The sequence below is a fragment of the Streptomyces sp. NPDC002537 genome (assembly GCF_053594975.1).
On sequence record NZ_JBSFWT010000059.1, the window covers coordinates 1 to 47,057 of the forward strand.

General features: G+C 74.3%; 44 protein-coding genes and 2 pseudogenes. 23 read left to right on the forward strand and 23 right to left on the reverse strand.

All coding sequences use genetic code 11. The annotated features are described in order from the left end of the window. The 4 genes from ACWD4A_RS24150 to ACWD4A_RS24165 form a co-directional block, all read left to right on the forward strand. Window positions 1-602: glycosyltransferase family 2 protein (locus ACWD4A_RS24150; protein ID WP_451197118.1), on the forward strand; the 602-nt coding region annotated here is incomplete at its 5' end. Next, window positions 599-1,261 carry a TIGR04282 family arsenosugar biosynthesis glycosyltransferase gene (locus ACWD4A_RS24155; RefSeq protein WP_451197119.1) on the forward strand — a complete coding sequence of 221 codons (663 nt, stop codon included), beginning with the start codon at window positions 599-601 and terminating at the stop codon, window positions 1,259-1,261. The genes ACWD4A_RS24150 and ACWD4A_RS24155, both read left to right, overlap by 4 nt. After that, the gene (locus ACWD4A_RS24160; RefSeq protein ID WP_451197121.1) at window positions 1,258-1,923 is read left to right on the forward strand and encodes a methyltransferase domain-containing protein; all 666 of its coding nucleotides are present in this window, start codon (window positions 1,258-1,260) and stop codon (window positions 1,921-1,923) included. Before ACWD4A_RS24155 ends, ACWD4A_RS24160 begins: the two co-directional genes overlap by 4 nt. Before the next feature lie 83 nt (window positions 1,924-2,006). Continuing rightward, the gene (locus ACWD4A_RS24165) at window positions 2,007-2,246 is read left to right on the forward strand and encodes a hypothetical protein (protein ID WP_451197122.1); all 240 of its coding nucleotides are present in this window, start codon (window positions 2,007-2,009) and stop codon (window positions 2,244-2,246) included. Here ACWD4A_RS24165 and ACWD4A_RS24170 read toward each other — a convergent pair. Next, complete coding sequence (locus tag ACWD4A_RS24170; protein WP_451197123.1) at window positions 2,232-4,655, reverse strand: ABC transporter; 2,424 nt, start codon at window positions 4,653-4,655, stop codon at window positions 2,232-2,234. The two genes, ACWD4A_RS24165 and ACWD4A_RS24170, sit on opposite strands and share 15 nt — an antisense overlap. Before the next feature lie 44 nt (window positions 4,656-4,699). Further along, window positions 4,700-6,118, reverse strand: coding sequence for a glycosyltransferase 87 family protein (locus ACWD4A_RS24175; protein ID WP_451197125.1), 1,419 nt, complete (start codon window positions 6,116-6,118; stop codon window positions 4,700-4,702). A 113-nt stretch (window positions 6,119-6,231) separates the two neighbouring features. Between ACWD4A_RS24175 and ACWD4A_RS24180 the strand changes: the two genes are divergently transcribed. The 3 genes and pseudogenes from ACWD4A_RS24180 to ACWD4A_RS24190 form a co-directional block, all read left to right on the forward strand. Then, window positions 6,232-7,371: a molybdopterin-dependent oxidoreductase gene (locus tag ACWD4A_RS24180; RefSeq protein ID WP_451197127.1), complete on the forward strand. Its 1,140-nt coding sequence runs from the start codon at window positions 6,232-6,234 to the stop codon at window positions 7,369-7,371. After that, window positions 7,371-7,763, forward strand: a complete 393-nt coding sequence (locus tag ACWD4A_RS24185) for a hypothetical protein (protein ID WP_451197128.1) — start codon at window positions 7,371-7,373, stop codon at window positions 7,761-7,763. Before ACWD4A_RS24180 ends, ACWD4A_RS24185 begins: the two co-directional genes overlap by 1 nt. A gap of 142 nt (window positions 7,764-7,905) precedes the next feature. Continuing rightward, window positions 7,906-8,754 (forward strand): annotated as a pseudogene (locus ACWD4A_RS24190) (Fpg/Nei family DNA glycosylase); the annotation flags it as partial. 45 nt (window positions 8,755-8,799) lie between these two features. Here the strand turns inward: ACWD4A_RS24190 and ACWD4A_RS24195 are convergent. After that, on the reverse strand, window positions 8,800-10,248 hold the full coding sequence (locus ACWD4A_RS24195) for an amino acid permease (protein WP_451197130.1): 1,449 nt from the start codon (window positions 10,246-10,248) through the stop codon (window positions 8,800-8,802). A 92-nt stretch (window positions 10,249-10,340) separates the two neighbouring features. Beyond that, window positions 10,341-12,683, reverse strand: a complete 2,343-nt coding sequence (locus ACWD4A_RS24200; protein ID WP_451197132.1) for a GH92 family glycosyl hydrolase — start codon at window positions 12,681-12,683, stop codon at window positions 10,341-10,343. 300 nt (window positions 12,684-12,983) lie between these two features. Here ACWD4A_RS24200 and ACWD4A_RS24205 point away from each other — a divergent pair, with 300 nt between their 5' ends. Next, window positions 12,984-13,700 carry a (2Fe-2S)-binding protein gene (locus ACWD4A_RS24205; protein ID WP_451197134.1) on the forward strand — a complete coding sequence of 239 codons (717 nt, stop codon included), beginning with the start codon at window positions 12,984-12,986 and terminating at the stop codon, window positions 13,698-13,700. Here ACWD4A_RS24205 and ACWD4A_RS24210 read toward each other — a convergent pair. Beyond that, entirely contained in the window at window positions 13,634-14,365 is a 732-nt protein-coding gene (locus ACWD4A_RS24210; RefSeq protein ID WP_451197135.1) for a PAS domain-containing protein, read from the reverse strand. The genes ACWD4A_RS24205 and ACWD4A_RS24210 overlap by 67 nt on opposite strands. A 184-nt stretch (window positions 14,366-14,549) precedes the next feature. Between ACWD4A_RS24210 and ACWD4A_RS24215 the strand changes: the two genes are divergently transcribed. After that, a complete protein-coding gene (locus ACWD4A_RS24215) occupies window positions 14,550-14,765 on the forward strand; it encodes a dodecin (protein WP_451197136.1) in 216 nt (71 codons plus the stop codon). 39 nt (window positions 14,766-14,804) lie between these two features. Here ACWD4A_RS24215 and ACWD4A_RS24220 read toward each other — a convergent pair whose 3' ends face one another. Genes ACWD4A_RS24220 through egtA form a run of 5 tightly spaced genes read right to left on the reverse strand, consistent with a single transcriptional unit; the run spans window position 14,805 to window position 19,636 of the window. Next, a complete protein-coding gene (locus ACWD4A_RS24220; protein ID WP_451197138.1) occupies window positions 14,805-15,278 on the reverse strand; it encodes a universal stress protein in 474 nt (157 codons plus the stop codon). Then, window positions 15,275-16,249, reverse strand: a complete 975-nt coding sequence (gene egtD / locus ACWD4A_RS24225) for an L-histidine N(alpha)-methyltransferase (RefSeq protein WP_451197140.1) — start codon at window positions 16,247-16,249, stop codon at window positions 15,275-15,277. The genes ACWD4A_RS24220 and egtD overlap by 4 nt, the downstream gene beginning before the upstream one ends. Continuing rightward, entirely contained in the window at window positions 16,246-17,028 is a 783-nt protein-coding gene (gene egtC, locus ACWD4A_RS24230) for an ergothioneine biosynthesis protein EgtC (RefSeq protein ID WP_451197142.1), read from the reverse strand. Before egtC ends, egtD begins: the two co-directional genes overlap by 4 nt. Beyond that, window positions 17,028-18,353, reverse strand: coding sequence for an ergothioneine biosynthesis protein EgtB (gene egtB / locus ACWD4A_RS24235; RefSeq protein WP_451197144.1), 1,326 nt, complete (start codon window positions 18,351-18,353; stop codon window positions 17,028-17,030). The genes egtC and egtB overlap by 1 nt, the downstream gene beginning before the upstream one ends. Beyond that, on the reverse strand, window positions 18,350-19,636 hold the full coding sequence (gene egtA / locus ACWD4A_RS24240) for an ergothioneine biosynthesis glutamate--cysteine ligase EgtA (protein WP_451197145.1): 1,287 nt from the start codon (window positions 19,634-19,636) through the stop codon (window positions 18,350-18,352). The genes egtB and egtA overlap by 4 nt, the downstream gene beginning before the upstream one ends. Window positions 19,637-19,780: 144 nt before the next feature. Between egtA and ACWD4A_RS24245 the strand changes: the two genes are divergently transcribed. Continuing rightward, window positions 19,781-21,082: a cytochrome P450 gene (locus tag ACWD4A_RS24245; RefSeq protein WP_451197146.1), complete on the forward strand. Its 1,302-nt coding sequence runs from the start codon at window positions 19,781-19,783 to the stop codon at window positions 21,080-21,082. Here the strand turns inward: ACWD4A_RS24245 and ACWD4A_RS24250 are convergent. The 4 genes from ACWD4A_RS24250 to ACWD4A_RS24265 form a co-directional block, all read right to left on the reverse strand. After that, window positions 21,060-21,815, reverse strand: a complete 756-nt coding sequence (locus ACWD4A_RS24250; RefSeq protein WP_451197148.1) for a bestrophin-like domain — start codon at window positions 21,813-21,815, stop codon at window positions 21,060-21,062. The genes ACWD4A_RS24245 and ACWD4A_RS24250 overlap by 23 nt on opposite strands. Window positions 21,816-21,866: 51 nt before the next feature. After that, window positions 21,867-22,538, reverse strand: coding sequence for a hypothetical protein (locus ACWD4A_RS24255; RefSeq protein WP_451197149.1), 672 nt, complete (start codon window positions 22,536-22,538; stop codon window positions 21,867-21,869). Between the two features lie 165 nt (window positions 22,539-22,703). Continuing rightward, window positions 22,704-23,468 (reverse strand): crotonase/enoyl-CoA hydratase family protein, encoded by a 765-nt coding sequence (locus ACWD4A_RS24260; protein ID WP_451197150.1) that lies wholly within the window; start codon window positions 23,466-23,468, stop codon window positions 22,704-22,706. Beyond that, the gene (locus ACWD4A_RS24265) at window positions 23,465-25,111 is read right to left on the reverse strand and encodes an isovaleryl-CoA dehydrogenase (protein WP_451197152.1); all 1,647 of its coding nucleotides are present in this window, start codon (window positions 25,109-25,111) and stop codon (window positions 23,465-23,467) included. The genes ACWD4A_RS24260 and ACWD4A_RS24265 overlap by 4 nt, the downstream gene beginning before the upstream one ends. A gap of 106 nt (window positions 25,112-25,217) precedes the next feature. Here ACWD4A_RS24265 and ACWD4A_RS24270 point away from each other — a divergent pair, with 106 nt between their 5' ends. From ACWD4A_RS24270 to ACWD4A_RS24290, 5 genes are all read left to right on the forward strand, one after another. Then, a complete protein-coding gene (locus tag ACWD4A_RS24270) occupies window positions 25,218-25,958 on the forward strand; it encodes a PaaX family transcriptional regulator C-terminal domain-containing protein (protein ID WP_451197153.1) in 741 nt (246 codons plus the stop codon). A 121-nt stretch (window positions 25,959-26,079) separates the two neighbouring features. Beyond that, window positions 26,080-27,144: a glycosyl hydrolase family 18 protein gene (locus ACWD4A_RS24275; RefSeq protein WP_451197154.1), complete on the forward strand. Its 1,065-nt coding sequence runs from the start codon at window positions 26,080-26,082 to the stop codon at window positions 27,142-27,144. 74 nt (window positions 27,145-27,218) lie between these two features. Then, window positions 27,219-27,917, forward strand: a complete 699-nt coding sequence (locus ACWD4A_RS24280; RefSeq protein ID WP_451197155.1) for a response regulator — start codon at window positions 27,219-27,221, stop codon at window positions 27,915-27,917. After that, on the forward strand, window positions 27,914-29,407 hold the full coding sequence (locus ACWD4A_RS24285) for an ATP-binding protein (RefSeq protein WP_451197156.1): 1,494 nt from the start codon (window positions 27,914-27,916) through the stop codon (window positions 29,405-29,407). The genes ACWD4A_RS24280 and ACWD4A_RS24285 overlap by 4 nt, the downstream gene beginning before the upstream one ends. Further along, complete coding sequence (locus tag ACWD4A_RS24290) at window positions 29,404-29,949, forward strand: hypothetical protein (protein WP_451197157.1); 546 nt, start codon at window positions 29,404-29,406, stop codon at window positions 29,947-29,949. Before ACWD4A_RS24285 ends, ACWD4A_RS24290 begins: the two co-directional genes overlap by 4 nt. Window positions 29,950-29,962: 13 nt before the next feature. On the opposite strand, the gene ACWD4A_RS24295 is transcribed toward ACWD4A_RS24290, so the two are convergent. Together ACWD4A_RS24295 and ACWD4A_RS24300 are read right to left on the reverse strand one after the other, a co-directional pair. Further along, entirely contained in the window at window positions 29,963-30,721 is a 759-nt protein-coding gene (locus tag ACWD4A_RS24295) for a polysaccharide deacetylase family protein (protein ID WP_451197158.1), read from the reverse strand. A gap of 188 nt (window positions 30,722-30,909) precedes the next feature. After that, window positions 30,910-33,198: a heavy metal translocating P-type ATPase gene (locus ACWD4A_RS24300; protein ID WP_451197159.1), complete on the reverse strand. Its 2,289-nt coding sequence runs from the start codon at window positions 33,196-33,198 to the stop codon at window positions 30,910-30,912. 245 nt (window positions 33,199-33,443) lie between these two features. On the opposite strand from ACWD4A_RS24300, the gene ACWD4A_RS24305 reads away from it, so the two are divergent. The 3 genes and pseudogenes from ACWD4A_RS24305 to ACWD4A_RS24315 form a co-directional block, all read left to right on the forward strand. Continuing rightward, window positions 33,444-34,484: an alcohol dehydrogenase catalytic domain-containing protein gene (locus ACWD4A_RS24305; RefSeq protein WP_451197161.1), complete on the forward strand. Its 1,041-nt coding sequence runs from the start codon at window positions 33,444-33,446 to the stop codon at window positions 34,482-34,484. 423 nt (window positions 34,485-34,907) lie between these two features. Then, window positions 34,908-35,465: a DUF3291 domain-containing protein gene (locus ACWD4A_RS24310; protein ID WP_451197162.1), complete on the forward strand. Its 558-nt coding sequence runs from the start codon at window positions 34,908-34,910 to the stop codon at window positions 35,463-35,465. A 119-nt stretch (window positions 35,466-35,584) separates the two neighbouring features. After that, window positions 35,585-35,737 (forward strand): annotated as a pseudogene (locus ACWD4A_RS24315) (YciI family protein); the annotation flags it as partial. Window positions 35,738-35,774: 37 nt separating this feature from the next. On the opposite strand, the gene ACWD4A_RS24320 reads toward ACWD4A_RS24315, so the two are convergent. Genes ACWD4A_RS24320 through ACWD4A_RS24330 form a run of 3 tightly spaced genes read right to left on the reverse strand, consistent with a single transcriptional unit; the run spans window position 35,775 to window position 38,819 of the window. Beyond that, window positions 35,775-36,767, reverse strand: coding sequence for an acyl-CoA dehydrogenase family protein (locus ACWD4A_RS24320; RefSeq protein WP_451197164.1), 993 nt, complete (start codon window positions 36,765-36,767; stop codon window positions 35,775-35,777). Window positions 36,768-36,801: 34 nt separating this feature from the next. Continuing rightward, window positions 36,802-37,977 (reverse strand): acyl-CoA dehydrogenase family protein, encoded by a 1,176-nt coding sequence (locus tag ACWD4A_RS24325; RefSeq protein WP_451197165.1) that lies wholly within the window; start codon window positions 37,975-37,977, stop codon window positions 36,802-36,804. Further along, a complete protein-coding gene (locus ACWD4A_RS24330; protein ID WP_451197166.1) occupies window positions 37,977-38,819 on the reverse strand; it encodes an enoyl-CoA hydratase in 843 nt (280 codons plus the stop codon). Before ACWD4A_RS24330 ends, ACWD4A_RS24325 begins: the two co-directional genes overlap by 1 nt. 45 nt (window positions 38,820-38,864) lie before the next feature. Here ACWD4A_RS24330 and ACWD4A_RS24335 point away from each other — a divergent pair, with 45 nt between their 5' ends. From ACWD4A_RS24335 to ACWD4A_RS24345, 3 genes are read left to right on the forward strand one after another with little or no spacing between them, the layout of a single operon-like run. Next, on the forward strand, window positions 38,865-39,698 hold the full coding sequence (locus tag ACWD4A_RS24335; protein WP_451197167.1) for an SDR family oxidoreductase: 834 nt from the start codon (window positions 38,865-38,867) through the stop codon (window positions 39,696-39,698). After that, entirely contained in the window at window positions 39,695-40,327 is a 633-nt protein-coding gene (locus ACWD4A_RS24340) for a TetR/AcrR family transcriptional regulator (protein ID WP_451197168.1), read from the forward strand. Before ACWD4A_RS24335 ends, ACWD4A_RS24340 begins: the two co-directional genes overlap by 4 nt. A 25-nt stretch (window positions 40,328-40,352) precedes the next feature. Next, entirely contained in the window at window positions 40,353-41,510 is a 1,158-nt protein-coding gene (locus tag ACWD4A_RS24345) for an acetyl-CoA C-acetyltransferase (protein WP_451197169.1), read from the forward strand. A gap of 248 nt (window positions 41,511-41,758) precedes the next feature. Here the strand turns inward: ACWD4A_RS24345 and ACWD4A_RS24350 are convergent, their stop codons facing one another. Genes ACWD4A_RS24350 through ACWD4A_RS24365 form a run of 4 tightly spaced genes read right to left on the reverse strand, consistent with a single transcriptional unit; the run spans window position 41,759 to window position 45,160 of the window. Then, the gene (locus ACWD4A_RS24350; protein ID WP_451197170.1) at window positions 41,759-42,808 is read right to left on the reverse strand and encodes an NAD(P)H-dependent flavin oxidoreductase; all 1,050 of its coding nucleotides are present in this window, start codon (window positions 42,806-42,808) and stop codon (window positions 41,759-41,761) included. Continuing rightward, window positions 42,805-43,557, reverse strand: a complete 753-nt coding sequence (locus ACWD4A_RS24355; protein ID WP_451197172.1) for a CoA-transferase subunit beta — start codon at window positions 43,555-43,557, stop codon at window positions 42,805-42,807. The genes ACWD4A_RS24350 and ACWD4A_RS24355 overlap by 4 nt, the downstream gene beginning before the upstream one ends. Further along, complete coding sequence (locus tag ACWD4A_RS24360; RefSeq protein WP_451197173.1) at window positions 43,554-44,420, reverse strand: CoA transferase subunit A; 867 nt, start codon at window positions 44,418-44,420, stop codon at window positions 43,554-43,556. Before ACWD4A_RS24360 ends, ACWD4A_RS24355 begins: the two co-directional genes overlap by 4 nt. After that, window positions 44,417-45,160: an enoyl-CoA hydratase family protein gene (locus ACWD4A_RS24365; protein ID WP_451197175.1), complete on the reverse strand. Its 744-nt coding sequence runs from the start codon at window positions 45,158-45,160 to the stop codon at window positions 44,417-44,419. The genes ACWD4A_RS24360 and ACWD4A_RS24365 overlap by 4 nt, the downstream gene beginning before the upstream one ends. An 80-nt stretch (window positions 45,161-45,240) precedes the next feature. Between ACWD4A_RS24365 and ACWD4A_RS24370 the strand changes: the two genes are divergently transcribed. Together ACWD4A_RS24370 and ACWD4A_RS24375 are read left to right on the forward strand one after the other, a co-directional pair. Next, complete coding sequence (locus ACWD4A_RS24370) at window positions 45,241-46,035, forward strand: SDR family oxidoreductase (RefSeq protein WP_451197176.1); 795 nt, start codon at window positions 45,241-45,243, stop codon at window positions 46,033-46,035. Next, a complete protein-coding gene (locus ACWD4A_RS24375) occupies window positions 46,026-46,946 on the forward strand; it encodes an SDR family oxidoreductase (RefSeq protein ID WP_451197177.1) in 921 nt (306 codons plus the stop codon). Before ACWD4A_RS24370 ends, ACWD4A_RS24375 begins: the two co-directional genes overlap by 10 nt. The last annotated feature ends 111 nt before the right edge of the window (window positions 46,947-47,057 follow it).

A 47,057-nucleotide genomic window follows, 5' to 3' on the forward strand; every position in this document is an offset into this window, starting at 1 on the left:
GTCTTGCGCGGCGGATGGTGTGCGATCTACGCCGAAGGGTTCGGCCGACCTATCGGCACCACTCGCTCGGCGCCACCGTCGTCCACGAGCCGCGCCGCGGCTTCGGCGCCGCCTGCGCCGCCGGGCTGCGCGCCGCGGACGCCGAACTCGTGGGCTTCTGCGACTGCGACGCCTCCCTCGACCCGGCGCTCCTGCCGGAGCTGGCGGCGACCGTGCGCAGCGGCGCCGCCGACCTCGTCCTCGGCCGCCGCCGTCCCCACGGCCGCGGCGCCTGGCCCCTCCACGCCCGCCTCGGCAACGCCGCGCTCGCCCGTATGCTGCGCCGCCGCACCGGCCTGCGCCTGCGCGACCTCGGCCCTCTGCGCGTCGCACGGCGCGAGGCCCTGCTCGGCCTCGGGCTGACCGACCGGCGCAGCGGCTACCCCCTGGAAATGGTCGTCCGCGCGGCCGACGCGGGCTGGCGGGTGACCGAGACGGACGTCCCCTACCACCCCCGCACCGGCACGTCGAAGGTGACCGGCACCTGGCGCGGCACCTGGCAGGCGGTCCACGACATGCGGGGCGTCCTGCGGACCGCCCCGGAGGAGGTGGCGGCCCGATGAACCGACGGCCCGCGCCGCCCGGCGGCCCCACCACGCTCCTCGTCATCGCCAAGGAACCCCTGCCCGGACGGGTCAAGACACGGCTCACCCCGCCGTACAGCCCGGAGCGGGCCGCCCGGATCGCCGAGGCGGCCCTCGTCGACACCCTGCGCGCCGTCCTCGCCATGCCCGCCCGGCGGCGCGTGCTCGCGCTCGACGGGCGCCCCGGCGACTGGCTGCCGCCCGGCTTCGACGTCGTACCGCAGTGCGCGGGCGGCCTCGACGAACGGCTCGCCGCCGCCTTCGCCGACTGCGCCGGGCCCACGCTGCTCCTCGGCATGGACACCCCGCAGATCACCCCCGGACTGCTCGCCCCCGCCCTGGCGGACGACGGCTGGCACGGGTGCGACGCGTGGTTCGGCCCCGCCGCCGACGGCGGGTTCTGGGCGCTCGGACTGGCCGAACCGCGGCCCGCGCTGCTGCGCGGCGTCCCCATGTCCACCGCCCGCACCGGAGCCGTCCAGCGCCGCCGCCTGACGGACGCCGGCCTCGTCGTACGCGACCTGCCCGAGCTCCGCGACGTCGACACCGCCGCCGACGCGGCCCACGTCGCGGCCGCCGCACCGTACGGACTCTTCGCGGAAGCCGTCACGGCGGGCGTACGGGGCGGCGCCCGGTGACCGTCAGCGAACTGCGCCTGCCCCGCGCCGACGCCCCCTGGTGCGCCGACCCCTACGCCGACGCCGTCCGCGTCGGACGCGGCCCGCTCTTCCTCCGCCGCGCCGACGGCTGGCTGCTGCCCCTCGAAGTGGAGCGCTGGTGCGGCGGCGCGGACCCCGCCGACACGACCGTGCTCGACCGCTGCGAGGGCGAGGTCATCGACCTGGGCTGCGGACCCGGCCGCCTCGTCGCCGCCCTGGCGGCCCGCGGCCGCCCCGCCCTCGGCGTCGACGTGAGCCCCGCCGCCGTCGCCCGCACCCGCCGCACGGGAGGCGCGGCGCTCTGCCGCTCGGTCTTCGACCCCCTGCCCGGCGAGGGCCGTTGGGGCACCGCGCTCCTCGTCGACGGCAACATCGGCATCGGCGGCGACCCCCACGCCCTGCTCACCCGCGTCGCCGCCGTCACCGCCCCGGGCGGCCTCCTCCTCGTCGAGGCGGCCGCGGCCGACCTCGACGAACGGGTCCACGTCCGCGTGGACGACGGCCGCGGCCGCACCGGCACGGCCTTCCCCTGGGCGCGCGTGGGAGCCCCGGCCCTGCGGCGGCACGCGGCGGCGACGGGATGGCGCGTGACGGACCAATGGCAGGCATCCGAAAGGCAGTTCATGGGGTTGCGGCGGTAGCGAGGGCCGCCGGCTACGCAGAACGGGGGAGACGCCGGCGAACGGAGGGACAGGCGCGGCCCGGAAAGAGCACCATCACCCCCATGACCGACGCACTCTGCCCCGGCCCGCACCACCTGTGCAAGGGGTGCCGGGGCGAGGGCACTTACCATGCGCTCACGCTCTACGTGAGCCAGTCCGGCGAGGACGGGGAGATGTCGGCGGCCCACCGCTGCCCCTCGTGCCGGGGGCGCGGGTTCTTCTGCAAGCACACCACGCCGTGCGAGGGGAAACACCGGAGCGGGACGCCGGTCCTGGGGCCGGACGCGCTACCGCCCGTGTGACCCCGGCGCCGCGAGCGCCGCGCGCAGGTACGGCGCCGTCACACTGCCGTCGGCCGCCGCGACCTCCTCCGGGGTGCCCTCGGCCACGACGCGACCGCCCGCCGCCCCGCCGCCCGGCCCCAGGTCGACGACGTGGTCCGCCCCCGCCGCCACCGTCATGTCGTGCTCCACCACGACCACCGAGTTGCCCGCGTCGACCAGGCCGTGCAGCTGGCGGAGCAGCACTTCGGTGTCGGCCGGGTGGAGGCCGGTGGTCGGCTCGTCCAGGATGTAGAGGGTGTGGCCGCGGCGGGCGCGCTGGAGTTCGGCGGCCAGCTTGATGCGCTGCGCCTCCCCGCCGGAGAGCTCGGTGGCGGGCTGCCCCAGACGCAGGTAGCCGAGGCCGACGTCCTGGAGGGTGCGCAGGCTCCGCAGCGCGGCGGGCACGTCGGCGAGGAACCCGGCCGCGGCGTCGACGGTCAGGTCGAGGACGTCCGCGATGGTCGCGCCCCGATAGGTGATCTCCAGCGTCCCGGGGTTGTAGCGGGCGCCCCGGCACGCGGCGCACGGCGCGTACGTGCCGGGCAGGAAGAGCAGTTCGACGGCGACGAACCCCTCGCCCTGACAGGTCTCGCACCGCCCGGCGGCGACGTTGAAGGAGAAGCGGCCCACGGTGTAGCCGCGGGCGCGGGCACCCTCGGTCGCCGCGAACACCTTGCGCACCGCGTCGAACAGCCCCGTGTACGTGGCCAGGTTGGACCGCGGCGTGCGGCCGATCGGCTTCTGGTCGACCGTGACGAGCCGGTGCACCGCGTCCAGCCCCTCGGCGCCCTCCGTGGCGTCCCCCGCCAGGTGGGCGGCCACGGTCTCCGCCAGGACCTGCCCGACCAGCGTCGACTTCCCCGAACCGGACACGCCGGTGACGGCCGTGAACACCCCGAGCGGGACGTCCACGTCGAGATCGCGGAGATTGTGCCGGGTGACACCGCGCAGCCGCAGCGCGCCGGACGGACGGCGGGGCGTACGGGCCGGGGGCACCGGCCCGTCGGGGAACACGAACCGGCGGGTCGCCGACTCCTGGACGTCCGCGAGCCCCGCGACGGGCCCGCTGTGCAGCACCCGCCCACCGTGCTCCCCGGCCCGCGGCCCCACGTCGACGATCCAGTCGGCGCGGCGCACGACGTCCAGATGGTGCTCGACGACGAACAGCGAATTGCCCGCCGCCTTCAGCCGGTCCAGGACGGTGAGCAGGGCGGCGCTGTCGGCGGGGTGCAGGCCCGCGGACGGCTCGTCCAGGACGTAGACGACACCGAACAGGCCCGAGCGGAGCTGCGTCGCCAGCCGCAGCCGCTGGAGCTCGCCCGCCGACAGGGTGGGGGTGGGCCGGTCCGTGCTGAGGTAGCCCAGACCGAGTTCGGTGAGCACCTCGACGCGGGCGACGAGGTCCCCGGCGAGGGCAGCGGCCGGACCCTCGCCCCCGCACGCCGGGCGCAGCGTCTCCGCGAGGGCCGCGAGCGGCAGCGCGGCGAGCTCCGAGATGTCCCGCCCGGCGAAGGTGACCGCCAGCGCCTCGGGGCGCAGCCGCCGCCCGCCGCACGCCGGACAGGGGCCGCTCACCAGGTGCCGCTCGGCGCGGGCCCGCAAGGGGGCACTCTTGGAGTCGGCGACGGTGTGCAGGACGTAGCGCCTGGCGCTCATGTACGTGCCCTTGTACGGGCGTTGGATGCGCTCGGCGTCCCGCACCGGGTGCACGGTGACGACCGGCTGCTCGTCGGTGAACAGGATCCAGTCGCGGTCCGCCCGCGGCAGCTCGCGCCACGGGCGGTCGATGTCGTACCCGAGGGCCGCGAGGATGTCGCGCAGGTTCTTCCCCTGCCACGCGCCCGGCCAGGCGGCGATCGCGCCGTCACGGACCGACAGCGACGGGTCGGGCACCAGCGACTCCTCGGTGACCCGGTGGACCCGCCCCAGCCCGTGGCACTCCGGACAGGCCCCGGCGGCGGTGTTCGGCGAGAACGCGTCGGAGTCCAGCCGCGCCGCGCCCCCGGGATAGGTCCCGGCGCGCGAGAACAGCATGCGCAGCGAGTTGGAGAGCGTGGTGACGGTGCCGACGGAGGACCGCGAGGTGGGCGCCGACCGGCGCTGCTCCAGGGCCACGGCGGGCGGCAGCCCGCTGATCTCCTCCACCCTGGGCGCGCCCACCTGGTGGATCAGCCGCCGCGCGTACGGCGCCACGGACTCGAAGTACCGGCGCTGCGCCTCGGCGTAGAGCGTGCCGAAGGCGAGCGACGACTTCCCCGAACCGGAGACGCCCGTGAAGACGACCAGGGCGTCGCGGGGGATGTCGACGTCCACCGCCTTGAGATTGTGCTCGCGGGCACCGCGCACGCGGACGTAGGGATCGTGGGCGCCGGTCTCTCGGGCTGTCATGAGGGTCGTGCTCTCCGGAGGTCGACGCCGTTTTCGCCCCGATTTTATGTCCTCAGGACACCCTTTTCCCTCCGGGAACCCCGGCCTGCTTCTTCCCTCCGGGAAAGGGAGCGCCGCACCGCCCAGCCCGCCGCGACCGCGGCGGCGGCCACCGCGTACGCCGTCGTCCCCAGCGCGTTGGGATCGGCCACCGCCCGGCCCCCCACGTACTTCGCCGCCCCCGCCGCCGCCACGCCCAGCCACTCCCACCGGCCGTCCAGCGCCACCAGCGCGACGAGCAGCAGCGCGTACCAGGAGTAGCCCGGCGTCAGCAGCAGGAAGGCCGACCCCGTGACCAGCAGTGCCCCGCGCCACGGCCGCGCCGGGTCGCCGCGCCGCAGCACGTACCCCGCCACCACGGCCAGCACGGCCAGGGTGACGGGCAGGGCCCAGCTGTCGGGGAACACCAGCCGCAGCAGGGCGTACCGGTTCTTCACGGTGGCGTCGTCGTAGCCCTCCTCCCGCGTGTAACCGGTCAGATAGCCGAAGACGGAGCTGTCCGAGACCAGGACGTACGGCAGATAGCTCACCGCCACGACGGCCGCCGCGGGCAGCAGCACCGCGAGGGCGGCCCGTCCCCGGCCCCGCGCCGCGAGACCGCTGAGGGCCCCCGGCAGGGTGACGGCCGGGAGCAGCTTGGTCGCGATGCCCGCGCCGAGCAGGGCGCCGCCGAGCGGACGGCGGGCGCTCACGACGGCGAACGCGGCGACCGTCAGCAGCACGCTCAGCACGTCGGCGTGGGCGTTGTTGACGGCCTCGACGGCCACGGCCGGGCACCACGCCCAGTACGCCGCGCCCCTGCCGTCCCCGCGCCGCCGCAGCGCGTACAGCAGCAGCCCCGAGGTGGCCACGGCGAGCACCGCGCCGCCCACCTGGAACGGCTTGTGCCGGGCACCCGGCGGCGAGAGCTCCTCGACGAGGAGGAAGTAGCCCTCGGCGACGGGCGGGTAGATGGTGTGCACGTACGGCCGGTTGATCCGGGTGCACGCCACCCGCCCGTCCCCCGACGCGATACGGAACCGTTCGGGCCGCTCGCACTCCGCGCCCTCGGGGAAGAGCCAGCGGTCCCGCAGGTGCGCCAAAGCCGGGTCGGCCGGGACATGGTCGTACGGCGAGACGCCCGAGGCCTGCACGCGCCCGTCCCAGACATAGCGGAACGCGTCCGAGCTGGTACGGGGCTCCGCGAGCAGCCCGGTGGCCGCGACGGCGACCGACCCCGCGAGCACCAGCGGCGCGACGTGCCGGGCGGACACCGAGCGCAGGGCCCACGCGGCCGCGGCGAAGAGCGCCCACGCGGCCGCGTACCAGCCGGTGAGCGCGGCCGGGTCCCTGACGTAGTCGTCGCCGTGGACGGCCACGGCGAGAACGGTCGTGAGGGCGGCGAGCAGGGCGGAGGTGACGGCGAGGGCGGTACGGGAGTTCACGCGCCCAGCCTGGCACCGGGAACCCGTGTCACGGCCCGGACCTGCCCCGGTGTCCGCGTTTCGTAAGGTGTCGATCACGCCGGACGGGCCGTCGCGCACGGTCTGATGGAGCCATGAGGTTCCCCCCGTTCCCCCCGCCCCTGCCGCGCTTCCGCGGTCGGCTGCACGACGCCCGCACCGCGACCGCGATCGGCCGCTGGCTGGGGGTGGCCGTCGCCGTGTGCTTCGTGACCGGGCTGATCAGCCACTTCCTCCAGCACCCGGGCCCGCTGTCGGACGTGCTGCCCAGCCGCCCCCGGTGGGGGTACCGGGTGAGCCAGGGGCTGCACGTGGCCAGCGGCACCGCGGCGGTCCCGCTGCTGCTGGCCAAGCTGTGGACGGTCTACCCACGGCTGTTCACCCGGCCCGTCGTCCGGTCGTGGCGGCACGCGCTGGAGCGGCTGTCGGTGGCGGTGCTGGTGGCGACGGCGCTCTTCGAGCTGGCGTCGGGGCTGCTCAACACCGCCCAGTGGTACCCCTACGCCTTCTCGTTCGTGCCCGTGCACTTCGCGGTCGGCTGGCTGCTGGCCGGCGCGCTCGTCCTGCACGTCGCGGTCAAGGCCCCCGAGATCAGGGCGCATTGGCGGCGCCGCTCGGCGGGCACCCTGGCGCTGCCCGCCGAGGACGCCGTCGACCGGCGGTCGCTGCTGACGGCCGTGGGAGTGGCGGCCGGAGCGGTGACGGTGACGACGGTGGGCCAGTCGTTCACCCCGCTCGGCGCGCTGGACCTGCTGGCGCCTCGCCACCCGGACCACGGCCCGCAAGGACTGCCCGTCAACAGGACCGCCGCGCGCGCCGGGGTGACCGCCGACGCCGTACGGGACTGGCGGCTGAGGGTCGACGGCCCGCGCCCCTACGCCCTGACCCTCGACGAACTGCGCGCCCTGCCGCAGCAGCAGGTGACCCTGCCCATCGCCTGCGTGGAGGGCTGGAGCAAGTCGGCGCACTGGACGGGCGTCCGGGTGCGGGACCTGCTGGACCGGGCGGGCGCACCGCCCGGCGCCCTGATCCGGGTGACCTCGCTGGAGACCCACGGCGCGTACCGCGTCATGGTGATGCCCCACACCTACGCCCGGGACCCGCTCACGCTCCTGGCCCTGCGCCTCAACGGCGAGGCGCTCTCCTTCGACCACGGCCACCCGGCCCGGATCATCGCCCCGAACCGGCCGGGCGTGCTCCAGACCAAGTGGGTGGCGCGGATGGAGGTGCTGTGATGCGGGTGGTACTCGGCGGGTGCGGGCTGGCCCTCATGGGCGTCGGGGCGTGGATCCTGCTCTTCGGCGTGGACGCGCAGGACCCGTGGGAGGTCGCGAAGTGGCTGATCGGCATGCTCCTGGTGCACGACGCCGTCGTGGTGCCGCTCACCCTGGCGGTCGGCCTCGTGGTCGCGCGCGTCCCGGGCCGGCGGGCGCTGCGCGGCACGCTGCTGGTGGCCGCGGCGCTGACGGCGGTGGCGATCCCGCCCCTCCTCCGCCCGGGGCCGACCCAGAACTCCTCGGTGCTGCCGCTCGACTACGTCCGCAACTGGGCGCTCTGCCTGGCCGCGACGGCGGTCGCGGGCGCGCTGGCCGCGACGTGGTCCCGGTGGCGCCGCAAACGGGGGTGACCCGGCTCCGGTCCGCGCGGCGCCCGGGGGGCGCGGGCCGGAACCGCCGGGCGGAAGCGGGGACCGGCCCACCGGCCGCCGCGCCGACGGGCCGGTCCGCCCGCCGACTTGCCGCGCCCGCCCGCCACGGCAGACTGGTGCCATGCCGGAGCTGCCGGAGGTCGAAGCCCTCGCCGGATTCCTCGCCGAGCACCTCACCGGCCGTACGGTCGAGCAGGTGCTGCCGGTGGCCGTGTCCGTCCTCAAGACGTACGACCCGCCGCTGAGCGCCGTCGAGGGCCGGCGGTTCACCGGCGTCGCCCGGTACGGCAAGTTCCTGGACCTGGCCACCGACGGCGGCCCGCACCTCGTCCTCCACCTCGCCCGCGCGGGCTGGCTGCGCTGGCACGACCGCCTCCCCGACACCCCGCCGCGCCCCGGCAAGGGGCCGCTCGCGCTGCGGCTGCGCCTCACCGACGGCGCCGGGTTCGACCTCACCGAGGCGGGCACCCGGAAACGGCTCTCCGTCCACTGCGTCCGCGAGGTGTCCGACGTGCCCGGCATCGCGCGGCTCGGTCCGGACCCCCTCGCCCCCGCGTTCACCCTCGACGCCTTCGCCGCACTGCTGCGCGGCGAGCGCAGGCAGCTCAAGGGCGTCCTGCGGGACCAGAGCGTGATCGCGGGCATCGGCAACGCCTACTCCGACGAGATCCTGCACGCCGCCCGGATGTCCCCGTTCAAACTGGCCGCGAGCCTGACGGAGGAGGAGACCGCCGCCCTCTACGAGGCGCTGGGCGGCACCCTGCGCGCCGCCGTCGAGCGGGCGCGCGGCCACGCGGCGGCGGAGCTCAAGACGGAGAAGAAGAGCGGCCTGCGGGTGCACGGCCGCACCGGACAGCCCTGCCCGGTCTGCGGCGACACCATCCGCGAGGTCTCCTTCAGCGACTCCTCCCTCCAGTACTGCCCGACATGCCAGACGGCCGGCAGACCGCTCGCCGACCGTCGGTTGTCCCTCCCCCAGCTACCGCTGGGAGGTGCCCCCAGCTCAAGTAGCCGGTCAGTCCTGGGGGATGCCCCGCGCGTCCGCGTGCGCCAGCTCCGAGTGCTTGTAGGAGTACGAGAAGTACACGACCATCCCGATCAGGAACCACACCGCGAACCGCACCCACGTCTGCCACGCCAGATAGGTGATCAGCCAGATCGACGCGGCCACCCCGACCGCCGGCACCACCGGCACCCACGGGCAGCGGAAGGAGCGTGGCAGGTCCGGCCGCTTGTAGCGGAGCACGATCACCGCCGTGCACACCACCGCGAAGGCCAGCAGGATGCCGATGTTGGTCAGCTCCGCGGCCTCGCCGATCGGCACCAGCCCCGCGATGGCCGCCGACGCCACGCCCACGATCCAGGTCACCCGCGTGGGCACGTGCCGCGTCGGGTGCGTCTTCGCGAACCACTTCGGCAGCAGCCCGTCCCGGCTCATCGCGAACCACACCCGGGTCACGCCGAGCATGAAGGTGAACATGACGGTGAGGATGCCGATGATCGCCCCGACCGCGATCACGTCCGCGATCCCGTTCAGCCCCACCGACTTGAAGGCCGTGGAGAAGCCGCTCTTCTTGTCGATGTCCTTGTAACTCTGCATGCCCGTCAGCACCAGGCAGGCCAGGACGTACAGCACCATCGAGATGGCCAGCGAGTAGAGGATCGCCTTCGGCATGTGACGCTGCGCGTCCTTCGACTCCTCCGCCGCCGTGGACATCGCGTCGTAGCCGAAGACGGCGAAGAAGACCGTGGCCGCGCCCGTGAAGGCCCCGCTGACCCCGAACGGGAAGAACGGCGTGTAGTGCGACGACTTCACATGGAAGAAGCCCACCCCGATCACCAGCAGGACCACCAGGACCTTCAGCCCCACGACGATCGTCTCGAAGCGCGCCGCGCTCTTCATGCCCATGGTCAGCAGCCAGGCGATCAGCAGGCACAGCACCGCCGCGAACAGATCGACCCGGTGCCCGGTGCCGGTCCCCGGCGCGCCCAGCATCCACTTCGGCAGCTCGGCGTCCATCTCCCCGAGCAGGAAGTTGATGTAGCCCGAGATGCCGATGGCCACCACCGCGACGATCGCCGTGTACTCCAGCAGCAGGTCCCAGCCGATGAACCAGCCGCCGATCTCCCCGAGCACCGCGTAGCCGTAGGTGTAGGCCGACCCGGCCCGCGGGATCAGGCCCGCGAACTCCGCGTACGAGAAGGCCGCCGCCGCGCTCGCCACCCCCGCGATGAGGAAGGAGACCAGCACGGCGGGACCGGCGACACCGTTGGCGATGGTCCCGGCCAGGCTGAAGATGCCCGCGCCGATGATGCCGCCGACACCGATGGCCGTCAGCTGCCACAGCCCCAGGGTGCGGGTGAGCCGCTGCGCCGGGCCGCCCCCCTCGGCCGTCTCCGCCTCTTCGATTGTCTCGATCGGTTTGCGGCGCAGTACGCCCTGACCCGCGCGGAGCCTGGCCATGTGTCATGTCCTCTCGTCGACCTGACGGGGCCGAACATCATCGCCGAGCGGCGGCGGCTACGGAAGACGCCGCCCCGCTCCGGACCGGGGGTTCAGCCGATGGCGGGTGCCATCGCGGACAGCGCCGTGCCCCACCGCGAGGGCGTGGCACCGACCCGGAAGTCCAGCCGGCCGGCCTTCTTGAGCTGGGCGGTCGTCAGGTACGTCCGGTCGTGCGCCGCCCCGTCGAGCCGGACCGACTGGACGTAGCGGTCGGTGTCCGAGGTGCCGGGCGCGGTCACCGTCAGCTGCCCGCGCGGATACCAGTGCCGGTCCAGCCGCAGGTCCACCCGCTCGAACACGGGGGTGCTGAGCCCCCAGGCGTCCCCGCCCGGCTGCACCGGATAGACGCCGATGGCGGAGAGGACCATCCACGACGACATGGTGCCCAGGTCGTCGTTGCCGGTCATCCCGTCCGGTGTGTCGGTGAACAGGGTCAGCGCCGCGTGCACCACGTCCGTGGTCTTCCACGGCCGGCCGGTGGAGAGATAGGTGTACGGGGCGATGAGGTCGGGCTCGTTCTGCGGGTTGTACTTGTCGGCGTTGTAGTAGTCGTACGGGCCGTTGACCCACACCTCGCGGGCCGTGCGCGCCGGGTCCCGCAGCAGCCGGTCGTACGCGAAGAAGGAGTCGAGCCGGGCGTTCGCCTTGTCCCTGCCGCCGATCAGCCGGACCATGCCGGGCATGTCCTGCGGCACCAGCCACTGGTACTGCCAGGCCGTGCCCTCGTGGAAGCCGACGCTCTTCGCCGGGTCCGCGGGCCCGGTGAAGACGCCCTGGCCGTCACGGGCCCGGAAGAAGCCGGTGGACTGGTCGTACAGATTGCGGTAGTTGCGGGAGCGGGCGGCGTAGCGCTCGGCGTCCGCGCGGTGCCCCAGGCCGCGGGCCATCTTCGCGAGCGCCGCGTCGGCGAGCGCGTACTCCAGGGTCGCCGACGCGCCCTGCTGGACGTCGGAGTCGCCCGGCTTCTTCTTGGCACGGTCGGGCAGATAGGGCACGTAGCCGTTCTTCACGTACTCCGCGTTGCCGTCGCGGCCCATCGCCGGGGAGTCGGCTGGGGGCACCCCGTCCGCGTTCTTCCGCAGCGCCCGGTACGCCTCCTCCTCGTGGCCCGTCAGCAGCCCCGCCTGGTAGGCGTTGGTGAGGAACGGCGTCACCGGGTCCCCGGTCATGATGTTCGTCTCGACCGTGCCGTAGCCCCACTTGGGCAGCCAGCCGCCGTCGCGGTCGACGCGCAGCACCGACAGCGCCATGTCCCGCGACTCGCGCGGCGCGAGCAGGGACAGCAGCTGCGCCTGGCTGCGGTAGGTGTCCCACAGCGACCAGTTCTGGTAGTAGGTGAAGCCGTCGGCGCGGTGCGGCCGCTGGTCCCAGCCGGTGTACCGGCCGTCGGCGTCGCTGCCGATGTTGGGGGCGAGGAACGCGTGGTAGAGCGAGGTGTAGAAGGCGCGCCGCAGCGGCGCGCCGCCGCCGACGGCCCGGACGGCCGCCAGGCGCTGTTGCCAGGCCTCGCGCGCGGCGCGCGCCGCGCGGTCGAAACCGCCGGGCTCCGCGCGCAGGTTGCCCTCCGCGCCCTTCGCGTCGACGTAGCTGATGGCGGTGGTGGCCTCGACGGCCCGGTCGCGGGTGGTGTCGAAGCGGACCCAGGCGCCGTTGCGGCCGGTGCCGGTCGAGGCCCGGGAGCCGGGGGTGACGCGGTCGCCGTTCCAGGTGCCGAACGCGGTGAAGGGCCGGTCGAAACGGGTGATCGTGTGGAGCGTGTACGGGCGGGTGTCCTGGCAGAAGCCGCGGCCCGTGATGGTGGAGCGGACCGTACGGGAGTCCACGACCTCGACGGTGGTGGAGACCGTGCGGTGCAGCGACTGGCCGGTGTCGAGCAGGACGTTGGCCTTGTCGGTCGCGGGGAAGGTGTAGCGCTGCACGCCGCTCCGCGCGGTCGCCGTCAGCTCGGCGGTGATGCCGCCGTACGAGGAGAGCCCGACCCGGTAGTAGCCGGGGCGGGCCTCCTCGTCGCGGTGGTCGAACGCCGCCGCGTAACGGGCATTGTCGGTCAGCGTCACCTCGCCCGTGGTCGGCAGCACCGGGAGGTCGCCGCCGATCCGGCAGCCCACCCCGGACAGGTGCACGGTGCTGAAGCCGCGGATGTGGCCGTCCTTGTAGTCGTAGCCGGTGCTGTGACCCGTGTCGGGGGAGAGCTGCACCATGCCGAACGGCACGGCGGCACCGGGGAAGGTGTTGCCCTCGTTCTTCGTGCCGATGAACGGGTTCACCAGGCCGGTGAGGTCATCCGCCGCCGCGGCCGGCTGCGGCGGCAGGAGCGCCGTCCCGGCCAGAGTCGCCGCGAAGGCGAGCGCGGCCGCGCCGGCGCGCCGCCCCAGGTGTTCGGTCCATCTCATGTCCACGCCTCTCGTCTGACGCGTCATATGACCCGACATCGTTGTCAACGCCGAGGGTAGCGAGAGGTTGACGCCCTGTCATGATGCTGGGCGCGCCTGGTGTGGCGATCCACGGCGCGGGCGGCACGGCCGGCCGGCCGCCGTGGCCGAGCGGTCCGGCCCCTGCCGCTCCGGGGCGGCGCCGCCGTGCGAGGCTGTCGGTTCCGGGGCGGGGCGCGTGCGCGCCATCGGCGCCGGAGACCCTCCGGCCCCCGCACCGCCCTGACCGCCCCGTACTCGCCGAACGGACCCGCTCCGCCCATGAACCTTCGTGAACTCGCCTCCGTGGGACCCTTCTTCGCCCTCCGTACTGATGGCGGCGGCCCCGGTGATGCCACCGGCTATCTGTCGCTCGCGGACCGGACCGAGGAGGCCGTACGGCTCAGGGTGGCGACCGTGGCGGAGCGCCTCGGGACGGCGGACCGGCGGGTGGCCGCGTCCGTCGCCTTCCAGGGCATCGCGGGGCGGCTGCTGTCGATCGCCCTGGGCTCCGCCGTGCTGACCGGCCGGGTCCCCGACCTCGCCGACGGCCGCCTCGTCTGGCACCCCGGCCGCACGGCCCCCGACGACCTGTGGTTCCCCGCCCCGGCCGCCCTGCCGCCCGCCGACGATCTCGCGGCACAGCTCCGCGAGCACGTCCTGCACGGCCCGCTGGCCGCCCTGCACCGTACGACCCGGGCCGTCGTCCCGGTCTCCGGCAGACTGCTCTGGGGCAACGCCGGGTCGTCGCTCGCCGGGTCACTGCGGGTGCTGCACACCTGGTGCCGGGAACACGGCCGTCCCGGGGACGCGGCCCGCGCGCTCACCCTGTCACGCGCGCTGCTCGACGCCCCGCCGCTGCGCGGCACCGGCATCCTGACCGCTCCCGCACCGGGCGGCCCGGCCTTCGCCCGGACCACCTGCTGTCTGTACTACCGGGTCCTGCCCGGCGGGATGTGCGGCGACTGCGTGCTGCGGCACCCGCCCCGCGCCCGCTGAGGCGCCGGGGCCGGCGGCCACTCCCGCGTGGAGAGCACGCCGAGGACGTACGCCTTGGCCACCAGGGCCGTGCGGTTGGGCACGCGCCAGCGCCGGGTGAGCCGGGTCAGGTGGTAGTTGACGCCGTCCACGGTCAGGCCGACGGCCTTGCCGATGGCGGCCGTCGTGGCCCCGGCGGCGGCCAGCGCGAGGATGTTCCCCTCCACCACGCTGACCTCGGCCATCGGCTCCACCGGGCGGGACAGCGGTTCGGCCCGCACGCGCAGGATCGCCAGCAGCATCGGGTTCGCGGGAAAGGCGTCGCCCACCGGGTCCACCAGCAGCTCGCCCTCGCGCTCCACGCCGTCCGCGCCGGCCAGCCAGCGCACCTCGATCGGGTGACGGGGGCGGCGGCCCAGCCGCAGTGCCTCGATGTGCCGGTCGAGCCGGCCGACGGCCCTGGGCCGGAACAGCTCCTGGAGATTGCGGCCGCGCAGTCTGCCCGGGGCCGTGCCCCACTCCGCGGCCATCGCCGGGTTGGCGACCGTGACCTCGCCGTCCGCCCGGCAGACCGCGATCGGCGTCGGGATCCGGTCGAGCAGCAGCAGAAAGTGATTGCGCCAGCTGGTGTATTCCTCGCCGCCCACGTCCGTACCCGGCCCCTCGCTCGTTCCACGCCCGTCCAAGGGCCCGTCCAGTGCTTGCCCGGCGGGCCGCGTGCGGGAGCGTCGAGTTCCCAACGACTGCAGGATCGTGCAGTTCTGTATACGGGCGATCGAACGACGCGTGTGCGCCCCGGGGCGCAGCGCGCGTGCCGCCAACGGCGGCGCTCGTCTCGCGGGCGGGCGCACCGTGGGTCACGGTGGGGCCATGACCCACCACACGTACCGCGTCACCGAGATCGTCGGCTCCTCGCCGGACGGCGTGGACGCCGCCGTGCGCAACGGCCTCGCGCGCGCCTCGCAGACGCTCCGCAACCTCGACTGGTTCGAGGTCACCCAGATCAGGGGGCACCTGGCGGAGGGCGGCATCGGCCACTACCAGGTCGGCCTGAAGGTCGGCTTCCGGCTGGACGAGGGCGACTGACCGGCACGGGGCCGCTCACGGGACCACTTACGGGGCCGCTTACGGGACCACCGTCACCGGCCAGCGGCCCGCCTTCACCAGGCGGACCGCCACCGAGCCGATGATGCGGTGGCCCGCCTGCTCGGACGTGCCGACGACCACCGCGTCCGCCTTGAGCTCGTCCGCCGCCCTGACCAGCCCGGTGTACGGGTCGTCGCGGAACGTGTGGAACTCCCAGCGCATCTCGTAGACGCCGCGCAGCCGCTCCGCCGTCGCCCGGATCTCGGCGAGCAGCTCCTGCGCCACCTCCTCCGTCATCTCCGCCACCGGGGTGCCGAGGACGGCGCTGCCCGCGAGCAGCGGCTGCACGTAGACCACCGCGAGCAGCGCGTTCTGGCGGCGGGCCAGACCGGCCGCGTAGGCGGCGGCGCGCCACGAGGTGTCGGAGCCGTCGACACCGACGACGATCACTTTGGGCCCGTCCGTGCCGCGTTCGAAACCGGCGGGGATCTTCTCGCTCTGCTCCTCGTTCACGCACCGAGGCTAACCGGCACGGACAGCGAGAGCGCGAAGCGGCTCTCCCGGTCCGTCCACCAGCGGCACATGTCCAGCCCGGCGGCCGCGAGTTCCGCGCGCACCCCGTCGTGCCGGAACTTGGCGGAGATCTCCGTGCGCAGCTCCTCGCCCGCCTCGAAGTGGACGGCGAGGTCGAGCGCGGGGATCTTCACCACGACCGGGGACCGGGCCCGCAGCCGCATCTCGATCCACTCCCGGCGGGCGTCCCAGAGGGCGACGTGGTCGAAGTCCGCGAGGTCGAAGTCGGCGCCCAGCTCCCGGTTGACGACGGTCAGGACGTTCTTGTCGAAGGCGGCCGTCACCCCCGCGGCGTCGTCGTAGGCGGCGACCAGCGTCCGTTCGTCCTTGACCAGGTCGGTGCCGAGCAGGAACGCGTCACCGGGCGCGAGCCGCGCGCGCACGGCCGCGAGGAAGACCGCCCGCTCCTCCGGCCGGAGGTTGCCGATCGTGCCGCCCAGGAAGACGAGGAGCCGGGGGCCCGGGGTGTCCGGCAGTTCGAGACCGTACTGGAAGTCGGCGACGAGGGCGTGCACGGTCAGTCCGGGACGCTCGGCGAGCAGCGTCTCCGCGGCGCCCGCGAGGGCGCTCTCGCTGACGTCGACGGGCACGTAGTGGTCGACGGACGGGAGTGCGTCCAGGAGGTGGCGGGTCTTGTCGGAGGAGCCGGAGCCCAGCTCGACGAGCGTGCGGGGGCGGACGACCTCGGCGACCCCGGCGGCCCGTGTCAGGAGGATCTCCCGCTCGGCGCGCGTCGGGTAGTACTCGGGCAGCAGGGTGATCTCGTCGAACAGCTCGCTGCCGCGGGCGTCGTAGAACCACTTCGGGGGGAGCGTCTTGGGGGTACGGGTCAGCCCGGCGGCGACGTCCGCGCGCAGGGCGGCGGCGGTCGCGTCGGGGGGCAGGACGCGGGTCAGGGCGAACGGACTCACGGAACGGGCTCCTTGCGCGGGACGGCCGGGACGGCCGGGGAGAGGGGGGAGAGCGCGAGTTCGGTGCGGGTGGCGGTGAGCAGGGTGCGGTCGGGGACCTCGGTCCAGCCGGGGTCGTCGTCGTACGGCTCGGAGGCGACGACGGTCCGCCCGGCCGGGCCGTACAGGTACCAGAGCGAGTCGCCCCACGCGGTCGCGGCGACGGTGGTGCCGTCGGTGAGCAGCAGGTTCAGCCGGGAGCCGGGCGCGGCCGCGGCCACGGCCGCCACCGTGTCCGCGAGGGCGGGGCCCAAAGAGCCGCCGCCGCGCAGCCGGTGCTCGACCAGCGCCCAGACGAACGCCGCGTCGCACCGCGCCGCCAGCCGCAGCAGCGCGGCCGGGGGCAGCCCGGCGGCGAGCGGGGCGACGGAGTCCGGCCAGCCGGTGAGCGAACCGTTGTGGCTGAACAGCCAGGGCCCGGCCGCGAACGGCGCCGTGGCGGCCTCCCCGTCCGCGCCCGCCTCGGTGGCGTCCCGCACGGAGGCCAGCAGGGCTTCCGTGCGGACGACCCGGGCGAGGTCGGCGAAGGTCGGGTCGCCCCAGACGGGCCCGGCGCGCCGGTAGCGCGCGGGCACCGGGTCGCCGGGCGCGTACCAGCCGATGCCGAAGCCGTCGGCGTTGACCGTGCCGTGCCGCTGGCGGCGCGGCGCCCACGACTGGCGGACGAGCGAGTGCGGTGGCTCGGTCACGGTCGCGCCCATGGCGGACAGCGGCCCCAGATACGCCAGATGACGGCACATCAGGCGAGTTCCGCGTCACGTGCCGTACGGAAGCCGGCGAAGATCTGCCGCCGGACGGGCCGGTCCCAGTTCCGGAACGTGCCCCGGCAGGCGACCGGGTCGACGGCGAAGGAACCGCCGCGCAGCACCTTGTGCGCGGCGCCGAAGAACACCTCCGAGTACTCGCGGTAGGGGAACGCCCGGAAGCCCGGGTACGGCAGGAAGTCGCTCGCCGTCCACTCCCACACGTCACCGATCAGCTGCCGTACGCCCAGCGGCGACGCGCCCGCCGCGTAGCCGCCGACGGGGGCGGGCCGCAGGTGGCGCTGCCCCAGGTTGGCGCGCTCCGGCGTGGGGTCCTCGTCGCCCCAGGGGTAGCGGCGGGAGCGGCCCGAGCCGGGGTCGTGCCGGGCGGCCTTCTCCCACTCCGCCTCCGTGGGCAGCCGTCTGCCCGCCCAGGCCGCGTAGGCCGCCGCCTCGTACCAACTGACGTGCAGCACCGGCTCGTCCGGCGGAACGGGCTCCGTCACCCCGAACCGCCGCCGCACCCAGCCCGTGCCCTCGCGCCGCCAGAACAGCGGCGCCTCCAGGCCGTGGGCCCGCACCTCGTCCCAGCCCTCCGGCCGCCACCAGCGCGGGTCCGCGTAGCCGCCGTCCTCGACGAACCGCAGGTACGCGCCGTTGCTCACCGGCAGGGTGTCGATGAAATAGGACGGCACGGAACGGGTGTGGGCGGGCCGCTCGTTGTCGAGAGCCCAGGGCTCGGTGGAGGTGCCCATGGTGAACGGGCCGCCCTCGAAGAGGACTTCCGGCGGCAGCAGGCCCGCGTCCGGCGGCGCGGGCGGCGGCTCGGGCGCGCCGAGCGCGGCCGGGCCCCGGCGCAGCTGATGGGTGATCAGCATGGTCTCGTCGTGCTGCTGCTCGTGCTGGGCGATCATGCCGAAGGCGAAGCCCGCCGTCACCAGCGGGGTGCCGTGCAGGGGCGTCGTCCCCAGCAGGTCTAGGACCCGGCCGCGGACGTCCGCGACATAGCGGCGCGCCTCCGCCGGGGGCAGCAGCGGCAGCGCCGGACGGTCGGCCCGCGCGTGCCGGAACGCGTCGTACACCGGGTCGATCTCCGGGCGCAGCGCCGCGCGCCCGCCCACGGCGCGCAGCAGCCACTGCTCCTCCTGGTTGCCGATGTGCGCGAGGTCCCAGACCAGGGGGGACATCAACGGGGAGTGCTGGGCGGTGAGTTCGTGCTCGTCGACGCAGCCGGTGAGGGCCCGGGTGCGGTCGCGGGCGGTGGTGAGGGCGGCCACGGCGTGCCGCCGGAACCGTTCGGGATCCGGCTCGACAACGGTCATGAGGGGCCCTCCTTGCCGAGGACGCGGTCGAGGACGTCGTCGGCGGGACAGCGCCCGCGGTCGACGTAGCGTGCGGTGAACTCGTCGACGGCGGCGAGGACCCGGGGCGGCGCCCCGAGCCGGGGCAGCGCCTCGCGGGCCGCGGCGAAGCAGGTGACCGCGGCGGCGTGCAGCTCGGGGTCGGCCAGACCGTGGCGCGCCGCGTTCCGCCACAGGGCGTTGCGCGGCGCGGGCTCCTGGCCCGCGGTGTCCGCGAGGGCCTTCACCGCCCGGTAGGAGGTCTCGGCGGCCACCGGGTCGTCGAACAGGGCGGCGGTGACGGCGAGCGGCACCAGCCAGCCGTCCTCCCCGGGCTGGGCGTCGATCATGCGCAGCTCCAGATGGCCACGGGGCCGCACCGGCGGGAACAGCGTCGTCAGGTGGTAGACGACGTCGTCGGCCGTGGCCCGCCGGGGACGGCCCGAACGGACCCAGCCGCGCAGGTCGAGACCGGCCGGAGGCCGCCAGGACCCGCCGTCTTCCGACCGGACGCACATCACCGGCGCGTCCAGCGCGTACCGCGCCCAGGCCCCGCGCGGGTCCGGGCCCTCCGCCGGGGCCAGGGTGCGCCCCGGGTCCATCAGCGTGTACGTGGCCTGCCGGCCGGACCGCCAGCCGGTCGGACGGCCCAGGCGCAGCGGGGAGTTGGCGAACGCGGCGACCAGCACCGCGCCCAGCAGGTGCGCGAGCCGCCAGCGCCGCCCGAACCCCAGCGGGCCGGGCTCCTCGAACCCCGCGTCCACGCACACCTGGACCGACGCCGTACGGCACATCACGGTGCGCCCGGCCCCGTTGAACAGGTCGTAGTGGGCCTCCATCGCGTCGTAGCGGGGAGTCTCCAGGACGCGGCGGGGCGGCTGCCACGGGTCCTGGCCGTAGCCGGCGAGGGCGAGCCCGAGGCCGCGCAGCGCGGGCCGGGCGAGGGCCAGATCGGCGGAGACCTCCGCCACACAGGAGGCGAGGGAGTCCGCGGGCCGGGAGCTGAACTCCACCTGGCCGCCGGGTTCGACCGTGATCAGGGACCTCAGCGGCAGGGCGCGCAGCCGGTCGACGGCGGCTGCCAGCAGGGACGGGGGGACGGGACGGGCGGGATCGCGGAGATCGTGGACGAGCCATTCCAGCTCGACGCCGAGGAGGCGCGGTGGCCCGGTCTTGAAACAGATCCCCCTCACCAGGGCGTCGGCCTCGGCCTCGCCGACGATCGGGGCGGGACCCGCCCCGTCACGGAACTCGGTGTCGGTCATCCGTCCGTACCTCCGTCCGTTGCCCGAGCCCTCCGTCCGCGCGCGGCCGGTCGCCGCTCCGCGTAACGCCATGGGCGCAGGGTTCCTCCGTCATTGTGGCGAGCCCTTGACGAGCCCGCCAGAGGAGGGCGTACGGTCCCGGACGTGACCGCACCCGAGGTGACCTCCGACGTCTTCCTCCCGGCGACCTACGCCCGCGGAGTGCCGTACGCCCGCTTCCGGGAGTTACGGGCGAACAGTCCCGTATGCCGGATCGGGGAACCGGCCGTCGGACCCTGGCCGCCGGGCCCCGGCTACTGGGCCGTCTTCCGGCACGCCGACGTCAAACACGTGCTGCGCACCCCCGGGACCTACTCCTCGTACCTGGGCGCCACCCAGATCGCCGACCCGGACACCCCGGAGCACCTCGCCTTCGTCCGGGCCATGATGCTCAACCAGGACCCGCCCGGCCACGTACGGCTGCGCCGCATCGTCGCCTCCGCGTTCACCCCGCGGGCGGTGCGGGAGCTGGAGTCCGTCATCGAGGCCCGCGCCCACGCCCTCGTCGACACCGTCGAGGGCCGGGGGGAGACGGACTTCGTGGCGCTCTCGGCGGACCTGCCCGTCTGGGCCCTCGCCCACCTCATGGGGGTGCCGGACGAGGACCGGCGGCTGCTGTACGACTGGTCGAACCGCGTCATCGGCTACCAGGACGCCGACCACGCGCGGTCCAGCACCGCCGACCCCGCGACGCTGAGCCCGATGGGCCGCGCGGCCCTCGCCCACCGCCCGGCCACGCTCGCCCGGCCCGACGGCACCATGATCAGCCCGCGCTCGCGCGAGGCCCTCGCCGACATGTTCGCCTACGCCCACGCACTGGCCGACGAGGTGCGCCCCGGCAGCGTGATGGCCCGCATGTGCGAGGCGGGCCTGACCCGCGACGAGTTCGAGACGATGTTCTTCCTCTTCGCGGTGGCGGGGAACGAGACGCTGCGCAACGGCATACCCGGCGCGCTGCTGACCCTCCTCGACCACCCCGACCAGTACGAACTCTTCCGCACCCGGCCGGACCTGACGGCATCGGCGGTGGAGGAGACGCTCCGCTACTGGCCGCCCGTCATGGACTTCCGCCGCACCGCCACCCGGGACACCGAACTCGGCGGGGTGCGCATCCGGCGCGGCGACAAGGTCGTCGTCTACCACGCCTCCGCCAACCGCGACGAGCGCGTCTTCCCCGACCCCGACCGCTTCGACATCACCCGCACCCCCAACGACCACGTCAGCTTCGGCTCCGGCCCCCACTTCTGCCTGGGCGCCCACCTCGCGCGCGTACAACTGCGGGCCATGCTGCGGGCCGCCGTCGACCGGCTGCCCGGCCTGGAGCGGGCGGGCGAGCCGGTGCGGCTCGCGTCCAACCTCCAGAACGGGCTCAAGCGCCTGCCGGTCAGATGGCGAACAGCCGCCTGAACGGCTCCGAGGCGTCCGCGACGTCATGGCCGAAAGGCGTGTTGAAGTCCCAGATGAGGAAGAGGAGGAAGGCGATCAGCGCGCTGTAGAGCCCCGCCAGCAACAGCTCGCGGGGGGAACGCCGGATCTGCAGCGTGAAGACCAGCCCCACCGCCACCAGCGCCCCCGCGATCAGCCCGAACCACACCACGCCCGGCATGGTGTCGTCCGCGTTCTGCGCCCGCGCGCTGCGCCCGGCGTCCGCGGCCCCCACCTGGTCCAGCAGCGGCTGGTAGGACTGCGCCTCGTGGTCGTTGCGCGGCACGTAGGAAGTGACGTCCTCCCGCACCTTGTCGAGCAACTGCCCGCTCCGGTCCGTGATCTCGCCCCGCCTGAGCATGACCGGCCACTCCTTGTGCACCACATAGCTCACATAGGCATCGACGTCCTCGCGGGTGCGGTCCCGCACGGCCGGGGCGTACGCCTGGACCCGCTCGTCGACCTCGTGCAGCGCCTGCGCCTCCGCGCGGACCGCGTCCTGCGCGGTGTTGCGCGCCTCCCAGACCCCGGCGATCGCGAGACCGAGGACGATGGCGTACACCACCCCGATCATCATCGTCATGTACTCGATCACATCGGGGGTCTCGGACGGGTCGTCGTCCGCGCCGACCCGGCGGTCCCGGAGCACGGTGATCGACAGCACGACCACGCACGCGACGGCCATCGCGATGGTCAGGACCAGCCACTCGGACAAGGGGAACCTCCGGGAGAGCTCAGGGGGGACAACGGTGCGGGTGCCGCGCGGTCAGTTCCGGCTGCCGCCACCGCCGCGCGGCCGCAGCAGCGCGGCGGCGAGCACGGCCGGGGCGGTGAGCACCAGGGTGAGCGTGACCAGGGAGGAGCCGCCGCGCGGTGGTTTGACCGCCGTCTGGTGGTAGGTGCGGACCGCGACGTGCGGGGTGGGGGAGGCCACGGGGGCCGGTGCGGGAGGCGGGCTCGGGGGCGCGGGCAGCTCGGGGGGCGGCGCGGGCGCGGCCTTCTTCGGCGGTGCGGGCCTCGGCACCGGTGCGGGAGGCGGGGGAGGAACGTGGCGCGGGGGTCGGGGCGCGTGCGCGGCGGGTGGCCCCGGCGCGGGTGACCACGGCGGTACAGCGCTCGGTGGCACCGGACACCGGGGGCCGACGACCGCCGAGGAGATCCCGTCGTGCGCGGTGACCGTCACACAGCCCGGCCCCCTGATGACCACCGAGGGACCCGTGCCCGACCCCGAGACCCGCACCTGCCGGTGGCGGCCGTCGTCGATGACGGCCGAAGGCCCTCCGTCACCCGGCCCGCCCTCCGTCACCCGGACCATGGGCGGACGGCTGGGGTCCGGATCGGCGTCCGCCGTCGGCGCGGCCGCCGCTGTCGCCAGCGCGACCGCACAGGCCGCGAGGCCCGTGCGCCCTGCCCGTACCCACCCGTTCGCGCCGCTCACGACGGAGAGCTTGGTGGCCGCGTGCACCTTTCGGCAAACCAGGCGCCCCAATCCCCCCGATGGGGTGAAGAGTTGTGTGTGCCGTGAACGGGATGTTCGGGTAACGCCGCTGTGCAGGGCGGGATTCCTGGAGCAGCAGGGGGGAGCGGCCGCCCGTCGGTCAGCTCACAGCCGGGAGAAGTCCCCGTGCCGCCCGGCTCCCGCCGCGAAGCGGGCCGCCCCCTCGGCGGCCCCGGCCAAGGATGCCTGCCCGTGGGCGAGTTCGACGGCCATCGCCCGCTCCTCCGGGAGCCCCTCCTGGTCGAGCAGGGAGGCCCGGTCGCCCCGCAGGCACGCCTGCGGGAAGCGGGCGATCTCCGCGGCCAGTTCCTCCGCCGCCGCGCGGGCCCCGCCGGGCGGCACCAGCCGGTTGGCGAGCCCCATGGCGTACGCCTCCGGAGCGGGCACCGGGCGGCCCGTGAGGACCAGGTCCAGCGCGCGGCCCGCCCCGATCAGCCGGGGCAGCCGGACCGTGCCGCCGTCGATCAGCGGCACGCCCCAGCGGCGGCAGAAGACGCCGAACACCGCGTCCTCCTCCGCCACCCGCAGGTCGCACCAGAGCGCCAGCTCCAGCCCGCCCGCCACCGCGTGCCCGCTCACCGCCGCGACGACCGGTTTCGACAGCCGCAGCCGCGTGGGCCCCATGGGGCCGTCGCCGTCGGCCGCGATCCGGTTGCCCCGCTCCGTGCCGATCGCCTTCAGATCGGCGCCCGCGCAGAACGTACCGCCCTCGCCCCACAGCACCGCCACCCGCGCCCCGTCGTCGGCCTCGAACGCCCGGAACGCGTCGGCCAGCAGGGCGGCCGTCGGGCCGTCCACGGCGTTGCGCGCCGCCGGGCGCGACAGGATCACCGTGGTCACCGGGCCGGAGCGCTCCGTGCGGACCGTCACAGCGCCTCCTTCGCCCGTGCGCGGTCGAGGACCGGCCCCAGATCCGCGCCCGCGGGCAGCGTGCCGAAGGCGTACCCCCAGTCGCCGCCCAGCCGGGAGGCGCAGAACGCGTCGGCGACCGCCGGGGTGCCGTACCGCACGAGCAGGCTGCCCTGGAGCACCAGCGTGAGCTGTTCCGCGACACGGCGCGCCATCAACTGCGCGCGGTGCGGGTCGGAGAACGAGCCGAGGAGCTCGCGCAGCCGGGCCGCGGCGGCGTCCAGCCGGGCGTCGGCGCCCGCCGCCGCGCCGACCTCCGCGAAGTAGGCGTCGAGGACGCCCGGTTCCCGGGTCAGCGCGCGCAGCACGTCCAGCGCGCCCACATTGCCCGAGCCCTCCCAGATGGACAGCAGCGGCGCCTCCCGGTAGAGCCGGGGCATGCCGGACTCCTCGACGTAGCCGTTGCCGCCCAGGCACTCCAGGGCCTCCGCGGCGTGCGCGCTGCCGCGCTTGCACACCCAGTACTTGCCCGCCGCGAGCGCCAGCCTGCGCAGCGCGGCCTCCCCGGCGTCCCCCGCCTCCGACCGGTCGAGCGCCGCCGCCAGCCGCATCGCCAGCACCGTCGCCGCCTCCGACTCCACGGCCAGGTCCGCCAGCACGTTGCGCATCAGCGGCTGGTCGATCAACTCCGCCCCGAACGCCCGCCGGTGCGCCGTGTGGTGCAGCGCCTGCCGCAGCCCCGCGCGCATCCCGGCCGCCGCCCCGATGACGCAGTCGAGCCGGGTCATGTTGACCATCTCGACGATCGTGCGCACCCCGCGGCCCGGCTCGCCCACCGGCCAGGCCACGGCCCCCTCGTACTCGATCTCCGCCGACGCGTTGGACCGGTTGCCGAGCTTGTCCTTCAGCCGCTGGAGCCGCATCGCGTTGCGCGTGCCGTCGGGCAGCACCCTCGGCATGAGGAAACAGGTGAGCCCCTCCGGCGCCTGCGCGAGCACCAGGAACACATCGCTCATCGGCGCCGACGTGAACCACTTGTGCCCGGTGAGCACATACGAACCGTCACCCGCGGGCACCGCCGCCGTCGTGTTCGCCCTGACGTCCGACCCGCCCTGCTTCTCCGTCATCGACATACCCGCGATCAGCCCCCGCTTGCCGAGCGGCGGCCGGAGACCGAAGTCGTACGTGCGCGACGCGAGCAGCGGCTCGTACGCGGCCGCCAGATCCGGCTGGGCGCGCAGCGCGGGCACGGCCGCGTACGTCATGGAGACCGGACAGCCGTGCCCCGCCTCCGCCTGCGCCCAGACGTAGAACTTCGCGGCGCGCACCAGATGGGCGCCCGCGCGCGGCTCGGCCCAGGGCGCCGCGTGCTGCCCGGAGGCCACGGACTCCGCCATCAGCTGGTGCCAGGCCGGATGGAACTCGACCTCGTCCACCCGGTGCCCGTACCGGTCGTGGGTGCGCAGCACCGGTGGGTGCGCCTCCGCCAGCCGCGCCCGCTCCTGCACCTCCTCCGACCCGGCCCGCGCCCCCAGCGCGCACACCTCCGCCTCGCCCCAGCCGCCGCCGTCGCGCCGCAGCGCCTCCAGCAGCGCCGGGTCGTCGGCCGTGGTGAAGCCGGTCAGCGGCGGGGCCTGGTTGAACACTTCATGGGTGGCGCTCATCGGGACCTCCGGACGGACGGGGCACTCATCGGCGTTACAGTTCTACTTGGCGTTACAGTTTTATGATGTGTGATCCAGGACTGTAATGAACAGGGTTTCGACAACCATGGACGACACCGGCACCGCCATGCCCCTCCGGCCGCTGACCGCGCGCTCGGTCGTGCTCTCCACCCTGCTGGGCCACCATCCGCCCGCCCTGCCCGCCCGCGCCCTCGTCCGGGCCGGCGCGCTCTTCGGCACCGCCGAGGGCACGGTCCGCACCGCCCTCACCCGGATGGTCGCCGCCGGCGACCTGGAACAGCGCGACGGCACCTACCGGCTCACCGACCGCCTCCTCGCCCGCCAGGCCCGGCAGGACGACAGCCGCGCGCCCCGCACCCGCGCCTGGCACGGCGACTGGGAGATCGCCGTCGTCGCCGACGGGCGCCGCGCCCCCGCCGACCGCGCCGCCCTCCGCCAGGCGATGACCGCCCTGCGCCTCGCCGAGCTCCGCGAGGGCTGCTGGCTCCGCCCCGCCAACCTCGTCCGCGACCGGCCACCGGTGATCACCGAGCAGTGCGCCGTCCTCGCCGGCCGCCCCGAGGCCGCCCCCGCGGAACTCGCCGCGACGCTCTGGGACCTGGACGGGTGGTCGGCGCGGGCGAACGCGCTGGAAGCGGCGCTCCGCCCCGGAAGCCTCGCCGAACAGTTCACCGTCTCGGCGGCGGTCCTCCGCCACCTGCTCGCGGACCCGGTCCTGCCGGGTGCGCTGCTGCCACGCGACTGGCCGGGGGAGCGGCTCCGCGAACACTACGAGGCCTTCGACGGAGCCTTCCGGAAACTGCTGCGGGGGCACCTCGGGGTGTAGGGGCTTCCCCCCGCCCCGCCCCGGGCCCGTGCTCGGGTGCGGCCCGGCGGGACAGGGAAACAAACCCACGTGCGGGGCAACCGCACTCGCGCCGTCGCCCACCGCGTACAACGCTGGCCCTATGATCCGCACCCGCGCAGGGGTCCTGGCCGCCCTGGCCGCATTGAGCGCCGCCCCCGCGGCTCCGCCGCAGACACGGAGCGTCTCGGCCTGGATGCCCTACTGGGAACCCGGCGCCTACCGCGACGCGCTCGCGCACGCGGACCAGCTGCACACCGTCAGCCCCTTCTGGTACGAGGCCACCGCCGCCGACCGGGTCGAGGCCCATCCCGGCGCCGGTGACCGGGCCGTGATCGACGGGCTGCACGAGGCCGGGATCGCGGTCGTGCCCACCGTCACCGAGACCCTCGACGCCACCGCGATGGCCGGGCTGACCGACGACCCGAAGGCCCGCGCCACCCACGTCGACACCTTGCTGCGGCTCGCCACCGGCCTCCCGTACGACGGCCTCGACCTCGACTACGAGCGGATGAACGAGACCGCCACCACCCCCGACCTCGTCCGGCGCGTGCGCACCGGTTTCACCACCCTGGTCGGCGAGGTCTGCGCCAGGCTGCACGCCCTGCGCAAACAGTGCACGGCCGCCGTCTTCCCCCGCTCCGCCACCCCCGCCCACGACGAGGGCCCCGTCTACGACTACGCCCGCCTCGGACGCTCCCTCGACCGGCTGCGGATCATGGGCTACAACCTGCACAACGCCCTCGACGAGCCCGGCCCCCTCTCCAGCCCCGACTGGTACGACGAGATCCTCCGCTACGCCACCGCCCGGGTCCCGGCCGACCGGATCGAGATGGGCGTCCCGGCCTACGGCTGGGACCACCGGACCGGCGACCCCGCCCGCGCCACCCACCGCACCGCCCGCGAGGCGGAGGCGCTGCGCCGCCGCGTCGGCGCGCCCTACGCACTCGACCCCGGTTCCGCGACCCCGCACTTCTCCTACACCGAGGAGGACGGCACCCGGCGCGAGGTCTGGTACCAGGACGCGCGCGGCACCGCCGCCCACCTGTCCGTGCTCCACCGCCACGGGGTCGAGGGCGTCGCCCTGTGGGCGCTGGACTTCGAGGACCCCGGGCTGTGGCCCGTACTCGGCGGCGCCCCACCGCCCACCGGCACCCCGGGAATATGAGCACTCGGTGACAGTTCCACCGGCCGGAGGGCCGAACGTCGCAAGAATGTGCTGATGGGACGGATACTGGCCGCATGTCACGCGTGCTGCTGATCGAGGACGACCGGGCCGTCAGGGAGGGCGTCACCCTCACCCTGCGCCGCCGCGGCCACGAGGTCGAGGGCGCGGCGACCGGAGGGGCCGGTCTCGCCGCCATGGAGAGCTTCCGCCCCGACCTGGTGCTCCTCGACCTGATGCTGCCCGACATGAGCGGCTTCGAGGTCTGCCGCAAGATCCGTGCCACCCGGCAGATCCCGATCATCATGCTCACCGCGCGCGGCGACGACATCGACGTCGTCCTCGGGCTGGAGGCGGGCGCCGACGACTACATCGTCAAGCCCGCCCGGGGCGAGGTCCTCGAGGCCCGCATCCGCGCCGTGCTGCGCCGCGCCGCACCGGGCGACGGCGGCCCCGACCCCGCCGCCGCGCAGCCCGTCGAGACGCACGGCGACCTCAGCATCGACCGCGCGGGCCTGCTCGTCGCCAAGCACGGCCAGGACCTGCCGCTCGCCCCCTCCGAGATGAAGCTGCTGCTCTACCTCTCCGCGACACCCGGCCGGGTCTTCAGCCGCCAGCAGCTCCTGGAGCACGTGTGGGAGCACAGCTACCACGGTGACGCCCGGCTCGTGGACGCCTGCGTGATGCGGCTGCGCACCAAGGTCGAGGAGTCCACGCGGTCCCCGAAGTACATCCAGACCGTGCGCGGTTTCGGCTACCGGTTCGGACCCCTGTGAGGCCGAAGCGCCCGGTCCTGCGCAGGCCCGAGCTCCGCCGTCCGACGCTGCGCGCCGTCGCGGGCGGCCTCCGGGCCCGGCTGGTCGTCGCGTTCCTGCTGGTCGCGGCGCTCAGCGCGCTCACCACGGCCGCGCTGACCTTCCGCTCCGCGCGCACCGCGATCCTCAAGCACACCCAGGACACGGCCATCGACTCCCTGCGCTCGCAGGTGAACTCGCAGGTGCCCGACTACACCTTCCCGCTGACCCCGCAGGCCCAGCAGGAGCTCAGCCACCGGCTCACCGCAGCCGGCGCCGCTCAGCGCTGGATCATCCACGTGCGCTACCAGGACGGCCCCCTGCTGCCCGCCGGGGACAACAGCGACCGGAGCATTCCGCGGGGGCTCCAGAAGAAGGTCCGCGACGGCATCCCGGCCTTCCAGCGCATGGACATGGACGGCTCGCCCTGGCTCTCCATCGGCCTGCCCGTCACCTACCGGGACACCGGCAGGGCATCGGGCCTGGAGGTGTACGCGCAGATGGCGCTCCGCGAGGACGAGGCCAATGTGCGCGCCCTGGTCCAGGCCGCGCAGAACGGCGCCCTGCCCGCGATCGCGGTGGCCGCCGTGCCCGCGCTGATCGCCGCGCGCGGTGTGCTGCGGCCGGTGCGCGAACTGCGCCGCGCCTCCCGGAAGATCGCCGCGGGCGAGCTCGACACCCGGCTGCGGGTGACCGGCCGCGACGAGCTGGCCGACCTCTCCCGCACCTTCAACGACATGGCGGAGGCCCTGGAGGAGAACGTCGCCGAGCTGCGCCGCATGGAGGCCAACTCCCGGCGCTTCGCCGCCGACGTCTCGCACGAGCTGCGCACCCCGCTGGCCGCCATGACCGCGGTCGTCGACGTCCTCGACGAGGACGCCGCCACGCTCGACCCCGACACCGCCTACGCGGTCCGGCTGATCAGCGAGGAGACCGGGAAGCTCGCCCGCATGGTCGAGGACCTGATGGAGATCTCCCGCTTCGACGCGGGCGCCGCCGCCCTCCACCTCGACGAGGTCGACGTCTCCGAGACCGTGCGCAAGACCCTCCAGGCGCGCGGCTGGCAGGACAAGGTGGCCGCGGACCTGCCCGAGGGCATCCGGGCCCGGCTGGACCCGCGCCGCATCGATGTCGTGGTCGCCAACCTCGTCGGCAACGCGCTGAAGCACGGCGGGGAACCGGTGCGCGTCGCCGTACGGGCCGAGGAGCGGGACACCGGCGAGCGGCTGCTGATCGAGATCGCCGACCGGGGCGCCGGCATCGACCCCGAGGTGCTGCCGCACGTCTTCGACCGGTTCTTCAAGGCCGACTCCGCCCGCGCCCGCTCCGAGGGCAGCGGCCTCGGCCTCGCCATCACCCTGGAGAACGTCCGCCTGCACGACGGGGAGGTACGGGCGGCCAACGCACCCGGAGGAGGCGCGGTGTTCACCGTCGACCTGCCCCTGCGGCGCGGCGGGGGTGAGCAGGCATGAGGAAGCACCGTGCCGTCGGCGCCGCCCTGCTGGCCGCCACGCTCGCGGGCTGCGGTGTCACCACCACCGGCGTCATCGACGTGGGGGAGCCCGCCACCGGGGCCAGGCGGCAGCAGGCCAACGTCCATTACGTCCAGCTCTACTTCATGACGCCGACCGGCATCGTGTCCTCACCCCGCGAGGCCGGGGAGAAGGTCGGCGCGGAGGACGCCATCGCCCTGCTGCTGAAGGGGACCAACCAGCCGGAGAAGGAACGCGGTTTCTACTCCGACCTGCCGAAGCTGAACGGCGAGGTCCACGTCACCACCGGCACGATGCGGGTGGGCATCCAGCTCCCGAACAACGTGCTGAAGCTGTCCCCCGTGGCCCGCAGCCAGCTCGTGTGCACGGCCGCGACCGCCGAAGTGCCCCCGGGGCGGCAGATCCACGACGTGAAGGTGGAGCTCAGCGGCGGCGGCTACGTCAGCTCGGACCTCGTCTGCGACAACAACAACGCCTTCCCGGCGGGCAGTCTGCCCAGCCCGGCGTCGCCGGCCCCCTAGGGGCGGTGGCCGGTCAGATCTTGGGGAAGCTGAAGGTGTAGCCCTGCTGCTTGAGCCACGGCAGCAGCCGCGCGAGCGCCTCCACGGTCTGCGCGCGCGAACCGCCGCCGTCGTGCATGAGGATCGTCGGGCCCTTGCTCAGCTCCCGCTTCGCCGTGTCCAGGATCTTGTCCACGCCCGGGTGCTCGAAGTCCTTGGTGTCCACGTTCCAGCCGAGCGGCCGCATCCCGTTCTCGGCGGCGATCCGCCGGCTGTCGGGGGTGAACGCCCCGCCCGGCGCCCGGTAGTAGCGCACGGGCTCGCCGCCCGACACGTCCTCGATCATCTTCTTCGCGTCCAGGATCTCCTTCTCCTGGTACGCCACCGGCTTCTTGTCCATCGTCGTGTCGTGCGACACCGAGTGGTCGCACAGCCGGTGCCCCGCCGCGACGACCTTCTTCACCAGGTCCGGGTGCTTCTGCGCGTTCGGGCCGATCATGCAGAAGGTCGCCTTGGCACCGTACTGCTCCAGCAGGGCGAGCACCTTGGGCGTCCAGGTGGCGTCCGGGCCGTCGTCGAAGGTGAGGTTGACGGTCTTGCCGGGGTCCTCCGAGACCCGGACGATCTCGTCGCTCACGGCCTTGCCCGGCACCGGACGGTCCGTCACCGGGCTGCTGCTCCCGCCGCCCCCGCCGTGCTCGGCGGCCACCGCGATGGTGCCCGCGGCTATCGAGAGCACCGCCGCCGCGGCCGCGATCCGGATCGTGTGCTTCTTCTGCAGCTGCAGCGCCATGGCTTCTGCCCTCCCTGTCGGCGGTGTCTGTCACCAGCGAAGAGGCGCCGGGACCGACGGAGGGTGCCTCTGTTACGGATTCATCATCAACCGGGGACACGGGGCTCATCTCCCGCCGGGGAAAGGCCCGTCCACGCCGGAGGGCGGGCCGGGATGCCCGGCCCGCCCTCCCGATGTCCGACGGTGCGTCAGGGTGCTGTCGGGGTGCTGTCGGGGATCTGCACGGCGCGGAAGCCGCGCAGCCGCAGGCTGTTGCCCACGACGAACACCGAGGAGAAGGCCATCGCCGCCCCCGCGATCATGGGGTTGAGCAGCCCGGCGGCCGCGAGCGGCAGCGCGGCCACGTTGTAGCCGAACGCCCAGAACAGGTTGCCCTTGATCGTCGCGAGGGTGCGCCGCGCCAGCCGGATCGCGTCCGCCGCCACCCGCAGGTCACCGCGGACGAGGGTGAGGTCGCCCGCCTCGATCGCCGCGTCCGTGCCGGTGCCCATCGCGAGCCCCAGGTCCGCCTGCGCCAGTGCCGCCGCGTCGTTGACCCCGTCGCCGACCATCGCGACCGAACGGCCCTCGTCCTGCAGCCGCTTGACGACGTCGACCTTGTCCTCCGGCATGACCTCGGCGATCACCTCGTCGATGCCGACCTCGGCGGCCACCGCCTCCGCCGCGGCCCGGTTGTCGCCGGTCAGCAGGATCGGGGTCAGCCCCAGCGCCCGCAGCCGCCGGACCGCCTCCGCGCTCGTCGCCTTCACCGCGTCCGCGACCTCCAGCACCGCCCGCGCCTCGCCGTCCCACGCCACCGCGACGGCCGTGCGCCCGGCCGACTCCGCCTCGCCCTTCGCCCGCGCCAGCCCGGCGGGCAGCGGCATCGCCCACGCGTCGAGCAGCTTCTCCCGGCCGACGAGCACCGCGTGCCCGTCCACGACGCCCTGCACCCCGAGCCCCGGCACGTTGGCGAAGTCCTCCGGTACGGGCAGCGTGCCGACCCGCTCGGCGGCGCCCGCGGCGACGGCCCGCGCGACGGGGTGCTCGGAGGCGTGCTCCAGCGCGCCCGCGAGCCGCAGCACGTCGGCCTCCGCCGTGCCCTCGGCGGTGTGCACCGCCAGCAGCGTCATCCGGCCGGTGGTGACGGTACCGGTCTTGTCCAGGACGATCGTGTCGACCTTGCGGGTGGTCTCCAGGATCTCCGGGCCCTTGATGAGGATGCCGAGCTGCGCGCCCCGGCCCGTACCCACCATCAGCGCCGTCGGCGTCGCGAGGCCCAGCGCGCACGGGCAGGCGATGATCAGCACCGCCACCGCGGCCGTGAAGGCCGCCGTCAGGCCCGCGCCGCCGATCAGCCAGAACGCGAACGTACCGAGCGCGAGGGCCATGACCACGGGCACGAACACCGCGGAGATCCGGTCGGCCAGCCGCTGCGCGGCCGCCTTGCCGTTCTGAGCATCCGTCACCAGCCCGGCTATCCGGGCCAGTTGGGTGTCGGAACCGACCCGGGTCGCCTCGACGACCAGCCGCCCGCCCGCGTTGAGCGTCGCCCCGGTGACGCCGTCGCCCACCCCGACCTCGACCGGCACGGACTCGCCGGTGAGCATCGAGGCGTCCACCGCGGACGCGCCCTCGACGACGGTGCCGTCCGTGGCGATCTTCTCACCGGGCCGGACGACGAAGCGGTCGCCGACCATGAGGTCCTCGACGGGGACCAGCTCCTCGCGGCCCCCGCGCAGCACCGTCACCTCCTTGGCGCCCAGCTCCAGCAGCGACTTCAGCGCGGCCCCCGCCCTGCGCTTGGACCGGGCCTCGAAATAGCGCCCGGCCAGGATGAACGCCGTCACCCCGGCGGCCGCTTCGAGGTAGATGTTCTCCGCGCCGTCACCGCGCGCGATGGTCAGCTCGAACGAGTGGGTCATCCCCGGCATCCCCGCGCCGCCGAAGAACAGCGCCCACACCGACCACAGGAACGCCGCCGACGTGCCCACCGAGATCAGGGTGTCCATGGTCGCCGCCCCGTGCCGGGCGTTGGTCCAGGCGGCACGGTGGAAGGGCCAGGCCGCGTAGGTGACCACGGGTGCGGTCAGCGTCAGGGACAGCCACTGCCAGTACGTGAACTGCAGGGCGGGCACCATCGCCAGGACGACCACCGGCACCGCCAGCACGACGGAGGTCACGAGGCGCTGCCGCAGGACGCGCAACTCGCCGCCCCCGTCGTCCGGGTCGTCCTCCTCGGGCGCCGGACCGGGCGCCGGGCCCGTCTTCCGCACGGGCCGGGGCACCGCGGCGGTGTACCCCGTGGCCTCCACCGTGGCGACGAGATCGGCCACCGTGAGGCCCTCGCGGTAGGTCACCCTGGCCTTCTCCGTGGCGTAGTTGACGGTGGCCTCGACACCCTCCATGCGGTTGAGCTTCTTCTCGACGCGTGCCGCGCACGAGGCGCACGTCATGCCGCCGATGGTGAGTTCGACCTGCGTGGCGGTGGTGGACATCGCTGCTCCCGGGACCGAGGTGAATACCCCTGGGGGGTATCTGACTGAGACATGTATACCCCCTGGGCGTATGGCGTGCAAGGGTTCGACGGCGATCCGGGAAGAGGGTTGCGACCGAGAGATGACCTCCCCGACACGGTCAGCGCCGGACCGGCAGACCGTGGATAACGGCGCGTAACCGGTCAAGACTGGAGAAGCCAGTACGCGGGGTTTCCCCCGCTCGTGCCGCTACGAAGGGTCACGTCATGTCTGCTTCCCCTGCTTCCACGGCCTCGCTTCGTGCCGTACGGATCGCCGCCCCGGGCCAGGCGCCCGAGCTGGCCGAGGTCCCGGCCCGCGAGCCCGGCCCCGGTGCCGTGCGGATCACGGTCGAGGCGTGCGGGGTGTGCCACTCCGACCTCCTCATCGCGGCCGGGGTTCTGCCGGGCACCACCTTCCCCGTCACGCCCGGACACGAGATCGCCGGCCGCATCGACGCCCTCGGAGAGGGCGTGGAGGGCCGGCAGATCGGCGACCGGGTCGCCGTCGGCTGGTACGGCGGCAGTTGTGGCCGCTGCGACGCCTGCCGCGACGGCGACGCCGTCCTGTGCCGGCAGCTCGCGGTCCCCGGCGCCGCCTACCCCGGCGGCTACGCCGACTCGATCGTCGTCCCCGCCATGGCGCTGGCCGCGATCCCCGACGAGCTGACCGCCGTCGAGGCCGCCCCGCTGGCGTGCGCGGGCGTCACCGTCTTCAACGCGCTGCGCCGCTCCGCCGCCCGCCCCGGCGACACCGTCGCCGTCCTGGGCCTGGGCGGGCTCGGACACCTGGGCGTGCAGTTCGCCCGCGCCATGGGCTTCCGCACCGTGGCCATCGCCCGCGGCCAGGAGAAGAAGGACCTGGCCCAGCGGCTCGGCGCCGCGCATTACGTCGACAGCACCGAAGGCGACGTCGCCGGGCAGCTCCAGGCCCTCGGCGGGGCCAGGGTGGTCCTCGCCACGGTCACCGACGCCGGCGCCATGTCCGCCACCGTCGACGGCCTCGGACGGCGCGGCGAACTGGTCATCGTCGGCGTCTCGCCCGACCCGCTCCAGGTCAGCGGCCTCCAACTGCTGAACGGTGACCGGAAGATCTACGCGCACTCCTCCGGCGCCGCTTTCGACATCCAGGACACCCTGCGCTTCGCCGCGCAGACCGGCGTACGCGCCTGGACCGAAGAGGTCCCGCTGGCGGAGACCGCCGCTGCCGTGGAGCGGATGACCAGCGGAAAGGCCCGCTTCCGCATGGTCGTCACCACCGGCCGCTGACCTTCCTCCCCCGTACGGGGCCCTGCGCCTGTCCACCGACGAACGCGACCACCTGTACGCGGTCGCCGACCACCAGCCCCCGCAGGGCCCGGGCACGACCAGCGTGAGGGCGGTACTTCACTCCCGGCAGGCATCCGGCAGGCATCCGGCAGGCCGACGCCTTGAGCGTACGCACCCGCACCCGCAGCCGGTGCCCGCTCCTGTGGCCGTAGGCCATCTGCCCCGCCCGTCACCGCCCCAGCCCCCGCAATGACCGGTGCGATAGGGCACTTGGGCAGGGAAAACGCAACTTCGACAGGGGCCGCGGAGGCAGCTACCTTCACCTGGTCTTCGGCGATCGCCCACGGTCGCACAGGAGTTTCTTCAGGCCTGAGCCACCGCGGACCGGGTCCACACCAGGCACCCCCAACCAGGGAGAGACGCATGCCCCATCTTGCTCTGTACACATTCGGCGTCCTGAAGTCACCTCTCGCCGATCCCGCACCTCTCACGCGCGAACTCCACGACAGCGGCGAGGCCATCTACCGGAAGATCAGCCGGCACCCCGGATACCTCGCTCATGCCGAAGCGGCAGACGGCGGCCGGGGCACACACTTCGACTTGAACTGGGGCGCGTGGGGAGAGTTCGCCGTACCGACCTGGTACGGCAAGGGTCGCACGGTGGAAACCACCGCCCTGGCCACGACCCTCTCGCTCTGGACCGACCTCGGCCCCGCCTTCGACGCCATCTACACCGGTCTGCACCGAGAGGCACTCAACAGGCGTTACGACTGGTTCGAGAAGACAGCACACCCGAATCACGTGTTCTGGTGGGTCTCCGACGGCGTGATACCCACCTGGCAGGACGGGGTTTCCAGGCTGGAACACCTCCACGACCACGGCTCCGCACCGCACGCCTTCACCTTCCGCCACTCGTTCGCCCCGGACGGAACTCCGACCAGGATCAAAGGCATCGGGCCGCAGAGCGACCAGGTTCGCTGACTACCACCGCGACCGGACCGGCTCCCTGCCGCTGCGCGAGGAGTTGCTCGAAGAGCATGGGCCTATATGGACCGGTACACGGAGGAGATGATCGCCCGGCGGCCGGACCGGAGGCGATCTACGGGCCGCTGCTGTCCGACGACGGCGCCGTCTGGCTGGGCACAGCGGCGTTGATCCGGGCCCAGGACCCGGACACGGCACGTGCCATCCTGACCCCGGACCTGTACGCCGACATCGAGGTGCACAACTGGCGGTTCGGTGGGCGGCCGTGATGAGCGAAGGCGTCCAGGCCGGGGAGAAGGCCGCGGGTCAGTCGGGCAGCAGGTCCAGCGCGTGGGCCCGGCACTCCGCCGGAGTGCCCCACGCCGACCGCAGCGCCCGCGCCTTGCCGAACCACAGGGACAGGTCGTACTCGGCGGTGTAACCGATCGCCCCGTGCAACTGAAGCGCCGTCCGGGCGGCCGCGTACGCCGCGTCGCAGGCGGAGGCCTTCGCCGCGGCCACCCCCGCCGGGGCGTCCGGCGCGCCCGCCGCGAGGGCGACCGCGGCGCCGTACACCAGCGGACCGGCGAACTCCAGTCCCACCAAGGTGTCCGCCAGCCGGTGCTTCACTGCCTGGAACGCGCCGATCGGCGAGCCGAACTGCGTACGCCGCCGCGCGTGCGCGACGGTCCGTTCCAGCAGCGCGTACCCGACCCCCAGCGCCTGTGCGGCGACCGCGAACGCCGCCAGGTCCGCCGCGTACGCCACGGCGTTCCGTACTCCCGGCCCGGTGGCCAGTGTCTCCCCGCCGCCGTCCGGCCGCGCGAGCCGCCGCGCCGGATCGAGGGACGGCTGTACGGGGCCGTGGCCCGTCGCGAGCCGCAGCGTGTCCGTGCCCGGAGCCACGGCGAGGATCCCGTCGCACACGTCCGCGTCCAGGGCGTACGGACCGCCCGCCGGGAGCGTCAGCGTCACCCTCGCCGCACCGGAGCGGATGCGGGGGAGCCAGGCGTCGGCGGGGGCCGGTGTGCCGAGCTCGGCGAGTCGGGAGAGGAGAGCGGCCGCCGCGACCGTCTCGGCCAAGGGGCCGGGCGCCGCGTGACGGCCCAACTCGACGAATACGAGGGTGAGTTCCGTGGCGGTGTCCGGGCCGGTCAGGGTGAAGACATCGGCCTTCGCGAGCCGCTCCCACAGCGCCAGGCCGGGCCGGTGATCGCCGCGCGCCCACGCGCGGACGGCCGAGGGAGTGTCGGCCGCGCCGAGCATCCGGCGCAGCGAGTCCTGGAACTGCCGCTGTTCATCGTCCAGTACGAACCGCATGCGCACGTTCCTTCCGCCCGCGGCGGCCCCGCGCTCACCGCCGCCGTCCCCGCGGCAGCCCGAGCAGCCGCTCCGCCACCACATCCCGCTGGATCTCGTTCGTCCCCGCGTAGATCGGCCCCGCCAGCGCGAACACGAAGCCGTCCGCCCAGCCGAACGGAGCCTCCGGGGCGTCGGAGGCCAACTCGCCGCGTGCGCCGAGCAGATCGAGCGCCGTCTCGTGCAGCGCCAGGTCCAGCTCGGACCAGAACAGCTTGGTCGCACTGGCCTCCGCCACCGGCGGCTCCGCGCTCCCGGCGGCGAGCCGCCTCGCGCGGCCGTAGGCGAACAACTGGTACGCCCGCGCCCTGATGACGACGTCGGCCACCCGCTCCCGGAGCGCCGCGTCACCCGGGTCCCCCGTCTCGCGCCACAGGGCGACCAGCCGCCGCGCCGCGGCGAGGAAGCGGCCGGGGCTGCGCAGGGTCAGCCCCCGCTCGTGGCCCGCGGTGCTCATGGCCACGCTCCAGCCCCGCCCCGGCTCGCCGATCACGTCCGCGTCCGGCACGAACACGTCGTCGAGGAAGAGCTCGGCGAAGGCCGGCCTGCCGTCGAGGCGGCCGACGGGCCGCACCGTCACCCCCTCCGCGTCCAGCGGGAACATCACATACGTCAGCCCGTGGTGCGGCGGCCGCTCCGGGTCCGGATGGCTGCGGAACAGACCGAAGGCCCGGTCGGCGAACGCCGCCCGCGACGACCAGGTCTTCTGCCCGCGCAGGCGCCAGCCGCCCGCCGCCGGCACGGCGACCGACCGCAAGGACGCGAGGTCCGAGCCCGCCTCCGGCTCCGACCAGGCCTGCGCCCAGACCGTCGCACCGTTCGCCATCGACGGCAGGACCCGGGCGCGCTGCTCCTCGGTGCCGTGCGCGAGGAGGGTGGGGGCGAGGAGGCCGATGCCGTTCTGGGTGACACGGCCGGGAGCGCCGGCCGCGTAGTACTCCTCCTCGAAGAGCAGCCACTCCAGCAGCGACCGGTCCCGTCCGCCGTACGCGGCGGGCCAGGACACCACGGACCAGCGGTCCGCCGCCAACGTCCGCTCCCACGCGCGGTGTTCGGCGAACCCCTCCCGCGTCTCCAGAGAGCGCAGCGGCGTGCGCGGTACGTGCGCGGCGAGCCAGTCGCGGGCCTCCGCGCGGAACGCCGCCTCCTCCGCGGTGAGATCCAGGTCCATCAGGCACCGCGCTCCTTCATCGCGCGGACGTCCATGCCGCCGAGCGGGTCGCCGCCGGTCTCGGCGTTGTGGGCGTGCGCGAGGTGGTGGAGGGCGAACGCCGCGTCGAGCCCGCTGTGCAGCCCCTGGAGGTCCTCCGCCTGATTGACCGCCCGCTTCGCGAGCGCGAGCCCCATCCGCGGCATCCCGGCGATACGTGTCGCCAACTCCTCGGCTTCGGCGGCGAGTCGTTCGCGCGGCACCACGCGGTTGACCATGCCGAGCTCGTACGCGCGCCGCGCGCTCATCCGGTCGCCGGTGTAGAGGAACTCCTTGGCGACGCGCGGCGGCATCACCCACGGATGGGCGAAGTACTCGACACCGGGGATGCCCATCCGGACGACCGGGTCGGCGAAGAAGGCGTCCTCGCTCGCCACGATCAGGTCGCAGACCCAGGCCAGCATCAACCCGCCTGCCACACAGGCGCCTTGGACCGCCGCGACCACCGGCTTGGGCAGCTCGCGCCAGCGCCTGCACATGCCCAGGTACACCTCGGACTCGCGGGCGTAACGGCTCTCCGCGCCCGTCTTGCCGGAGTGGTCCCACCACAGGCCCGCCCGGCGCGGACGGGGAAGATGGGCGTCGCGCCCGGGGGAGCCGATGTCATGGCCCGCCGAGAAGTGCCCGCCCGCCCCGGCGAGGATCACCACCGCCACACCGTCGTCGTCCGCCGCCCGCCGGAAGGCGTCGTCGAGCGCGTAAGTCATCGCGGAATTCTGGGCGTTGCGATACCGCGGCCGGTCCATGGTGACCGTCGCGAGCGGGCCCTTCCGCTCGTACCGCACTGTCGGGTCAGCGGCCATCGCCCATCCTTCCCTAACAAGTGTTTGGTAGGTTAACGTACCGTCATGAGCAGCGTCGAGGAGTCCCGCACGGAGTCCCGCACCGCCTCCCGGCCCGGCCCGCCGCCCTATCTCCCCGGCCATGAACTCCTGTCGGGCCGTACCGCCGTCATCACCGCCGCCGCGGGCACCGGCATCGGCGGGGCCACCGCGCGCCGCTTCCTGGAGGAGGGCGCCCGCGTCGTCCTCGGCGACGCGCACGCCCGCCGGCTCCGGGCCACCGTCGCGGCGCTCAGCGACTGCTTCGGCTCCCGCCAGGTCGCCGGACTGCCCTGCGACGTCACCGACGAGGCCCAGGTCGCCGCCCTCCTCGACCTCGCGGAGGAACGCCACGGCGCCCTCGACATCGTCGTCAACAACGCCGGGCTCGGCGGCACCGCGGACCTCGTGGAGATGACCGACGAACAGTGGGACAAGGTCATCGACACCTCCCTCAACGGCACCTTCCGCTGCACCCGCGCCGCACTCCGCCGGATGCGGGACAGCGGCACCGGCGGTGGCGTCGTCGTCAACAACGCCTCCGTCATGGGCTGGCGCGCCCAGCGCGGCCAGGCCCACTACGCCGCCGCCAAGGCCGGGGTGATGGCCCTCACCCGCTGCGCCGCTGTCGAGGCCGCCGCCTACGGCGTCCGCGTCAACGCGGTCTCGCCGAGCCTCGCCCTGCACCCGCACCTGGCCGGGGTCACCACCCCCGAGCTGCTCGCCGAACTGACGGAGCGTGAGCCGTTCGGCCGGGCCGCGGAGCCCTGGGAGGTCGCCAACGTGATCGTCTTCCTCGCCAGCGGCTACTCCTCGTACATGACCGGGGAGACGGTTTCCGTCAGCAGCCAGCGCGCGTGACCGAGAATGACCCCGTGCCGAACAGCAAGCAGACCCCCGCGAACCCCGCCGCTCCCGCACGGCGCCGCGAACTCCTCGCGACCGCCGCCGAGGTCTTCGCCGCCCAGGGCTACGACGCCACCACCGTCCGCAGGATCGCCGACACGGCCGGCCTGCTCGCGGGCAGCCTCTACTACCACTTCGACTCCAAGGAGTCGATGCTCGACGAGATCCTCTCCACCTTCCTGGACGAGCTGTGGGCGGGCTACGACGCCGTGCTCGCCGCGGACCACGGGCCCCGCGAGACCCTGGAGGCCCTCGTCACCGAGTCCTTCCGCGCGATCGACCGGCACCGTCCCGCCGTCGCCATCTACCAGAAGGAGTCCCGGCACCTCGCGGGCCGGCCGCGCTTCGGCTATCTCACCGACTCGCAGCGGCGGTTCGAGAAGGCGTGGCTGGGCACCCTGCGACGCGGCGTCGCCGAACGGGCGTTCCGCGCCGACCTCGACACCCGGCTCGCCTACCGCTTCGTCCGCGACACCGTGTGGGTCGCCGCGTCCTGGTACCGGCCGGGCGGACGGCACGCGCCCGAGGAGATCGCCCGCCAGTACCTGTCGATGGTCCTGGACGGCATCGCCGTCCGGGAGTGAGCGACCGACCCGAGGAGCAACAGCCATGGCAGAGGCCTACGTCGTCGAAGCGGTCCGCACCCCCGTCGGCAGACGGGGCGGCGGGCTCTCCGCCGTCCACCCCGCCGACCTCGGCGCCCACGTGCTGCGGGCGCTGATGGACCGCACCGGCGTGGACCCGGCCGCCGTCGACGACGTGGTCCTCGGCTGCCTCGACGCGGTGGGTCCGCAGGCCGGGGACATCGCCCGGACGAGCTGGCTCGCCGCGGGCCTCCCCGAGGAGGTGCCCGGCGTCACCGTCGACCGGCAGTGCGGCTCCGGTCAGCAGGCCGTCCACTTCGCCGCCCAGGGCGTGCTCTCCGGCACCCAGGACCTCGTCGTCGCGGGCGGCGTGCAGAACATGTCGCTGGTCCCCATCGCGTACGCCGCCCGCCGGGCCGCCGAGCCGCTGGGACTGACCGACGGCCCGTACGCCGGGTCGGCGGGCTGGCGGGCCCGCTACGGCGACCGGACCGTCAGCCAGTTCCACGGCGCCGAGGCGATCGCCGGACAGTGGGGCATCACCCGCGAGGCGATGGAGGAGTTCGCGCTCGGCTCCCACCGGCGGGCCGTACGGGCCGCCGACGAGGGCCGCTTCGACCGCGAGCTCGTCCCGCTGGGCACGGTGACGGTGGACGAGGGGCCGCGCCGCGACACCTCCCTGGCGAAGATGGCCGCGCTCCGGCCGGTGCTGCCCGGCGGGACGCTGACGGCGGCGCTCTCCTCCCAGGTCTCGGACGGGGCGGCGGCCGTCCTCGTCGCGAGCGAACGCGCCCTGCGCGACCACGGCCTGACCCCGCGCGCCCGCGTCCACCACCTCTCCGCGCGCGGCGAGGACCCCATCCGGATGCTGTCCGCGCCCATCCCGGCCACCGACCACGCGCTCAAGCGGTCCGGGTTGACGATCGACGACATCGACCTGGTCGAGATCAACGAGGCCTTCGCCTCGGTGGTTCTGGCCTGGCTGCGGGAGACGGGTGCGGATCCGGGCCGGGTCAATGTCAACGGCGGCGCGATCGCGCTGGGTCATCCGTTGGGGGCGACCGGTGCGAAGCTGCTGACCACCCTCCTGCACGAACTGGAGCGCGTCGGCGGCCGCTACGGCCTGCTGACCATGTGCGAGGGCGGCGGCCAGGCGAACGTGACGATCGTCGAACGGCTGTGACCACCGGGGTCTTTTCTCCCCGGTCCCGCCCCTTCCCGCAGTGTCGATGTGCGGCTTCGCCGCGTGAGGGGGAGACCCCCGGACCCCCGAAGCGGCTTCGCCGCTTGTCCTCAATCGCCGGACGGGCTGATTTTGCCCGCAGGTTGTGGACTACGGTCCGCAAATCCAGCCCGTCCGGCGTTTGAGGACGCGCCCGAAGGGCGCTCCCGCCGCAGGCGGCGAACCGGCCCGCAGCCCAGGGCCGGCAGTCACCACCGCGCCGCCAATACCGAAAGCGTCTCCGACGCCTCCCGCATCACCCGTTCCACCAGCTCCGCACACGACGGCAGGTCGTCGATGACCCCGGCGACCTGTCCCGCCGCCATCACCCCGAGGTCCGTACGCCCGTCCACCATCGCGGCCTTCAGCATCATCGGCGTGTTCGCCGCCAGCAATACCTGACTCCAGGTCAGATCCCGGCCGCGCCGCGCGGCCAGCCCCTCGCGCAGCAGGCGCAGCGGACCCAGGCCCGACACCTCGCGGAAGGCGGCGGCGTGCCGCAGCGCCCGGAGGAGCGAGGCGGTGCGCCCCGACCGTTCGAGCGCCGTGACGAAGGGCGTCCGCAGCATCCGGTGGGGGAGCCCGTCGACCTTCGTCGTCACCGTGACGTCCCCGACCGACGCGGCGAGGTACACGGCCTTCACCGCGTCCGGGACCGTGCTGTCGGACGTGAGGAGGAAACGGGTGCCCATCGCCACGCCCGACGCCCCGAACGCCAGCGCCGCCGCCAGCCCGCGCCCGTCGTGGAAGCCGCCCGCCGCGACGACCGGAATGCCGACCGCGTCCACCACCTGCGGCAGCAGGACCGTCGTCGCCACCCCGCCCGTGTGCCCGCCGCCCTCGCCGCCCTGCACCACCACCGCGTCCGCGCCCCACGCCGCCACCTTCTCGGCGTGGCGCCGCGCGCCCACCGACGGGACGACCACGACACCGGCGTCCTTGAGCCGGGCGATCAGCTCCCGCGAGGGCGCGAGCGCGAACGAGGCGACCCGCACCCCCTCCTCGACGACGACGGCGACCCGTTCGGCCGCGTCACCGGCGTCCGCGCGGAGATTCACCCCGAACGGACGGTCCGTACGCGACCTCACCTCCCTTATCGCCGAACGGAGTTGATCCAGGGTCATCGTCGCGGAGGCCAGGATGCCCAGGGCCCCGGCGTTCGCCGCCGCCGACACCAGCCGGGGGCCCGCCACCCAGCCCATGCCGGTCTGCACGAGGGGGTAACGGACCCCGGTCAGCTCGGTGAACGCCGTCCTCACACCCGCACCTCCCGCTCCCGCAGGCCGTCCGGGTCGAGGACCTCGCGGAGGAGCCGCAGCTCCTCGGCGGTCGGGGCGCGGGTGACGGGTGTGCCGTCCGGGACGTCGAGCGGGAAGCCCGTCGCCGCTCCGAGCTCCTCGGGGGTCACGCCGGGATGCAGGGAACGCACCCGCATCGAACGGTCCGGCGTCGCGAAGTCGAGCACGGCCAGATCGGTGACGACCCGGCGGAGTTCATGGAAACGGGAGGCGGACGGACCGGCGGCCGCCGCCCGGTCGTGACCGACGCCGCAGACCATGTCGACCCGCTCGACCAGCACCCGCGGGGAGTGCCGGGGGATCCAGTAACTGGTCGGATTGTTCAGGGTGTTGACGGACGCTCCGCGCACCCCCAGCAGCTGCCGCGCGGGGCGCCGCCAGTCGCCGACGCACGAGATGTTCTGGTTGCCGTACCGGTCGAGCTGGCTCGCGCCCATCATCACATGCCGCCCGCCGCCGGTGACCAGCGCGAGATGGCGGCGGAACGGCAGCCACCCCTCGACGGCGCGCGCCCGCCCGCCCAGCGGCGGCACATCGGCGATCAGCATGGCCTCCCCGTCCGTCAGCAACAGGTCGGGCGCGAAGGTGAGCCGTGCCAGCCGCGCGCCGAGCGTGGGCACCGTGCCCATCGGGCTCGCCAGGATCTCCCCGTCACCGCGCCACGCCTCGGCGCACGCGACGACGCACACCTCCGCCCTGGTCGCCGTCATGCCGCGGCCCCGCCGAACTCCGCGACCGCCGCCCGGTAGGCGTCCTCGTCCCCGGAGAGGAAACGGTCCGTGAACTCCCGCCAGGCCGCCGGATCGGCCGCCGCCCGCGCGTACGCGGACTGGAACACCTCGTCCCGGTCGTAGTCGGGAGCGCAGGACGTGAAGTGGGCACCGCCCGGCGCCTCGATCACCCCGGTGACGCGGTGCCGTTGCACCAGCAGCGTCTGCGGCCCACCCGCCGCCGCGAACTCCACGCTGTCCACGACGCGTTCGCAGGAGACGTACGCCTCCCGCGCCGCCTCGCAGAACAGGTCGTCCAGATACGGGTCGGGTCCCAAGTACTGGGCGTTGCCCCGCCGGTCCGCCCGGTTGAGGTGGACCAGCGCGGCGTCCAGCGTCAGCGCGGGCACCGCGACGAACTCCTCCCCGTCCTCGTACGGCGAAGCGACCGTCCGCAGGCCCGGGTTGACCGTCATCACGTCCGAGCCCAGCCCGGCCCGCACGGGCAGGAACGGCAGCCGGTGCGCGGCGGCCGTCAGCCCCCACAGGAACATCGCCTCGTCCAGCTCCGTCAGCTCGAACGCGCCGCGCTCCCGGGCCGCCCGGAAGTGCGGTTCGAGCGGTACGGAGTCCAGGGTGACGAAGGGCGCGACCAGTCTGCGGATCCGCCCGGCCGCCGCCAGCAGGCCCACGTCCGGACCGCCGCAGGACACCACCGTCAGATCGGTGACGCCGGAGCGCAGCAGGGCCCGCACGAGAGCCATCGGCTTGCGGCGGGAACCCCAGCCGCCGATGCCGACGGTCATCCCGCTCTCCAGCCGGGCCACCGCCTCGTCCGCGGTCGTCCTCTTGTCGGCGGTCATGACTCCCGCTCCTCGAAGAAGGCCGCCCGGCGGCGGTCCCCGGCTCCGCCGAGCCCGGCCTCGAAGGTGAAGCCCTGCTCGTAGCGGTAGCTGCGGTGCACGTCGACCGGGTCGATGCCGTTGATGGCCGCCTTGGCCATGCGCAGCAGTGTGCCGTCCTTGGCGGCGATCTCCCGCGCCAACTCCAGCGCTGCGGACCGGAGTTCGTCGCGCGGCACGACCCGCCACACGGAACCGTGTCCGTGCAGCTCCCGCGCGGTGACCGTGCGCGAGGTGAAGTACAGCGTGCGCATCAGGTGCTGCGGCACGAGCCGGGCCAGATGGGTGGCGGCCCCGAGAGCACCCCGGTCCAGCTCCGGCAGGCCGAAGGTGGCGTCGTCGGACGCGACGACCGCGTCGGCGTTCCCGGCCAGGCCGACGCCGCCGCCGAGACAGAAGCCGTGCACGGCGGCCACCACCGGCACCGCGCAGTCGTAGACGGCCGAAAAGGCCGCCGCACAGGCGTGGTTGACGCCGATCAGGGCCTGGTGGTCGCCCCGGATCTCCTTGAGGTCGACACCGGCGTTGAAGCCGCGCCCGGCGGCGGCCAGGACGACACAGCGGACCGCGGGGTCGTCGCCCGCCGCGCGGACCGCCGCCGCCAGGTCGTACCAGCCCCGCACGGGCAGGGCGTTGACCGGCGGGAAGTCCACGGTGACGACGGCGACGGCGGTTTCGGGGCGGGAGGTGGAGACACTCATCGGAGGATCGGCTACCTTTCCACCAAACGTTTGTTAGGTGTCGAAGGTAGCAGCGGACCGGCCACGGCGGGAGGTGCGAAGTGGGCAGCGACGACAGAGCAGTTGACGACGGAGTGGTTGACGGCAGGGTGGTCGTCGTCACCGGCGGTACGCGCGGCATCGGCGCGGGCATCGCCCGCGCCTTCCTGAAGACCGGCGCGCGCGTGGTGGTCTGTGCCCGGCGGCCCCCGGAACGGCCGGTCGCCACGGAGCGCGGCACCGCCCGCTTCCTGCCCGTCGACCTCCGGGACCCCGAGGGCGCACGGGCCTTCTTCGCCCGAGTCGAAGCGGCCCACGGACGGCTGGACGTCCTGGTCAACAACGCCGGGGGCACGCCCTTCCAGCGCCTCGGCGAGGGTGCCGACGAACGGCACGCCCGCATCCTCGACCTCAACCTCACCGCACCGCTGACGGCATCGCTCGCCGCGTACCGGATCATGCGCCGGCAACCGGAGGGCGGTTCCGTCCTGATGATCGGCAGCGTGAGCGGCACCCGGCCCTCCCCGGGCACCGCCGCCTACGGCGCGGCCAAGGCCGGGCTGGAGAACCTCGCCCGCACCATGGCCGTCGAATGGGCGCCCGCGGTCCGGGTCAACACCCTCGTCCTCGGCATGGTCCGCACCGCGGCGGCCCGCCTCCACTACGGCGACGCCGACGGCATCGCCGCCGTCGCACGCACCGTGCCCGCGGGCCGCCTCGCCGAGCCCGACGAGATCGGCGCCGCGGCCGTGTTCCTGGCCTCCGCCGACGCCGCCTACATCACCGGCGCGAGCCTCCTTGTCCACGGCGGCGGCGAACGCCCCGCCTTCCTCGACGGAGCCACGGGATGTCCCTGAAACCCACCGGAATCTGCGCGGGCCGCGTCGTCGTCGTCACCGGCGCCGGCCGCGGCCTCGGGCGGGCCCATGCCCTCGCCCTCGCCGCGGAGGGAGCCCGGGTCGTCGTCAACGACCTCGGGGCGGGCCCCGACGGCGAAGGCAGCTCGGCGGACCCGGCGCGCCAGGTCGCCGACGAGATCACCGCGCGGGGCGGCACCGCCGTGGCCCACCACGCCGACATCGCCACGGACGAGGGCGCCGCCTCCCTCGTCGAGGCCGCCCTGCACCACTACGGACGGCTCGACGCGCTCGTCAACAACGCCGGGTTCCTGCGCGACCGCATGCTCGTCAACCTCGACGAGGACGCCTGGGACGCGGTGGTACGCGTCCACCTCAAAGGCCACTTCCTGCCGCTGCGCCACGCGGCGGCGCACTGGCGCGCCGAGACGAAGGCCGGCCGCCGGCCCGAGGCGCGGGTCGTCAACACGACCTCGGGGGCCGGTCTGCTGGGCAGCGTGGGCCAGGCCAACTACGCCGCCGCGAAGGCCGGCATCGTGGCCCTGACCCTCGTCGCCGCGGCCGAACTCGCCCGGTACGGCGTCCAGACCAACGCGATCGCGCCCGCGGCGCGCACCCGCATGACCGAGCACGTCTTCGCGCGGACGATGGCCGCGCCCGCGACGGGCTTCGACGCCATGTCCCCCGCCAACGTCTCACCGCTGGTGGTGTGGCTGACGTCCACCGCGTCCGCGGGCGTCAGCGGCCACGTCTTCGAGACCGACGGCGGCCGCATCACGGTCATGGAGGGCTGGCACCCCGGCCCCACGGCCGACAAGGGAGCTCGCCGGACGCCGGAGGAGGCGGGCGAGACGGTACGGCGGCTGCTGGCGCGGGCGCGGCGGCGGGGGGTGGTGTACGGGGCTGGGTGACCACCTTGGGTGCGGGCTGGTTGCGGCCGTCGTAGTTGTCCTGGAAGTCGACGGTCTCCTCGTCGATGTCCCGGACCATCTCCATGGACAGCGGCGCCATCTTGCACTCGG

Excerpts from the sequence above, each read along its gene's own strand:
- ACWD4A_RS24195 (WP_451197130.1), bottom strand. The coding sequence starts at position 10,248 with ATGGCCAGGCTCCGCGCGGGTCAGGGCGTACTGCGCCGCAAACCGATC.
- egtA (WP_451197145.1), bottom strand. The coding sequence starts at position 19,636 with ATGACCGACACCGAGTTCCGTGACGGGGCGGGTCCCGCCCCGATCGTC.
- ACWD4A_RS24200 (WP_451197132.1), bottom strand. The coding sequence starts at position 12,683 with ATGAGATGGACCGAACACCTGGGGCGGCGCGCCGGCGCGGCCGCGCTC.
- ACWD4A_RS24320 (WP_451197164.1), bottom strand. The coding sequence starts at position 36,767 with ATGCGGTTCGTACTGGACGATGAACAGCGGCAGTTCCAGGACTCGCTG.
- ACWD4A_RS24265 (WP_451197152.1), bottom strand. The coding sequence starts at position 25,111 with ATGAGCGCCACCCATGAAGTGTTCAACCAGGCCCCGCCGCTGACCGGC.
- ACWD4A_RS24305 (WP_451197161.1), top strand. The coding sequence starts at position 33,444 with ATGTCTGCTTCCCCTGCTTCCACGGCCTCGCTTCGTGCCGTACGGATC.
- ACWD4A_RS24335 (WP_451197167.1), top strand. The coding sequence starts at position 38,865 with ATGAGCAGCGTCGAGGAGTCCCGCACGGAGTCCCGCACCGCCTCCCGG.
- ACWD4A_RS24355 (WP_451197172.1), bottom strand. The coding sequence starts at position 43,557 with ATGACGGCGACCAGGGCGGAGGTGTGCGTCGTCGCGTGCGCCGAGGCG.
- ACWD4A_RS24290 (WP_451197157.1), top strand. The coding sequence starts at position 29,404 with ATGAGGAAGCACCGTGCCGTCGGCGCCGCCCTGCTGGCCGCCACGCTC.
- ACWD4A_RS24270 (WP_451197153.1), top strand. The coding sequence starts at position 25,218 with ATGGACGACACCGGCACCGCCATGCCCCTCCGGCCGCTGACCGCGCGC.
- ACWD4A_RS24295 (WP_451197158.1), bottom strand. The coding sequence starts at position 30,721 with ATGGCGCTGCAGCTGCAGAAGAAGCACACGATCCGGATCGCGGCCGCG.
- ACWD4A_RS24275 (WP_451197154.1), top strand. The coding sequence starts at position 26,080 with ATGATCCGCACCCGCGCAGGGGTCCTGGCCGCCCTGGCCGCATTGAGC.
- egtB (WP_451197144.1), bottom strand. The coding sequence starts at position 18,353 with ATGACCGTTGTCGAGCCGGATCCCGAACGGTTCCGGCGGCACGCCGTG.
- ACWD4A_RS24325 (WP_451197165.1), bottom strand. The coding sequence starts at position 37,977 with ATGGACCTGGATCTCACCGCGGAGGAGGCGGCGTTCCGCGCGGAGGCC.
- ACWD4A_RS24345 (WP_451197169.1), top strand. The coding sequence starts at position 40,353 with ATGGCAGAGGCCTACGTCGTCGAAGCGGTCCGCACCCCCGTCGGCAGA.
- ACWD4A_RS24155 (WP_451197119.1), top strand. The coding sequence starts at position 599 with ATGAACCGACGGCCCGCGCCGCCCGGCGGCCCCACCACGCTCCTCGTC.
- ACWD4A_RS24330 (WP_451197166.1), bottom strand. The coding sequence starts at position 38,819 with ATGGCCGCTGACCCGACAGTGCGGTACGAGCGGAAGGGCCCGCTCGCG.
- ACWD4A_RS24365 (WP_451197175.1), bottom strand. The coding sequence starts at position 45,160 with ATGAGTGTCTCCACCTCCCGCCCCGAAACCGCCGTCGCCGTCGTCACC.
- ACWD4A_RS24310 (WP_451197162.1), top strand. The coding sequence starts at position 34,908 with ATGCCCCATCTTGCTCTGTACACATTCGGCGTCCTGAAGTCACCTCTC.
- ACWD4A_RS24375 (WP_451197177.1), top strand. The coding sequence starts at position 46,026 with ATGTCCCTGAAACCCACCGGAATCTGCGCGGGCCGCGTCGTCGTCGTC.
- egtC (WP_451197142.1), bottom strand. The coding sequence starts at position 17,028 with ATGTGCCGTCATCTGGCGTATCTGGGGCCGCTGTCCGCCATGGGCGCG.
- ACWD4A_RS24170 (WP_451197123.1), bottom strand. The coding sequence starts at position 4,655 with ATGACAGCCCGAGAGACCGGCGCCCACGATCCCTACGTCCGCGTGCGC.
- ACWD4A_RS24215 (WP_451197136.1), top strand. The coding sequence starts at position 14,550 with ATGACCCACCACACGTACCGCGTCACCGAGATCGTCGGCTCCTCGCCG.
- ACWD4A_RS24300 (WP_451197159.1), bottom strand. The coding sequence starts at position 33,198 with ATGTCCACCACCGCCACGCAGGTCGAACTCACCATCGGCGGCATGACG.
- ACWD4A_RS24360 (WP_451197173.1), bottom strand. The coding sequence starts at position 44,420 with ATGACCGCCGACAAGAGGACGACCGCGGACGAGGCGGTGGCCCGGCTG.
- ACWD4A_RS24180 (WP_451197127.1), top strand. The coding sequence starts at position 6,232 with ATGAGGTTCCCCCCGTTCCCCCCGCCCCTGCCGCGCTTCCGCGGTCGG.
- ACWD4A_RS24185 (WP_451197128.1), top strand. The coding sequence starts at position 7,371 with ATGCGGGTGGTACTCGGCGGGTGCGGGCTGGCCCTCATGGGCGTCGGG.
- ACWD4A_RS24205 (WP_451197134.1), top strand. The coding sequence starts at position 12,984 with ATGAACCTTCGTGAACTCGCCTCCGTGGGACCCTTCTTCGCCCTCCGT.
- ACWD4A_RS24280 (WP_451197155.1), top strand. The coding sequence starts at position 27,219 with ATGTCACGCGTGCTGCTGATCGAGGACGACCGGGCCGTCAGGGAGGGC.
- ACWD4A_RS24165 (WP_451197122.1), top strand. The coding sequence starts at position 2,007 with ATGACCGACGCACTCTGCCCCGGCCCGCACCACCTGTGCAAGGGGTGC.